Raw genomic sequence first — 57671 nt, forward strand, 5'->3', positions numbered from 1 at the left:
GGCGTCCTCGTCGAGGAGGACCAGATCCTGCGGCCCAGTTCACCCTCCCAGGAGTACGGCCTGTCCCTGTCGGGCCTCAGCAAGGACCAGCAGAACAGGCTCCGCGACATCCCGGAGTTGCGCGCACACGCGATGGTGATGGAACCGCCCTTCGACCCCAAGGAAGAGGGCCCGCGCATTCCCGCACGTGCCCTGGTCGCGACCTGCGGCCAGCTCGCGAAGATGGTGCGCCGTCTGGAGGGCTGCGTGGACGGCACGCCGCTCCGCCTCACCGACCCCGCGGTCACCGAGGAGCCCGTCGCCCCCTCCACCGTCCACCTGCGGCAGGGTGACCGCCGGACGTCCGTGGAGGTCTACGTGCCGCGTCGGCAGGCCCTGTACTCCGGATACGACATCACCTCTGTCGACGCGCCCGTCCTTTACCCGCCGTCCAAGCTGCCGCCCGGTGCCCTCCCCGCGGCCGGCAGCCTGATCCTCGCCAGCGCGTCCGACCCCGAGACCGTCAGAACGGTGCTCGACCGCATCGGCGCCATCGTGCCCACCGCCGATGTCGACCCCGTCGGCATCAACATCGACGCGCTTCAGCAGATCACCGTCATCGAGACTCTGCTCGCCGTCGGCATGATCATGGGCTTGGTGATCGGCGTCGCCGCCTTCCTGGTCTCCGTCACCGACCGTGCGGTAGAGCGCCGTGCGCAGGTCACCGCCCTCTCCCTCATCGGAGCCAGGCCACGTACGCTGCGGCTCGTCCAGTGCGCCCAGGTGGTTCTGCCCCTGGCCCTCGGCCTGGTCCTCGCGCTGGTCGCGGGAAAGCTGGCCGAGTCCTCATACCTCGTCACAGGCGGCGGAGAGGTCCTCTGGGACGGGGCGGGCATCCCCCTGCTCGCCCTGGCCGCGCTCGCCGTCCTGATCGTGGCGGTGCTTGGCACGCTGCCCCTGGTCGGACGTCACATCAATCCCGAACTGATCCGCCGCGACTAACGGTAGTTCGTTGAATCCGGTGGTAGAGGTCTCTGTTCAGGCTCGCCACCATCGGCTGAGGGTGACCGGGGGGTCGAGCCAGGAGCGGATCGCCTGCAAGGCCCTGGGGCAAGCAGGGCTGTTGGTGCTGGTGGGACGGGGGCGGGCCCCCTCTCTGGCCCCTCGGTGGGACACGGGTCCGGCCCGGTGGCATCCACGGGGCCTGGTGAGGCGAACCACTGGTCTCAGCAGAAGGAGAAGGCGCAGTTGACCAGGGTCTGGTGGCGGTGGATGGCGCGGTCGAAGCGGACGTGGAAGTCGGACCAGCCGAGTTCGTCCTTGACCTGCTTGTAGCTCTGCTCGATCCACGGCCGCAGGCCGTAAAGACGGACGGTCTCGGCGAGTTCGGCCGACGGGTGCGGGCTGGTGGCCACGACCGGTCGGCAGGGTGAGTGGGGGCCATGACCGCCCAGTGGGGCATCGGCGGCCCACCAGGTCTGGGTGTGTCCGTCGCGGAAATGACGCTTTACAGGTGTCCAGTCGCCGGTGACGCTTTACAGGTGTCCAGTCGCCGGTATGGTCGGCGTACTTCCAGGTCATGGCGTGTGCGGCGCCGTCGGGGGTGTGCGGCTGGCCGGCCGGCGCCCAGGTGCCGCGATGCGGTCTGAGAGCTACCACGTAGGCCAGGCCGGCCGCCCGCAGTGCCAGGTACCAGTTGTCACTGACGGAGTAGGCGCAGTCGGCGACCACTGCCCGGCAGCCGAAGCCCGCCTCCTTCTCGCGGACCGCCAGAGCAGCGGCCAGCTGCGGTTTCGTGCGGAAGGCCTGGTCGGACCGGGCGCGGGCGAAATGGTGGGCGGGGGTGTCGGCAGTGGCGTGCAGCGGGTAGTAGACGCGGCCGTCGCTCCACACCGTGCTCACGGTGACGATGCCGTCGTCGGTCTTGCCCGACCGGCCCAGCCACTGCCGGCCCACGTGGGCGGTGGCCGTGCCGTTCTTGCGGTCCCCGGAGTCGTCGATCTCGATGACCCCGCCCTCGTGCGGAGCCGTCGCCGGCTGCTGGCGCAGCAGTTCAAGCCGCCGGTCGTTGACCTGCTCGGCCTCTCAGGGGGACTCGGACAGGAAGAACGGCCGCTGTCCCAGACGGACCTGCACCGCCGTCAACCCACACGACCACCGGATTTAACGAACTACCGCTACTGACCTTGAAGCCGTGATGTCGGTTGCCGATGGGCAGTGGTTCACGTTCGGGCAGGCCCTGCGGCATAAGTCATCATTGATAGGTTCCTCGTTCTTCCCGAGGGAGGAACGAGCAACCTGTATTCCAGTCCCCACGAGGCTGAAGAGTGGCCTGCTCAGGGAGGGCAGGGAGACAGCTCACCAGATTTTCCTGTTACCTGTCAGTGCTTTCCAGCTCTTCGAGCCCGAGCCAGTCTCCCTTTCCGATGTAGCTCCAATCGTTGGTGCATGGACGTGTGTCGGGTGCCATGGTGAGGTTCTCGTGGCCGTCAGGTACGTGGGCCAAGCCAGAGGCGTGGCCGAACTCGTGGGTCAGGCGACAGCCAGCGAGTCAGTCGAAATCGTCCCGAAGGCCACGACGCTCCGGCCGTCGCGATCACCGCACTGGGTTCCGCTTCCTCCGATGTCGGGCTGCCGCGTGGTGTCTCCGCGGTACTGGATGTCATTGGAGTCGAGATCCTCGGCCAGGCCGCAGTTGTTGCGCCCTAGTCGATGTTCTCAGCGGCTTCTCGGACTTCCTCGCGTACGGTCTGGGCGTCCAGGTAACTGGGGACCGAGCTCTCGTTGAACCGCCACCAGTTGGGGTTGTCGTCCCAGCTGATGGCGTCGCCGTCGTCGTCCTTGGGTTGAGGGGCGGCGTCGGCCGATAGGGTCGCGGAGATGCTGACCCCCGAACCGGCGGTCGTGTTGCATCGGTGCCCCACCTGTGCCTCCACGATCGCATGATCACCTGTGGGGGATGCGTTGGTCACTTGAGGGTGCCATCGTCTGACGACAACGGGATGCAGCAGGAGGGTGCCCGGACCTCAGCCGCCTGTCCCGAGGGGAGCGAGCAGTGCTGTGTTGCGTGCCGATCGGTGCGGGCCTGGTCAGCCGATAGGGCCTGGGCTCACTCCCTGGATGGTGAGCTGGAGAAGGTGGTTGGCGTGGGTGAGGGGGGTGGCCTGGTGCTCGGTGGCCAGGGCGATACCGACGGTCAGGGTGATCAGGTCGCGGAAGGTGAAGTCGTTTCGGACGGCTCCGTCGTCGATGGCGCGGCGGAGGAGCGGGGTGCCCGCGGCTTCCAGGGTGGCGGTGCAGGAGTCCGGGGCGCTGTCCGGGGTCGGTGGTTCGTAGGTGAGGGCGTCGGCGAGTCCCCGCGCGGAGACGGCGTAGGCGAGGAGATCGTGCATCCAGGCGAGCAGTGCCGCACGGCTGTCCTGCGCGTCACTGCCGGCACGCGCCTCTTCGGCCAGCGTCTGGATGCGCTCGTGGAAGACGGCTTCGAGCAGCGCCTGGCGGGTGGGGAAGTGCCGGCGCACGGTCGCCGAGCCGACGCCCGCGGTGCGGGCGATCTGTTCGAGGGAGGCTCCTGTGCCGCGGGCTGCCACTTCCGCTTCGGCGACTTCGAGGATGCGGGCGTAGTTGCGGCGTGCGTCCGAGCGCTGACCGGGCATGATTCCCCCTTGCTTGCTAAGTGGCGGGCCCCGCCATATCGTAGCGGAAGGCAAAGTGGCGGCCCCCGCCGCTTATGTTGCCCGAGACGTGGAGGAGACCCGACGATGCCTGTAACTCCTGCTCCTGTCCTGGTGTCCGGCGGCACGGGTCATCAGGGCGGCGCGACCGTCCGGGCCCTGCTCGCCGCCCAGAAGCCCGTCCGGGCACTGGTCCGTGACCCGCACCGGGACGGAGCGAAAGCCATCCAGGCCCTGGGGGCCGAACTGATCACCGGTGATCTGACCGACCCGGGCTCGCTGGCCCGGGCCCTCCAGGGCGTCCGTGCGGTGTTCTCGGTGCAGAGGCCGCCGTTCACGGACGAAGGCTTCGACTTCGCCGGGGAACTCGCGCAGGCCACCAACCTGATCGAGGCAGCCCGGCGGGCGGGCGTGGGCCAGTTCGTGCAGTCCTCCACCAGCGGGGTCGGCGCACACACGAAGGCTCCCGGCTGGGACGAAGGCCGCTGGACGCCCATGCAGCCGTACTTCGAGACGAAGCAGGCGATCCTGGACGCGGTACGCCGTGCGGGCTTCCCGCGCTGGACCGTGATCAAGCCCGCGTTCTTCATGGAGAACCTCCACGCACTCACGCCCCACGGGCCCGAAGGCGGTCTGGCGACCATCGTGAAGCCGGACACGGAGCTGGCCCTGGTCGCGGGCGAAGACATCGGCGCGGCAGCCGCCCACGCCATCGATGACCCGGACCGCTTCCATGAGGTCGAGCTGGAACTGGCGGGCGACCGGCTCACCATGAAGCAGATCGCGCAGGTCCTCGCGGAAGTGTGGGGTGTGCCGGTGACCGCCCCGACGATGGGCCTTGAGGAAGCACTCGCGGCGGGCATGCCGGGCTGGGGAGCCGGACACGACTGGAACAACCTCGTCGGCCAGCCGGCCCGCCCCGAGTACGCCCAGGCGTTGGGCATCCCGCTGACCCCGTTCACCGACTGGGCGCGCGCACACCTCACGACGGCATAGGTGGTCCGATGAGCAGCGCGGTCGCCTGCTCATGGCGCGGTTCCTACGAGCACACGTCGTTCACCTTCCTCGGGCTCACCTTCCGCGCCCGCGGAGCACGGAACAGGAAAGGCGTGAACTCCACCGGCTTCCTGCCCGGCCTGCGTTCCGAGCGGCGGCGGGCCCGGTCGTAGCACTCGGCCATCAGGAGCTCGGCGAGGAAGCCGCGGTAGGTCGCCTGCTCCTTCACCGCTCGGGGTGTGACCGTCCACGGCTGAGTGCAGGTACACGTACCCGGCTTTGGCGCCCCTGGCGTTGGCCCGGTCCGCGGCCTTCGCCTGATAACTGGTTGGTGACGCGCCTGGCTGGTGGTTGGCCGCCGATGCCGGTGTGGGGTCGGTGGTAGTTGTACCAGTCCAGCCCAGTCGGGAAACGCCGTCTGCCGTTCGGTGTCTGAGGCGTAGAGCCGGTGGTAGGCCCACTCGTCGAGCAGGGTGCGGTGAAGGCAGTCGACCTTGCCGTTGGTCCGCGGCCGCCAGGGCATGGTCCAGCGGGGGCTGATGCCTAGGTCGCGGCAGGTGTCGCGCCAGGTGTTCTTGGTGTAGCCCCAGGCGTCAGATCGCAGCCCGCTACCGCCGGGTCCATCAGTACCGCTGGACCGGCGGTGGTCCACAGCACCGCACGAACAGCAGCTTCTCCGGCAGAAAGCCGGTCGTCGCGGGTTCATCGGCGAGAACGAGCGCGGAGGCCTGCGAGGTCAAGGGGATCACTCCGGCCAAGTCCTCCACCTCGCAGGCGCGGTCATAGTCATCACGGCCATCGGCATCGCCGAGGACGGAACGAACCGTCGTCCGTGCATCCGCCCAGGCGTTCACGGAGGTCGACAGCCAGCCTGGCCTTTCGTGGGCTCAAGTGGTACGCCCCCCGCGTCACCGGAGTCTCAGCGCCCGAGTACCTGCCCGTAGTACAGCGCCCCGCGCAGCCCGAACAGCCGTGCCGTCAGCGCCTTGGAGCCTGCCCCGGCGCCGTTCGGGAGGGTCCAGACACCACCCGTGGTGCCGTTCTGCTCGTACTCCGTGCTGTTCTCGTTGTAGACGCCGACCGTGACATCCCCGTCCCCGTCCCCGTCGTAGTCCCCGAGGGCCAGCGCCGAGCCGAACTCGTCGTTGACCTCCGGTGCCCCCGGGACCCCGGGGGAGTCCTGGTGCCAGGCCGCCGACGTGGCGGTGCCCGAGGCGTCGAGCAGGCCGTCGGGGCCCGAGGTCAGCACGGTCGCCGAACCGGCCCGGTCCGCCGTCCCGACGGCCTCGGCGGGCGTGCCCGCCACCAGGTCGTCCCGGCCGTCCCCGGTGAGATCTCCCGCGGCCAGCTTGATGCCGAAGTTGTCCGCTTCCTCCGCCGTGCCCGCGACGCCCGGAGTGTCCTGACTGAACGTGTGGTTGCGGGTGCCGAAGCCCTCGGCGCTCTCGTCTCCGTAGAGGACCCGCACCTTGCCGCCCTTGGCCAGTCCGTCGGGGCCGCACGCCCCGGTGGGCCGGTCGGCCTCGGCGATGATCAGGCAGTGCCCAAGGGCCAAGTCGTCCACTCCGTCGCCGTCGAAGTCGCCCGCGGCTATGCCGTAGCCGGTGGCCGGGGACTTCCAGTACTCCTGAAGCGCCGAACCGTTCCAGCGCCACAGGGCGGTGCGCGAGTAGTCGTTGGAGTAAGCGGAGATGGCCAGTTCGGTCTTGCCGTTCCCGTCGAAGTCCCCGGCCGCCAACCTGCCCGAGGTGCCGCCGTAGCCGGTGTGGAGCAGGTGCGTCAGCGGCTTGTCCTCGGTGAGCGGGCCCGGCCGCAGGGTGACCTCCCCGAACTCCCCGTGGGGCAGGCCGACCGCCACGTCCACGGCGCCGTCCTGGGTGAAGTCGCCCGCGGCGAGTGAGGCCCCGGCACCACTGCCCGCCGAGCCCTGCGCGATCGTCCTGCCTCGCTCGAAGGCGCCACTGGGCGAGCCATACAGGACGACCACCGAGCCGTGGCCCGTCGCGGGGCCGCTGCCGACATCCTCGCCCGGCGCCCCGACGACGACGTCGGTGAAGCCGTCGCGGTCCACGTCGGCCGTCACGACGGAACTGCCGAACGAGTCGTTGTCCTCGCTGGTGCCGGGGACGCCGGGGCTGTCCTGGCTGACAGAGGCGGTGGAGGTGCCGGCCCCGCTCGATCCGCCGTAGAGCACGTGCAGATAGCCCGCGGACTTCTTGCCGTCGATGTCACCTCGATAGACGCCGACCACGGCGTCCGCGTACCCGTCACCATTGAAGTCCGGTCCCTGGACGGCCGCCGGCGCCGCGGCCGCCGTCGGGGCCAACCCCGCCGGTACGAGGACGGTGACGGCTCCGAGCAGGGCAGCCGAAAGTCTCTTACTGCGCACAGGTACTCCACATCTCAAAGTAGGAAGGCCAGTTCACGTGCTGGAGGGCGAACGGATGGCTAAAGCCCCAGCACTTCGCCGTACTTGATGGCCCCGTGGGGCAGCGCGAAGCCGAACGGGGTCAGCGACTTGCCCAGCGGGTACATCTCCTGGGTGCTGCTCGGCGCGAACCAGACGCCGCCTGACCTGGGCTCACCGGCGTTCTCCCCCGGTGCGCTCACCGCGGTGTCCCACAGCCCGTCGCGGTTGTAGTCGCCGACGGCCACCTGGGCACCGAAGCGGTCGTCGGCCTCCGCCGTGCCGGGCATGTTCGGGGTGCTCTGACTGCGGGCCGGACCACCGTAAAGGCCGTGCTCCGTGCCGTTCATGACGACGTATCCGCCCGCGTCCTTCACGCTGCCCACGTCTTCGCCGGGCACTCCGACCACCAGTTCCGGACGGCTGTCGCCGTTCAGATCACCCGCGGCCAGCGCGGCGCCGAAGTCGTCACCCTCTTCGGCGGCGCCGCCGACCTCGGGACTCGACTGGGTGACGCACTCGTTCTCGGTGCCGAAGTGTGTGGTCTTCGATCCCTTGAGCAGGAGCACCGCACCGCCCAGACGGTCCTCGCAGTGCGTGGTCTGCGACTCGGGGTCGGGCTGTACGAGGCCGACCGCCAGGTCGTCCGTGCCGTCCCGGTCGAAGTCGGCGGCGGCCAGCGCGCTGCCGCGGTCGGCATCGGCCCACCACTGGCCGGGCTTGGCCTGGTCGTCCCAGCGCGTGATGAAGGTGCCGGAGTCCTCCATGGCCTGCCAGGTGGTGGCGAGGTCGTCCCGGCCGTCACCGTCGAAGTCGCCGGTGGCCAGGTCACGGGTGCTGCCACCCATGCCGTAACCGCGCAGGGTGGTGGGGGTCACCGGGTCGGCGGTGAGCGGGCCCGGGCGGAACCGGAGCGCGCCGCCCTCCTCGCCGTTCTCGCCGTACGCGAGGTCCGTGTCGCCGTCGCCGTCGTAGTCGCCCGTGGCGATGGAGTGGCCGATGCCGCTGAACTCGTCCGCGCCCCTGGCCACGGTGGTGCCCTTGACGTTCCACTCGGAGCCGTCCAGGACGGTGATGGTGCCCTCGTCCCTGAGCTGGTCGGAGGTGAGTGACTCGCCGCTCGCGCCGACGACCAGTTCGAAGACTCCGTCGCCGTTCACGTCGACGGGTGCCACGGAGGAGCCGAAGCGGTCGCCCGCCTCGGGTGTGCCGGGTATGCCGGCCTCGGCCTGGCTGATGACACCGCTGGAATGGCTCGGGCTCTGCGGGCCGCCGTAGATCACGCTGACGTAGCCCGCCTTGGCCTTGCCGTCCACCGTGGCGTTGGGCATGCCGACGGCGATGTCCGCGTATCCGTCGCCGTTGAAGTCGAACCGCGGAGTCGTGGCAGCCGCGGCGCTCCCGGCGAGCGGCAGGGTCAGACCGGCGGCGGTGAGTGCCGCTACGACGGCGGTGGCGGCCAGGGTACGTACTCGCACGGTCGAACTCCGGTGGTCAAAGGAAGAAATGAGGGAGAAGGGCTTCCCGGCGTGTGACTCGCGAGGCGTACGAATGGTTGTGCGGAGGTAATCACCCGGTGGACGCGACGTGCTTCGGCGCGCGTTCTGAGGGGCGGGCGTCTCCTGGCCACTATGGAAGCGGGCAGCGGCACCATGTGGTGGTGGCCAGGCCATGCGGCTCGGTCACACTACAAAGGCATCTTCATCTTCGCGGGCCGTCCCGTCACCGCCAGGATCGCGGCGCACACGCTGCAGGCGCCGAGCACCCACCACAGCGCGTCGGGCCTGCTGGCCAGCAGCAGGGCGACGAGCAGGGGCGCCAGCGCGGTGGCGCCCCCGGCGAACAGCTGGTTGAACGCCATGTACGAGCCGCGCTCGCGCTCGGGCGGTATGCCGGTCAGCATCAGCATCGCCGCCTGGGACACGGCCAGTTCGCCCAGTGTGTACACGGTCATTCCGATGACCATGACGGCCACCCGCGCGCCCTGCGACAGGGGCTCCGCCAGCAGGGCCGCCGCGTACAGCGCGACGTACGACAATCCGCCGAGTGCCAGGACCGGGCGGTGCGGGAAACGTTCCAGGAAGCGGCTGAGCGGTAGTTGGAGCACGGTGAGCAGCGCGGTGTTGACCGCGAACAGCAGGCCCACCGTCCAGGGGGGCATGCGCAGTTCGCGCAGCACGAACACGGGCATCGCGCTCTCCACCGCCAGCATCGCCGTCAGCAGGAGCGCGTTGGCGCCCGCCACCCGCAGGAACGCCAGGTTGCGCCACGGCCCGTCAGCGCCGCCGCGTAGTCGGCGGGCCGGGGCGGGGTCGGCCGGGCGTCCGGGCGGGACACCGAGGTAGAGCAGGGCGTTGAGCACGAAACCGGCCGCGTTGATGACGCCGAGCAGGACGAAGCCGGACGCGGTGTCGACGACGAACAGGCTCGCAAGGAGCGCGCCGCCGCCGATGCCCGCGTTGAAGGAGACCCGTACGAGGGCCAGCCAGCGCCCGCTCTGTCCGGGCGGCGCGAGGCGAATGGCGAGCACGGGGCCGGCGGCCTGCTCGGCACGGTTGCCGAGGGCCAGCAGCAGCGTGCACACCACCAGGGGGACCAGGCCCCGGAAGGTGACCACGCCCACGAAGCACAGCACGCGCAGCACGGCGGCGGCGATGAGCACGGGTTTCGGGCCCATCCGGTCCACCAGGCGGCCGACCGCGAAGAGGACCGGGAGCACAGCGAGCGCGGTGACGGTCAGGACGAGGCCGACGGAGCGCAGGGACTGGCCGGACAGTTCGGTGAAGAACAGCAGTGAGAAGGGGTAGAAGAAGCCGGTTCCCAGCGCCTTGACGAGTTCGGACAGGCCGAACCACACGACGCCTGGCCCGCGCGGCAGCATCGGGGCCGCAGGCGCGGTGTCCTTGACTGCGGTGGATGTCATGGCGGTGCGACCCTTCGGTGGGTGGTGAGGGGTGAGGGGTGAGCGGTGGTACGACGGGGGCGGGTACGGGGCGGCGCGCCCGGGTCACAGGCGCAGGACGTGGCAGCGCTGCTCGGTCGCGACGCAGCCGCGGGAGCGCTTGGCCTGCTCGCTGCCGAGCCCGTAGTGCAGGGTGCGGACCCCGGCCGCCGCGGCCTCCTCGACCAGCCGGTAGTAGAGGACCTCGAAGTACAGGGCGAGCCCGGTGCGCTCCTGGTAGGCGTAGTCGTAGCCGGTCTGGCGTGCGTACCAGTGGTCGCCGTGGCGCAGGATCAGCCCGAAGCCGCGTACCTCGCCGTCCGCCTCGGCGACCACGGCGAAGGCGTCGTCGCCGAAGACGTCCCGGACCTGGTGGATCTGTGCGAGCACCTGCTCGGGGCGGATGTCGATGCCGTACTTGGCGAGCAGCCCCGACTCGAGGTCGGCGCACCGGCCGAGGTCGGCCTCGTCGAGGGACGTGAGCCGCACCCGCAGGCCGGACTCGCGGATGCGGCGCCGTTCGGAGGCGATGGACACCCGGCGTTTGCGGGGCAGGGCGGCGAGGTAGGCGTCGAAGCCGCCGTCGTCGGGGACGTGCAGGGTGCTGTAGCGGCCGGTGGTGTACGAGGTGTAGCCGCGGGTGGCGAGGGTGCGGGTGAGCGAGGCGTCCCTCTCGTCGAGGTACAGGAAGCACACCGAGGCGAGCCCGGCGGCGCGGGCGAGTGCCTCGGCCGCGGCGACCAGGGACTCCACGTCGGCGCCGGTCGCGTCGGCGGAGCACAGCACCCGGGTGCTGCCGACGTGGCGGCCCCCCGCGACGAGCGCGGGCATCAGCGCCTCCGAGGGGTCGGCGTCGAGTGACGCCAACAGCGCCGCCGCGCCGGGCAGTTCGGCCTCGGCGCTGTTGCGCAGGACGACGTCGGGGCGGCCGAGCGCCCACGGCACGGAGGTGGTGGCCCTGGCGGTGGCCAGGCCCGCCACGGGCCGGCCGTCGCGTTCGACCCAGAGGTAGGTCATGGGCACCCCCGCGGTGGCCTCGACGACGTCGAGCCAGCGGCAGGTGAGGAACACGTCGTACGGCCCTGCCAGGGCGTCCCATCCCGCGCGCGGCAGGTCCGCGGCGCGGTGGACGGCCAGGACCCCCTCGGGCAGCCGTACGGTCGTCGTCATGGTGGGCACAGGCGGGTCGTCCTTCTCGGGTGGCCACGCGGGCCGGGGCGAGGGCGCCGGGGCCGGGGCCGGGGCGAGGGCCCCGGCCCCGGCAGGGTCGGGCGGGTTGCGGCACGACGCGCGTGGGGGCGGTGCGGTCAGTGCATGACGTCGTACTTCGACGCCTCGACGAACTGCGGCGCGAATTTGCGCTTCTGCCACAGGCAGTAGCGGTTGAGCAGTCCGGCGAGCGGGCCCATGGGACGGCGGAAGTCGATGATCACCACGACTCGCGGCTGCTCGCTCTCGTTGATCACCTCGTGCTCCAGGGAGACGTCGAGGACGACGCCCTCGCCCTCCTTCCACTGGTAGTACTCGTCGGCGAGGCGGATGCGCGGCGGGTTGTCCGTGGGCACCTGGACGCCCAGGTGGTAGCGGAGAATTCCGGCGTACGGGTCCTGGTGCGCGGGCAGGGTGACGCCCGGTTCCAGGATGGAGACGAACGCGTTGACGACGTTCGGCGTGGACTGGGCGAAGGACAGCAGCGTCGGCAGGTCCTTCTTCGCCAGCTCGTTGGTGTTGCCGAACATGTACGCGTAGTAGAGCCGCCACTCCTCCGACACCTGGGCCGCCCGGGTCGGGTCGAAGGTGCCGTACGTGGGGATCTCGCGGGCGGCGAGCAGCGCGTCGACCTCGGCCTTGAGCTCGGGGAACTTCCGCTCCAGCTCCCACACTTCGGGGAAGACCGCGTGCGCGGGGATGACGCGGCGGCGGTTGCGGCCGCCCGACTTGCGCAGGAAGACCCAGTTGGACAGGTCGCGCAGGCGCGGGTTGTTGAGGTACGGGGAGCCCTTCATGGCGTCACTCCTGTGGTGTGGGATGCGAGGGGAGGCGGCGCCGACCCGCCGCCGTCGGTGGGCTGTCCGACGCGCTCCATCGCGCCTCGGCGCGCCTGCCAGACGCTCGTTCGGCCGTCCGGCTCCTCGAAGGTGAGGCGCAGGGGGGCCAGGCCGCGGTCGATCGTGTCGAGCATCGCCGCGTGGTCCGGGGCGGTGCCGCGCAGGATGTCGAGGAAGAAGGAGGTGGACTGGGCGGGCAGTGCCTCGCCCTCGTTCAGCCGCTGGATGCGGCCGACGATCCCCGGCTGCGCGAGCAGCGCGTCCACGCCGTCGATGCCGCGCAGCACGCCGCCGGGCAGCGGGGAGAGGCCGAAGTACTGGAACTCGACGGTGCGGGCGGCCGTGCCGGTCGGTTCGACGGGCAGCCCGCACGCGACGCGGATGCCCAGCTCGTGCAGGTCGACCCCGAGCGCGCGCTGGTACATGTCGGCGAGGAAGCCGCCGAGGCGGCCGTTGACCTCGATGATGCGCGGGCCCCGCGGGGTCAGCTTGATCTCGGTGTGCACCAGGCCCCGGCGGATGCCGAGCGCGAGCGCCGCGTCCCCGGCCAGCCGTGCCACCCGGGCGCTCTCGTCCGGGCCCAGGTGCGAGGGCACGAAGCCGCCGTGCTCGCGGAACGGCGGCATCAGCGGGAACTTGCCGGTCACGCCGATGGTGTGCGCCGTTCCTTCGACGACGAGCGACTCCACGGACACGTAGTCGCCGAAGTCGCCCTCGTCGCGTCCGGGCAGGAACTCCTCGACGACGAAAGGACGTTCGTCGGTCGGCGTCACGTCGGCGGGGAAGTCGGCGGCGTCGCGCACGAAGTGGGTGTCGATGCTGCTCTGGCCGCGCACCGGCTTGACGACGACCGGACCCGGCCGCTGGGCGAGCAGGGCGAGCGCCTCGGCGCGGCTGGTGACGGGTACCGACCACACGGCGTCCACGCCGCGCTCGGCGAGCCGGCGGCGCTGGGCGCCCTTGTCGGTGAGCCGGGCCGCCGTATCGGGGTCGTGGTGGGGCAGGTCCAGGGAGTGCGCGAGGGCGGCTGTGAAGCGCAGCAGGCCTTCGCTGAAGGTGGTCACGCCCGCGATCTCGTACCGTCGCAGCCGCTCGACGAGCGGGCCGACGTCGTGCTCGTCGCTCTCGTGGACCGGTCCGAAGCCTTCGTACTCGGCGCGCTCCTCGGCGCCCAGTGCGCCGCTGAGCGCCACGTACACCGGGGCGAGGCCGCAGCGCCGGGCCGCGTGGGCGATGTCGGAGGGCCGGACGCCGGAGTTGGGGAAGACCGGGACGACGACGTTGCTCATCGCTCACCCGCACTCGTGTCGCGGAGCCGGTAGACCCGGTCCTTGATGTCCTCGATCCGCGCGCAGTCGCGGTCGATCGCGTCCATGGAGGTTCCGGCCATGAAGATCCGCATCGTGCTGGAGTACAGGTCCACGGTGGGGCGCAGCACTCCCCCGGGCTCGATCTTCAGATCGAGGCGGGACACCGTCTCCAGGTCCGCGATCGCGTTGACGGCCTGCTCGTCGACGCTGTCCACGACGCCCGACAGGGTGGTGGACGTCGTGCAGCACACGGCTTCGCGGAGTCTGTCGTACGTCCGGCCCGCGTAGTCGCGCATGAAGTGGGCGGGCGCCAGGTAGGCCAGGGCCGTGAGGCTCGCCTGGTTGCCGCCCGCGCAGATGTCGTGGAAGCCGGGGTGCATGTTCCCGGCGATGCGGGTGCCGACCTCGACCAGGGCCGGGCCCGCCGGGGTGACGATGACCTCGGCGTGGGTGGGGCCGAAGTGCACGCCGAGGGCGTCCAGGGCCCGCTCCACGTAGGCGGTCAGTTCCGGCGCGGGGCCCTCGTCGGGGGCCAGCAGGCGTTCGCGGTCGTAGATGTTGCGGCCGGAGGGCAGCAGGCGCTTCTGGTACTCCCATACGCCGCACACGTAGCGCCGGCGGGCGTACGAGACCATGTCGACCACGTACTCGGTGCCGTGCAGATAGGACTGGACGAGGACCTCGGCGTTGGTGTCGCCGTAGATCGTGCGCGTGCCCAGGATCTCCTCCGCGGCCTGCCGCACCTCCTGCTCGTCGGCGCAGATGAACACCCCGTCACCGGCGGCCGAGTTGAGGGGCTTGACGACCACGGGGAAGTCCGCGAGGTCGCGTACCCAGGCCACCAGCGCGTCGGGGTCGCGGCCCTTGGTCTGCTCGGCGCGGTGCAGGCCCGCGCTCCGCAGGGCCTCCCCCATGAGGTACTTGTCCCGGCGGGCGGCGGACAGGCCGGTGCCGTTGGTGGGCAGTCCGAGCCGCTCCGAGAGCAGGTCGGCGAGGACGACACCGGGTTCCTGACCGGCGAGCACGGCCACCGGGGCGAACTCGGCCAGCCGTACGAGGGTCTTCTCCAGGTCGTCGTGGACCAGGGCGGCCGCGTAGCCGCCGAGGTCGGGCGCGGGCATCGACGGCATGAACTCGGGGGTGCTCTGGACGTGCACCAGATCCGCGCCCAGGGCGGTGAACTCAGGGGGAAGGTACTTTCCCGAGGTGTAGGCGTCGACCAGCACCACGACCGGTCTGTTCTGGGACAACGGAGCTCCTCACGAGGGTGGTTGGGGGTGTGGCGGGTCAGGTGACGGAGAAACCGCCGTCGACGAACAGGGTCTGGCCGGTCACGTACGCGGAGGCGTCGCCGGCCAGGAAGACGGCGGCGCCGGTGAAGTCGTCCAGCACGCCGTTGCGGCCGGCCATGGTGCGCCGTGCCATCGCCTCGGTGCGCACCGGGTCGCGGAAGACCGCCTCGTTGAGCGGGGTGTGCACGAACCCCGGGGCGATGGCGTTGGCGCACACGCCACGGGCCGACCAGGCCTCGGCCTGGGAGCGGGTGAGCGCGGTGAGGCCCGCCTTGGACACGCCGTAGGCCCCGCTGTTGCCGAACGCGCGCACCGACTGCTGGGAGGCGATGTTGATGATGCGCCCCCAGCCGCGTGCGGCCATGCCGGGCCCGAACCGCTGACCGAGGACGAACGGCGCGTCCAGGTTGGTGCGCAGCGTGCGGTCCCACTCGTCGTCCGTCAGGTCCTCCAGCGGTGGCCGGATGTTCACCCCGGCCGAGTTGACGAGGATGTCGACGGCCGGGTGACGCTCCTCGATCTCGTCGGCCAGCCGGTGCGCCGCGGCGCGGTCTCCGAGGTCGGCACCGAGCCAGGACGCGGCACCGCCCCCCGTCGGCATCCGCGCGACGGCGTCCTTGAGCGGTGCGGTGCGCCGTGCGACCAGCACCACGTCGGCTCCGGCCGCGCACAGGGCACGGGCGATGGACTCGCCGATGCCCGAGCTGCCTCCGGTGATCACGGCCGTGCGTCCGCGCAGGCCGAACAGGGCGTCGAGGAATGTGCTCACAGCGTGCTCCCTCAGGCCTTCTGGCGGGTCGGGCGGAGCCTGATGTCGTCCAGGTGGACGTGCGTGGGACGGTCCACCACGAAGGCGACGACCTCGGCGACGTCCTCGGGCACCAGCAGGGGCCCGTTCTCCCGCGCGACCGCCTCGAACCAGTCCCTGTCGTACCCGGCGGCGTCCTGGAAGCCGGAGCGCACGAACCCGGGCTCGATCAGGGTGACCCGGATGTTGTGGGTGCACAGCTCCTGGCGCAGCGCCTCCACCAGGGAGTGGACGGCGAACTTGGTAGAGCCGTAGACCGGGTTGGCGGCCGACACCTGGCGTCCGACGGTGGAGCCGATGACCACGATGTCCCGCACCTTGGCGCCGCCGTCGGCTTCGGCCTGCTTCTTGAACTCGGCTCCGGCAGCGCGCAGTTGACGCATCACGGCGAGGACGTTGGCCTCCAGGAGCTCCTGCCAGCGGTCGGCGTCGGAGCCCAGGAGTGTGCCCGGCAGACCATGTCCGGCGGAGGCGACGAAGACGTCCGCCGGCGCGCCCCACTCGCGCTCGGCCGCCGCGAGGAGTTCCTCGGTGTACGCGGGCCGGATCATGTCCCCCGGGTGGGCCAGCACGGCCCCCGGCCCGCCCGCGGCCTCGTCGCGTACGGCGTCGAGCCGGCCGGCGTCGCGGCCGGCGGCCACCACGCGGGTGCCGCCGCGGGCGAAGGTGGTGGCCACCGCGCGGCCGATCCCGGAGGAGGCCCCGGTGACGACGGCGATACGTCCCTCAGTCATGTCGACTCCTGCTCTTGCTGCTGTTGCTGCGGTACTTGCCGGTGGAGCTGCGTTACTTGCCGGTGGATGCGGGTAGGGGGTCCGGCGGCCCTCAGGCGGGCACGGCCAGCGGGATGTGACCCTGCTCCACGAGCCCGCCGAAGTACGCGCGCAGCCAGGCCCGGTCCAGCGGGGCGAACTCCACCCCGAGCTGTGCGAGCAGCCTGCGGGTGCGGGTGTGGTCGTAGCGGATGTTGCGCTCGGGGCGGACGGCCCAGAAGTGCGCGAGGGCGATCTGCTCGTCGCCGTCGCCGAGGTGCCGGGCGAACAGCGGCCCGAACTCCGGTGCCTCGTCCACCTCCAGGGGGCAGCCGAGGTCGCGCAGGGCGGCGAAGACCTCCTCGTACGTCACCTCGTGGTGCGTGTCGACGTGGAAGGTCCCGCCGCGCACCCGGGTGCTGCGGGAGATCTCCAGGATGCCCTCGGCGACGGTGTCCACCGGGCTCAGCGCCAGCGTGCGCGCGCCCAGGTCGGGCACCCGGCCCAGACGTGCGCAGACACGCAGCAGCTGCACCAGGCGGTTGTCGCCGCCGTTGCGCTGGAAGCGCCCCGTGCGCGAGTGGCCGGAGACGTTGCCGGAACGGTATACGAAGCCGCCACCACCGCGGGCCGCGAAGGCGTGGACGAGGCGTTCGGCGTCGTACTTGCTGCGCTCGTACTCGTTGAGGAACCGCTGGCCGATGTTCAGGCTGTCCTCGGAGAACACGGTCGGCTCGCCCTCGGGGGCGCTGCCGCAGACCGCGAGGGTGGACGCGTAGTGCAGGTCCTTGGGCCGCCCCTCGGACGCGAGGCGGATCAGGGCGCGCACCGGCTCGGTGTTCTGCCGGTCGAAGGACGCGCGGTCGCCGAACAGGCGGGTGTCGCTTGCCAGGTGGTAGACGGCCTCGACCTCGCGGGACAGCCTCGTGTACGCCGCGGGGTCCAGGCCGAGGCCTGGCTCGGCCAGGTCGGCCGCGTGGACGGTGACGCGGCCCGCGTGGCCCTCCAGGTCCTCGCCGGGCCAGTACCAGGCGTACGTCTCACGCAGCCGCTCCCGGGCGGCGCGGGCGTGCTCCCCGCGCACCAGGCAGTGCACGTGCCCGTCGGTGCGGGTCAGCAGCAGGTGCAGCAGGTGGGCGCCGATGAAGCCGGTGGCGCCGGTGAGCAGGACGGAGCCGTGGGCGCGGGTGGCGCCCGCGGGCGGCTCGCAGCGCAGGGCGCGCGGGACCTGGGCGAGCAGTCCGGTGCTGGAGCCGTCCTCCATGACGAACTGGCCCTCGCTGGGCGGGAGTCCGGCCGAGGCGAGCAGGTGCGCGCGGGTCGACCTGGCGAGTGCGCGGACCCGTGCGGGGTCGCGCCGGCCACGCGCGTACGACAGGTCGGCGACGAGCTGGCCGTCGTGGATGCGGGCCGTGAGCTTCAGGCCGTATCCGCGGTCGTTCGCGGCGCCCCGCACCGGGCCGACCGCGTACCGGGACAGGGCGGGGCGCAGATCGTCGCCGTAGGGCAGGGCGAAGCCGCCCAGGTAGTTGAAGCACACGTCGGCGCGGTGCGGCTGGGCGTGCAGGCCGTAGGCCACGCCGAGGTGCGGCACCTCGTCGAGGGCGGCGGCCACCGCCTTGGCGGTGGCCGGGGCGTCGCCCTCGACCACGGCGACGCGTACCGGGTAGGTGGAGGTGAACCAGCCGACGGCTCGGGAGACGTCGAGGGTCTCGTCGAAGGTGGCGCGACCGTGGCTCTCGACGTCCACGAGGAGTTCCTCGCGGCCTTCGTCGGCGGCCATGGCCTGGGCGAACGCGGCGAGCAGTGCCGCGTGCGGCGGGGTGCCTGCCTGCGTGGCCTCGGAGCCGGAGAGGGCGTCGGTCTCGGCGCGGCTCAGGCGGAACCAGACGGCCTGTGCGTCGCCCTCCAGGTCGCCTCGGTCCCGCGGCACGGGCGCGTACCGTTCGAGGCCGTCCCAGTGGGCGAGGTCGGCGCGCAGGGCGGGGGCGTGCTCGGCCAGGTGGGTGGCCCATGCGCCGAAGCCGGTGGTGCCCGCCGCGGTGGCGGGCGTGTTGCCGCACAGCCGTTCGGTGTAGCAGCGGCTGAGGTCGTTGACGACGATGCGCCAGGACACGGCGTCCACGCACAGGTGGTGGCAGAGCAGCAGCAGGTGGGCTTGTGCGGCGCCCTGGAACAGATGGGCCTTGAAGACGGCGCCGGTGGCCAGGGAGATCTCGGCCTGCCGGTCGGCGGCGGTCCGCCGGATATGGCGCTGGACGGCTTCCTCGCCGTCGGGCAGCACGGACGTGGTGCAGGCGTCCGGCGGGGCGACGACTTCGCGGCGCCGTTCGGTGCCCGTACCCGTGAACGCGGTGTGCAGCAGCGGGTGCAGTGCGACGACGTCGGCGACGGCGGCCGCCAGGACGTCGGCCCGTACGCCGCCGTCGACGTCGAGCAGAAGCGCCTGGTTCCACTGGTCGGGCTCGGTGAAGTCCTGCTGGAAGAACCAGCGTTGGGCCGGGGAGAGCGTACGGTCGTCGTCGCGCGGGCCGGCGGCCCCTGGACCGGGGCGCTGCTCGGTGGCCCCGCCCGCCGTGATGCGCGCGGCGAGCGCCGCGGCCGTCGGCTCGGCCAGGAACGCCGCGGCCGACACCTGGTGGCCGCGGGCCTGGAGGTCGGCGATGACCTGGATGGCGTCGATGGAACTGCCACCCACCAGGCGGAAGTCGTCGTGCGGTCCGAACTCGCCGTGCCCCAGGTGGCGCCGCCAGACGGCCAGCACCTCGGCGAGGACGGGGTCGTCGACGTCGTGGGTGCGGTCGCCGCCCGTGGTGCGGCGGGCGAGCCGCTCCTGTACGAGGTGGCGCAGCGCGCGCTGGTCGGTCTTGCCGTTGGCGTTGCGCGGGAAGTCGTCGAAGACCTCGACGCGTTCGGGGACCATGTACGCGGGCAGGCAGCCGCGCGCGTCCTCGCGCAGGCCCGCTGGGTCGGGGTCGGCGTCCCGGACGACGACGGCGGCCACGAGGGCGGGGCGGCCCGCGGGGAAGTGCAGGGCCACCGCCTCGGTGACCTGCGGCAGGCGGCGCAGGGCCGCCTCGACGTGGCCCAGCTCCACGCGGTAGCCGCCGACCTTGACCTGCCGGTCGCCGCGTCCCAGGAATTCGAGGACGCCGTCGGCGTCGGCCCGCACCTTGTCGCCGGTGCGGTAGGCGCGCCCGGCCCCCGGGAACGCGGCGTCGACGTCGTCGGTGTAGGCGGCGGCGGTGGCCCGCTCGTCGCCGCGGTAGCCGGGGGTGACGGAGGGTCCCGTGACGTACAGCTCGCCGATGGCGTCGCGTTCGTGGAAGCGGCCGTCGGGGGTGCGGATGAACAGCCGGGTGCGGCCGAAGGCGGTGCCCACGGGCACCGAGTCGACGGCGCCGGCCCGGTCCAGCGCCGCCTCGTCGCGCAGGACGTGCGCGGCGATGCCGACGGTGGCTTCGGTGGGGCCGTAGTGGTTGACCAGGGTCTGGGTGACTCCGGAACCGAGCACCCGGCGGGCCAGCGGGAGGCCGAGCAGTTCGCCGCCGAGGAGCAGGTGGCGCAGCGCGGGCCGGGTGTCCGCGTCGTGTCCGAAGGCGGGGAAGAGGACACCCCAGTGCGAGGGGGTGGTCTTGAGGACGTCGACGCGCTCGGTGTGGAGGTAGCGCATCAGGCCCAGCGGGTCGCGGCGGATGGCGTCCTCGACGAGGTGCAGGGTGCCGCCGGTCCACAGGGCCAGGAACAGGCAGGTGTTGCCGAGGTCGGCGGCGAGGGTGGTGACATGGGCGTAGTGCAGCGGTCCGGTGATGTCGAGGCGGTCGAGCAGCGCCTCGGTGTAGTGCCGCAGGTTGGCGTGGGTGACCTGGACGCCTTTGGGGACGCCGGTGGAGCCCGAGGTGTAGAGGACGTACGCGATGTCCTCGGGCGAGGGTTCGGCGAGCGGCGCCCGGACGGGGGCGCCGTCGTCGATGGGGACCTCGGGGCCGTCGAGGGCTTCGAGCACGTCGAGGACCTGAAGTCCGGCTCGGCGCAGGTCGTGCGCGTAACGCCGGGAGGTGACCGCGAGGTCCGGGGTGGCCGTGGCGAGCCGCCCGGCCCCCTCCGCCACCGGATCGGTGGGTTCGACGACCGTGTACGCCGCGCCGCTGCCGAGGGTGGCGAGCAGGGCGACCACCGCGTCCGGGGTGCGGTCGAGGTGGATGCCCACGAGGGAGCCGCGGCCGATGCCCCGGCGGCGCAGCTGGTGGGTCAGCCGGGACACCCTCGCGTCGAGCGCGGCGTAGGTCAGGCGGTCCTGACCGACGGCGACGGCCGTTCGGTTCGGGTGAGTCTTCGCGTGCGTGCGCACCAGCGCCGGGAGCATGCCTTGGTCCTTAGCGAGTGGGCGGATCGGTCGAAGGAGGGGCGGGCGGGCCGGATCAGCTCCAGAAGACGAGCGGCTCCTGCGGGCCCTTGGTGGCGATGAAGGCGGCGGCGCCGACCCGGTGCTTGCCGGCGCCGGAGGTGACGGCGTGCAGCATGCGCGGGCTGAAGATGATGAGGTCGCCCGCCTCGGGGTGGATGACGTGGACGGGCTGCTCGACGCTGTCCGGTTCGAGGCCTTCGACGTCGAGGATCGTGCGGGTCTCGTCCTCGGTGGGCTCGCGCAGCCACAGCTGCAGGTCGCCGCCCTCGTCCGGGACCTGGAGGTAGATGTTGGCGACCAGCTGGTTGAGCACGCCCTCGATCTCGGGGGCGTCACTCTCCTGGTCGATGGCGTCGTTGTGCGGGTAGAACTCGGAGGTCGACGGCTGGAAGACGCGGAAGGCGCCGACGAAGCAGGCCCGGCCGCGCAGCCGCATCAGGTTGGCGCCCGCGGGCCACAGCTCCTGCAGCTCCAGGCGGACGCGGTCCACCGGCGACAGGTAGGGGTGGAACATGGAGCGCACGTCCTGGATGGCCGGGAGGGCCTGGTCGTGGTACTGGTTCGTGAGTTCCGCGTCCCACTTGGTGTCGATGTGCGGCATGTAGACGCGGCCGACGCTGCTGGTGTGCTGCTTGTGGTAGTTGCCGAGGGCCTGGTGGTTGATGGCCTTCTGGGCGACCTTCTCGGCGATGTCGACCGGGTAGTAGCCCTTGACGTGGATGGCGCCGATCTCGCGGTCGGCGAGCTTCAGCAGCGTCTCGGCGGTCAGTTCGGTGGCGATCTCGTTCGTCAACGAACGGACGACGTGCGTGGTAACGCTCACGAAGAAGCTCCTCGGGTTGAGAGTCGGCAGGAGCGCTCGATCCGGGCTCACTGCCGCGCGGCGGGCCGAAAGGGTCCGCAGGGCGTTCATGACTTTCGACGAGTGGAATCAGATATCCACCGGCCGGAAATCTAGGCGGGCTTTCGGCCTGCCGTCAAGGGGGAATTCCGACCGGCGAACCCCGCTTCTCCTCACGGGATTTCAGGGATCACCGAATGAACCCTTCCCCACGAAAGGGAGGGCTGGATATACGGCTACGAAGGGGTGGTCAGCCGCAGGTCAGCGCGGCCTGGGGCTGCCACAGTCGGGTCAGGGCGTCATTGAACGGAGCCCCGAGGGTCTGGACGGCGTGCCCCGCCCCGGGCAGCACCAGGTGCTCGGCGCCGATATTCCGGGCGAGGGCCGAACCGGCGGCCCTGAAGAGGTCGTGGTGCCCGCCGGACACCACGAGCCGGGGGAATTCGGCGCGTTGCAGCGCGTTGAGCGGAAGTTCCGCCTCCCACGGGCGCTTTCCGCGCATCTGAGTCACCACGGCCCTGCGCATTCCCGGCGGAAGTGTCGCGGGAAGGGCCGGAGCCACGGAATCCGGTGGTGTTCCGATCAGGACGAGGTATTCCTCCAGAAAGGATTCCGGTGAATAGCACCGCGCGTTGATCTCCGCGTAACGGCGCATGAACGCACGGGCGTCGGGTCTCTCTCGTACGAGGGTGAGGGTGAGGGGCTCGACGACGGTCAGCGAGCGCACCCGGCCCGGGTGGCGCCCGGCCGCGATCAGTGCGGCCACCGCCCCGAAGGAGTGGCCCACCAGGTGCGCCCCCTCCTCCAGGGCGTCGGCGACGTCCCGCGCGTCGACCAGGAAGTCCTGCCCGTCCACGGGCGGACTGCCGCCGTACCCGCGTCTGTTGACCAGCCGCAGCGCGTAGCGCCCGGCCAGCTCCTCCTGCGCGGCCCACGCCGTGCGCGCACTGAGCACGTCACCGTGGACGAGCACCACCGGCGGGCCCTCCCCCGACCTCAGCACTTCCACCGGTCGCACCGCATCTCCTCCTGGTCCGCTCTGTGTTCGGTGACAGGCACCGCGGCCTTTCCTCACTGGTCAGTTGCGCGAGGCGGGCACCGGGTTTACGCGGGACCGCGAAAATGCGGCGTGACCTGGATCACGGTGCCGGGACGGGCGGCTCGTCCGGCGGCAGCGCGCGGTGCCGCGCTCAGCTGCACCGCGGGCCCGGCCGCTCAGCAGCACCGCGTGGTGACGTGCTCGGCGCGCCGGCTGTGGTCGCGCCACAGGGCCCTGCGCTGCCGCGCCGTGAGCCGTCCGCCGGGCGCCGTGGCCGCGCGGGCCCGGCACACGCGGCGGAACTCGGCCTGTCCAGACACCTCGTCGAGGTAGCGCGCGGCCCGCGCCCACAGCCCGCGCGCCAACCGCCGGGCGCTCAACCGGACTTCCCCGCGAGCGCCCGGGGCTCCGCGGCCGGCTCGGGGCGCGGCTCGTGCGGGGTCTCGGAGGTGGGGAGCGGTGCGTGCGCGCGCAGGGCCTTGACCCACACGCGTACGACATCGGCCATGACGACGAGCACGAGCAGGGCGAAGACGGCGGCCAGAACGCCGTCCACCGTGGAGTTGGTGACGATCTGGCGCATGTCCTCGGCGGTGCGCGCGGGAGCGAGCACGTCGCCGTCCGCCAGTGCGTCGGCGTAGCGCTCGCGCTGGGCGAAGAAGCCGACCCGCGGGTCCGGCGAGAAGACCTTCTGCCAGCTCGCGGTGAGGGTGACGGCGATGTCCCCCAGCAGCGGCAGACCGGTGACCCACGCCCAGCGCAGGCGCCCCTGTTTGATCAGGACGGTGGTGCACAGGGCGAGGGCGAGCGCGGCGAGCAGCTGGTTGGCGATGCCGAAGAGCGGGAACAGCTGGTTGATCCCGCCCAGCGGGTCGGTGACGCCGATCAGCAGGAAGTAGCCCCAGCCGGCCACCATCAGCGCGCTGCACAGCCAGATGCCCGGCTTCCAGCTGACGTCGCGCAGCGGCTTCCACACGTTGCCCAGGGCGTCCTGGAGCATGAACCGGCCCACCCGGGTGCCCGCGTCGACGGTCGTGAGGATGAACAGCGCCTCGAACATGATCGCGAAGTGGTACCAGAAGGCCCGTACGGACTCGCCGCCGAACGCCTCGGAGAGCACGTGCGAGAGGCCGAGCGCGAAGGTGGGGGCGCCGCCGGTGCGGGCCTGTACCGACTCCTCGCCGACCGCCGCGGCCGCCTGGTGCAGGTCGGCGGGGGTGAGGGTGAAGCCCAGCTGGCGCACCGCCTCGGCGGCGGACTCAGCGGTCGGACCGAGCAGTCCCGCCGGGGAGTTGACGGCGTAGTACAGCCCGGGATCCAGCACGCACGCGGCGATCAGCGCCATCACGGCGACGAACGACTCGGTGAGCATGCCGCCGTACCCGATCATGCGGATGTGCGACTCGCGCTGGATCAGCTTGGGCGTGGTGCCCGAGGAGATCAGGGCGTGGAAGCCGGACAGCGCACCGCAGGCGACGGTGATGAACAGGAACGGGAAGAGGCTGCCGGAGAACACCGGTCCGGCTCCTCCGGACGCGAAGTCGGTGACGGCGTCCGCCTTCATGGCGGGCATCGCGACGACGATCGCCACGGCCATCAGCGTGATCACGCCGACCTTCATGAACGTCGACAGGTAGTCGCGCGGGGCGAGGAGCAGCCACACCGGCAGCACACTCGCCACGAACCCGTACCCGACCAGCAGCCACACCAGGGTGGTCGGTGCGAGCGTGAACGCCTGCGACCAGGCGGGGGACTCGGCGACCTCGTTGCCGCCGATGACCGAGAGCAGCAGCAGGACCGCGCCGATGACACTGGTCTCCATCACCCGGCCGGGCCGCACCAGCCGCAGCCACAGGCCCATGAAGAGGGCGATCGGGATGGTCATCGCGATGGAGAAGGTGCCCCACGGCGATCCGGCCAGGGCGTTGACGACGACGAGCGCCAGCACCGCGAGCAGGATGACCATGATGGCGAGCACGGCCAGGATGGCGGCGGCCCCGCCGACCGGGCCGATCTCGTCGCGTGCCATCTGTCCCAGACTGCGCCCGTCGCGGCGGGTCGACAGGAACAGCGTCACCATGTCCTGCACGGCACCGGCGAAGACGGCGCCGACGACGATCCACAGCACGCCGGGCAGATAGCCCATCTGCGCGGCGAGCACCGGCCCGACGAGGGGGCCGGCTCCCGCGATCGCGGCGAAGTGGTGGCCGAAGAGCACGCCCTTGCCGGTGGGGACGTAGTCCACGCCGTCCTCCAGCCGTTCGGCCGGGGTCGCGCGGGTGTCGTCGGTGCGCAGCACGCGGCGGCTGATCCAGCGCGCGTAGAAGCGGTACCCGACGGCGTACGAGCACAGGGCGGCGACCAGCAGCCACAGGGCGCTGATCTCCTCGCCCCGGGACAGGGCCAGTACGGCCCAGGCGGCGGTGGCCGTGAGGGTCACGGCGACCCAGAGCGCCGCGCGCAGCGCACGGTTGCCCGGTGGGCGCGTGGGTGCCCCGGTTCGGTTCTCATCCATGGGAATCACCTTTCAGCGGCACGCCGTCGGCGGCCGTCACAGGTCCTTGGTCGGACGGTCCTTGGTCGGACGGTCCTTGGTCAGGCGCCGGAACAGTGCGGCGAGGGCCACGCTCAGCAGGCAGACGGCGAAGTGCAGGAGGTAGAAGAGCGGGATGCCGAACAGCCGGGGCCGGTCGGGCGGCACGGCGACCGTGCCCGTCGCGGCGGCCACGGGAATGAGCAGCAGCAGTCCCCGGACCTTGCGCCACGGTGTTCCGCGTCCGCTGCCCGCGGGGTCGTCTTCCGCAGCCACAGCCGCACCTCTCCTCGCCCCGGGCCGGCGGCGCCGGCCCGTGCCTGTCGATTCGGACGCGCCCCCGCGGCCGTTCGCGTGCACGCGGTCCGGTGTGCGGGGGGCTGCGGGAGTGCGCCAAGAGACGGTCCGGCACCGCACGGACGCGTGGCGGACTCCCGCGAGCGAGGCGGCGGGCCGTAGGTCCGCCGCCTGCTTCGGATGTTGGTTGCGCGGCCGGCCCGTGGGGTTTACACGTCCCCGGCAAGCACCTCAGTGGCGTGGATCACATGGCCGCCGGATCTTCCTTGACGCTCATCCGGGGCCGCCCTAGAGTGCCGCCGGACGGAAAAGATATTCCGGCATACGGAAATTTATGTGCAGGGGGGCGTTATCAACCAGGCTGTCGGAGCGTGCTTCACGCTCGTCATCGGCGGCGCGCTCCTGGCCGGAGCCCGCAGACCACCCCACGACGAACTCCCCCACCCCGCCCGCTGGGCCCTGGGCGGACGCGGCCTCGGTACCACCGCGACCTGCCTGCTGCTCGGGGGCACCATCTACACCTCGTACACCTACATCGCCGTACCCGGCCTGATCTTCGGCACCGGCGGACTCGCCCTGTACGCCCTCGTGTACACGATGATGCTCTCGCCCCTGATCATGATCATGCTGCCCCGGCTGCGCGACGTCGCCGCCCGGCACGGCCTGGTCACAGCCGCCGACTACGTACGCGCCCGGTACGGTTCACACCCGCTCGCCCTCGCCACCGCCCTCACCGGCATCCTCGCCACGATGCCCTACCTCGGGCTCCAGGTCGTCGGCCTGACCGCCGTCCTGCGGGCCATGGGCCTCACCCCCACGGGCGTCACCGGCTGCGCCGTACTCACCCTGCTCTTCCTGCTGTTCGCCCTGGTCACCCACCCCGGCGGCCTGCGCGCCTGCGCCCGCGTCTCGTTCGTCAAGGCCGGGGTCATCGGCACCGCGATGATCGTCCTCCTCGCCCTCGTCCTCCACCGGCTCGGCTCGCCCGGGCACATCTTCACCCAGGCCGCCCTGCGCAGCGAGGCCACCGGGCAGCCCTTCGGCGTCCCCGTGCACGGCTTCAGCGCGTACGCCACCCTGGCCGTCGGGTCCGCGCTCGCCCAGCTGATGTACCCCCAGGTCCTCCTCGTCGCCATGGCCAGCCGCTCCAAGCACACGCTGCGCGCCGCCACCACCTACCTGCCCGCCTGGAGCATGACGCTCGGGCTCTGGGCGTTCCTGGGCATCGCGGCACTCGCCGCCGGAGTGCAGACCCAGGCCGGCCACGGCGAGCTCGCCGTACCCATGCTCATCGGCCAACTCGCCCCGGACTGGCTCACCGGGCTGCTGTTCGGTGCCATCGCCGTGGCCGGGCTGCTGCCCGCCGTCCTGATGGCGATGAGCATGGCCATGCTGTTCGTACGCAACATCTACGTCGAGTACCTCAACCCCACCGCCACGCCCAAGCACGAGGTCCGTGTCGCCCGCGGACCCGTCCTCGCCATCATGGCCGGGGCCGTCGCCTTCGCCCTGCTCGTGAAGCCCCAGGACGCCGTCAACCTCCATCTCCTCGGCGGGGTATGGATCCTGCAGCTCCTGCCCACCGTCGCCCTGTCCCTGTTCACCCGCTTCTTCCACCGGCGCGCCCTGTTCCTCGGCTGGGCCACCGGCATGGTCACCGGTACCGCCTTCCTCGGCCTCGGCCGCTTCTCCGCCGTCGTCGACGTCGGCATCGGGCCGCTGCACGCCCCGGTGTACGTCGCCCTGACCGCCCTGGCCCTCAACCTCGCCGTCGCCGCCGTGCTCACCCCCGTCCTCGACGCGCTCAAGGTGCCCCGGGGCACGGACGCCACCGCCGGCGGCGCGGCCTGGGAACGCCGCGGCTCCAAGTACGCCTTCGTCGTCGAATGAGTGAGGAACCCCTCGCGTGAAACCGCTTCTTCCACGGCCCGGCGCCCTCCGCCCCCGCCCGGCCGGACCCGTCCCGCCCGGCAGACCCCTGCGTCCCGGGCCGGCCGCCCCCGAGGAGAGCGCCCCTGAGGGCGCCCCCGAGGACAGCGCCCCCGAGGACAGCGCCCTTGCGGACAGCGCCCTCGACCTGCGCGACGCCGACCGGGAAGTCGCCATCGCCCAGCTCTTCGACGAGCACTACGCACGGCTGCTGCGCCTCGCGATGCTGCTCGGCGCCGAACAGGACGCCGAGGACGTCGTGTCGGAGGCGTTCTACCAACTGCACTGCCGCTGGGCGAAGCTCAAGACGCCGGAGGCCGCCGCCGGCTATCTGCGCTCCATCGTCTGCAACCTGACCCGGATGCGGATCCGCCGCATCAAGGTGGTGCGCCGCCACACCTACGCCGAGCGCGACGACCTGGTCCGCTCCGCCGAGCAGCAGGTGCTGCTCGACGACGACCAGCGCGCCCTGGTCGCGGCACTGCGCACCCTGTCCTCCCGCCAGCGCCAGGCGCTCGTGCTGAAATACTGGCTCGACCTCAAGGAGGCCGAGATCGCCGAGACGATGCGGATCTCCGCCGGTGCGGTCAAGTCGCACACAGCGCGGGGCATGGCGAAACTGACGAGCGTGATGAAGGGGCAACCCCAGTGACCAGGAAAACGGAGGAGCTGCTGAGGTCCGCCCTCAGCGACCTGGCCGCGTCCGTGCCCGACGGCGCCGCCACCTCCTACCGCAAGGAGCAGGCCCGCTGGCGCCGCCGCGAGTACCGCCGCCGGTGCGTGGTCGCCGTCCTGGTGCTGCTCATCGTCGCCGTGGTCTGCGCGATCGGCTTGATGACGCTCGCCGACGCCTCGCCGGACACGCATGTCATCTTCAACAACCAGGACGGGAAGGCGGTACCGGAAGCCGGGCCGTAAAGGGCGGTACCGGAAGCCGGGCCGTAACGCGATTGTCACCACGGTGACCGCCGCATCGAGAGCATGGCCACCACCGTCGCCTGGCCCCTCCACGAACCGCGCCGGTCCGGGCCGAACGCGCCTGCGGCCTGGCGGCCCGTCCGCGGACGGATCACGCGGGAGCAGCCCCGCGAGGCCCTGTACCGGCAGGTTGCTGCCGACCCGCGCTGCGGCTGCGGCTGCGACAGGAGCGTGGTGTGGCGGGCGGGGCCTGACCTTTGCGCGCCCGGTCCGGGCGAGCGCACCTGGGGGGTGGGATGGGGTGGGTTGGGGTGGACGATGTGGTGCGGTGGAATGACCCTGATCCCGGTCGCCTATCTCGTGCTGTTCCTGGTGTGGACTATGCTGCCGCTGCCAATCGTGCTTCCCAAGAACCGGCGCGGAACGTAGCTCACAGCGGCACATCTGGCTGCCTCCGTTAGCGCCCTCCTGCTGGCCTGGTTCACTGATCTCCCCTGGCCCGACTCGCCGTGGTCCTGGGTGCTTTGGGCGGGCTGATCGCCTCCCTGCGACTCCTCTTGCAGAGAGCATTCACCGACAGCCGAAGCTGAAGGACCGGACACAGCGCTCGGCGTGCCGGAAGGAACGGGGCACCATCCCCCTCGGGAGGCCGGCGGATGACCGCGCACGGGCAGATCACCGGCCTCGCACACTCCGACGTGAACGAGAGCGGAAGCCGGCCCCTTGAAGACCTCGTACGCTGGAACGGCGAGCTCTCGGAACTCATCAGAAGCGCCCGCCATAGCGAACCAACTTGGATGGTCACCTTCCGGCGTGGTCACGCCGTTGCCGCTGCGGAGAAGGTCACCGCTGGATGCGCCAGCCCAGGACAGCTCGTCGACTGGGCACAGGCCGTTCATTTCGAGGACCAGGTGGACACCGAGGAGGGACATCAGGACCTGCTGACCCAGTTCCTCGTCGAGATCTCGACCCCCGAGCTGTTCGCACCGGTCACCCGTGAAGTCTGCCAACGATGGCTACGCGTCCTTCAGGCATCAGAGGACTCCGACTCCGATGCGGCTGGACGTCCCAACCGTCGGCCTGTGCCACCGCCGTCGGCCGCCGGGCCAGGGCCAGGGCCAGGGCCACGATCCATGTGACCAACCCGGCGGCAGTGGCCAGAACGCCACCCGCCGCGAAGGACGCCCGCGGCGCGCGCTCCAGCAGCGCGGGCAGACTGATCGAGATCAACGGCACCAGCACGCTGGCGGCCGCGCCGATGACACCACCTCCTGAAAACTCCCGCTGAAGGCGAACACGGGCCAACAAAAGCCCCCGCGCCGACCACACCAGGCAGTACCTGCCCGGGGAACCGACCCGACAGGACCACGTTCCCGGTCCCGGCGCCCCGCTCCGCGCCCCTGCCCGGGGCTGCGCTTATGTGTCATCCAGTGCTGCGGCAGCTGTGTCGACGAACTACTGACGTGGGTGGACCCGTCGCTGTTTCGGACGGGCCGGTGACGGCGGGGACGATGATGGCGAGGCCCCCGCACAGCACGCCGCCGTCCAGCTACAACCCAGCGCTCGGTCAATGCCCGCACTGTGGTGGTAGTTCGGTCCAGCCACGCCGCGTCCGGCCGCGCCCTCAGCTTCAATGGTGGCCCGGGCGAACGCCTCCGGGGGCCGGATCACTACCGCGCCCTCGGACGGGGCGCGCCGCGTGCCGCCCGTGGAGCGGTCACCGCGGTCCCTGCCACTGCTGCTCCAGGAAGGTCCTGAGTTCTTGGGGTGGTCGGTGGGCAGCTCGTCGAGGGTGCGAACCCACTGGTGGCGATCGAGCTCGGACAAGGTGCCCGGGCCCGGCGTCTCCGGAATGCAAGCGAGGACGAGCCGGCGGCTGGTGCGGCCGCGGGAGTTCGTGTAGTCGAAGCGGCCCGCGTAGCGGTCGATGGCGATGGTGAGGCTGGTCTCCTCGGTGATCTCGCGGTGCAGGGTGTCGATGATGAACTCGCCCCTTCGAGCCGATCGGCCGGAGTGGGGCCCCTTGGCCCACTTGAACCGTGCTGGCTAGTCGGCTTCCGGCGCCCGCCCCGGACTCCGGAAGCGACGACCACACCTGTGCAGCGATCAAATCCACCTCATCTTGCGATAACCCCGACCGCACCCCGATCACCCCTCTGGCCCCGTCCGGAAACGTCGCCGTGCGCATCTCAATACCCTCTGGACCCGCGCCGGGCAGCCGCCCTCGGCTCCGTGGAACTTGGCGTACGCCTGGACGGACTCGATCTCTCGACCTCCGCGTTGGTCATGCTGGTTTTCGAGGACCACAGCCAGACCGGCAACGAGGGCTGGCCGCCCGGCAGGTAGTCGACCCTGCAAGGCGGACCAGCGTGCCTTCACGTCGACCGAGTCGAAGAATGCCGATGCTAGTGCCGCATCAGGCAACGTTCGCCCTGGCAACGACGATGCGTAGGCGCCGGTCGTCGGCGTGGCGGTTTCGCCAGATGATGTATCGGCGGATCACGCTGCCCTGCTCTTTGTGGGTGGCGTGGTCGGTGCCGCAACAGCTCCTGGCTTCTTACCCGGCTTGATGTGGCCGTAGAGCTTGTCCCTGGCCAGGTCCAGGGCTGCGAACAGGTGGCGTACTCCGCCGTAGCGGTCGTAGGTAGCCCGGCGCCTGCGGCGGGGGGTCGCGGTCGGGGCCCTTGTGCCTGTCGCCGCGCTCGGCCCCCTGCCGGCCGGGGTGGGGCGTCAGATTGAGCGGCCCGAACTCGTCCACGCCCACCACCACTTCACTGGGCTCGTCCTCTCCGGGTATCACCTCGCCGTCGGCGATCGCGTAGGTGCTCGACCCAAGCCTTCTTGGCGACGTAGCCCGGATCGCGGGGGGACTTCCACGTCTTCAGACGTTGAAAGGAGAGGCCTTCCTCGCGGAGCAGAATGCGCAGGCCCTTCATGGCTGATGTTTCGGTAGAGGGAGTCGAAGCCATCGGTGTTGAAGTTGTGGATGACATCGCTGACCGGTGTCGCTGGTGAACGACACAACGACACTTCGCCGATCTCCGCCACGGGCATACCCTGCGTGGACAGCAGGACCTAGCCGGCCAGGGTCTCCGCGTCTCAGCGCCGGAATGGCCCACCGGTAGAGTCGGTCCGAGGAGAGCGCTGATCTGGGGGGTTCATGACGGCAGCGGGTGCACCGCCCATCATCTTCGTACACGGGACGCGGTTCAGCGCGGGACAGTGGAGCCCACAGCTCGCCGCACTGCAAGAGGACTTCCAGGTCGCCGCTGTTGACCTACCAGGCCACGGCGCCCGCTCTGCTCAACCCTGGAGCCTGCAGGCGGCGACGGAGATCATCGCTTCCGCGGTGGACTCGCTCGACTGCGGACCGGCTCTGGTCGTCGGGCACTCGCTCGGCGGATACGCCTCGCTGGAGTTCGCGCGGCGCTGCCCCGAGCGACTGCTGGGGCTGGTCCTTGCTGGGGCCAGTGCCTCAACTCGTGGCCCGTGGGCAACGCCGTATCGGTGGGTCGCCGGGCTCGTCCCTCGCATACCGGCGGACCGGCTGGCCCGGTGGAACGACCGGATGCTGCGCCGGCTCTATCCTCCCGAGGTGGTGGAGGCGACCATCCTCTCTGGCTACGCCTTCCACACCCTGCCAGCCGCCTGGGGCGAGGTGCTGGGCCGCTTTGACGCGGGTGCGATGCGTCATGTGGCGGCTCCCGTACTCATCTTGAACGGCGAGAAGGACACTGTCTTCCGCACCGGCGAGTTGGACTTCGCCCGCGCTCATCCGCACGCCCGCGTCGAATTGATCCCGCGGGCAAGACATCTCGCGAACTTCGACGATCCAGCTGCCTTCACCGATGCTGTCCGCCGCTTCGCCCTGCAGCTACCTGTTCGCAGCTGAGCACGCCAGAGTCGGGTCCACCCGGGTTGCGGAGCGCAGTGGGACCGTGAACGTTCAGGCTGACCAAACGCGCGCTCACTGGCCAACTGCGGTGCTCTGTCACGATCAAGACAGGGCGAACGTTGCCTGATGCGGCACCAGCAGTCGCCGACTCCGCTCACGGGGCTGCCTCCCCGGAAGTCAACCCGGCCGAAGCCAGATCAAGCCACATTGGCGGGCCCCTGATTCCGGGCTGGGGCCGGCTGGGTCAAGAATCCTTTCTTCCGACTTCGTCCCAGGTCACCGGCCCCGACAGCGGGGTCTTCCTGTCGCTGCGCGGCCCTCTCGGAGTGACCGGATCACGGTGCGGGCCCCCGCCGATTGTCGGTTTCCCGCTCTTGAGGAGAATCCGTGCATCCCGTCCGCGTGCTTACCGCCCTCCCCGTGTTCGAGAACCCTCCTGCCCAGGCCGCCAAGGCCAACGCGTTCCGGCGTCCGGTCGACGCACGTCGCGCCCTGTTCGCCTCGGCATCACGACCGTCATCGGGGTGGGGGCATGACCAACCCGAACACACCGGGCCCCGCCCTGCTCGCGTGGGCCAGCCGGGCCCTCGGCGCCCGGCCCGCTGTCCAGGACGCCTCCCACCCGCGAGAGAACTCCCGCGTCTGGCAGCTCGAACTGCCCGGAGACGTCCGCTACTACCTGAAGATCTCCCCCAAGGCTGTGATGTATGAGCGCGAGACCCTCGCTCTGCGCGGCGGGTGATCTCGTCCTGGCAGAGGACCTGAAGGAAGTCGAGGTGGCCGAGTTCGCCGCCGTGGGCCTGGGCAAGGCGGGCGTCGAGGGTCTCCAGCATCCCGGACAGCCGCAGGGACTTGAGTGACTCGCGCAGGGCGGTGTCCATCACGCCCATCGTGCCGCCACCTCGTCGTCGCCGTGGCCCTGGTCGTCGCGGTCGTCCTCCGCCGTGTCCGGGGGCGCGACGGAGCCGAACAGTCCCTGTGGGCCGTGGAGGAAGGCCGCGGCTCCCGCGTCTCCGCTGGTCTCGGGCTCGGGATCGGTCTCGGTGCCGGCGACCGGGATGCCCTTGACGGTGCGGTAGGACGGGTCGCCGACCGTGATCGCTCTCGCGCAGGCCGCTTCCAGTCGCGTGTCGCCGTACTTCTTGCGCAGTCCGAGTCCGGAGAAAATCGCCTTCCAGATGAAGACGCCCATCTGGTGCCGCTCCCAGGAGGGTAATCACTCTTGTCGGTGCGTTTTCCCTGGTCGAGGGCGGCGTGGGTCTTGACCAGGTCGCTGTCGAGAAAGACCTGCACCATCGGGGCGGTGGAGCGGACATCGACCTTGCGTCCAATCAGCTTCCAGGGCACGGAGTAGAGGGTGCGGCCGACCTTGATGTGGATGTCCGGGCCGGCCGTGGCCGTCGACCAGCGGGCCAGGGTGAACGGGGTGGGCGGCAGCGGCAGCAGGGCGGCGGCCTCGACCGCGCCCAACACGGCCATCGGGGCCGCCCCGCCCAGCGGCCGGCACTGGCGGCGCCCGGCGACCTGCTGGGCCCAGGTGACGGCCTCGGTCTGCATGTGCTCGATCGAGGTGAACTCCCGTCCGCGCCAGAACGAGTCGCGGACATAGGGCATGGGCCGCTCCAACCTGGGCTTGTCCTTGGGTTTCAAGGCTCTCGCCGGATCCACCAACGCCCCGTAGGTGGCGAGTTCGGCATACGCCTTGTTGATTTTCGGGTCGTAGAGAACGGGCTTGTCGACGCCGGTCTTCAGGTTGTCGGGGACCAGCCGGCGCGGGACGCCGTCGAAGTAGCGGAAGGCCGCGACGTGTACCTCGGTCCACGCGTGCTGGTCCAGGTGCAGGACCGGGTGGACGAACATGTGCCGTGAGCAGGGCAGCACCATCACGAACGCCCAGACGCGGTGCCGTTTGCCGGTGCGGGGATTGGTCCACTGGCCGAGGAACCCGTAGTCGATCTGGGCCTCCTCGCCCGGCTCGACCTCGTCGCGCAGGACGGTGACCTGCGAGCGGCTCACCTCGTCGGGCAGCGTGGCGTGGACCCAGCGGCGGAACGAGGAGATCGACACCTTCAGTTTGTGCTCGTCCCGCAGCCGCTGGTGGATCGTGGAGACCGTCACGGTCCCCAGCAAGTCCGCGATCTAGTCGCGGTGTTCGTCGACGTCGGACCAGGTGACCTGCCGCAGTCTCCTGTCGACGTGGCCGGGGAACCGGCCCTCGATCAGCCCGGCCCAGTCGGCCTCGCTCATTGGCGGGCCGCCCGGGGTGATCCCGGACGCCTCCGCCGGGGCCGGGTACTTCCTGACCGTCTTGCGGTCCACCCCCAGCGACGCTGCCAGCGCGCTCTTCGAGCGGCCCGCGTACCAGTGGACGTAGATCTCGGTGATGTCGACCACGACGAACGTTCTCCTCGCCATCCGGGCTGCCCATCGGCCATCAGAACCACGGGCGAGGAACACGGGCGGCTCCGCGACGACCAGGTCCCTCGATCCCGGAATCCGCGCTACCCATGGCCAAAGAGGATGAAGCGGGATGAGTAACTAGATAGCACTCAAACCGCCCGACATGGGGAAACCCTCTGCCCGTCTCACCGAGGTGCGGCCGAATCCCCGGTTGCCCGCCGTTGGCCGGGCCACATGTCGTCATACGCGGCGTCCATGAACTGCGCCTGCGGCCCGCGCAGCGCGGAGGAGTCGGCTATCTCGCCCCGGACTGCCTGCACCAGGTGGAACGCATAACGATAGGCAGAGCCTCGCAGGGGCTCGCTTCTGGCCGCCAGGTCGATCTCCGCCTGTGCGAGCCACAGGTCATCGACGAGTCGATCGAGCACCGCATCGTCTGCCGTGCCATCACTGACCGGGCGCGTGAGGGCCGCCTTCTCCACCCGCGATGCGATGCCGAGGAACTTCAGGACCGCGTTCTTCAACTCCGCGCGGTGCGCGGCTGATTCCTGTACTTCGAGCTGCCGGGCACTCGCCCGCGACACGAGGTACTGGCCAAAGATCGACCCGCCAGCGCCGAGTGCGACACCGGCCAGAGACAACAATGCCGGCCCCAAGGTTCCCCAAGATCCCATAGCGGGAGTCTCTCAACACCCCGCGACCGCCGTCCCCGTGGGGACTCGTGACCGTGAGGGTGAGGAATTCCGTGACGCTCCACCCGTCACAACTGGGGAATTCCGTGACCGTCGACACGGATGAGCTGGAAACGCTGCTTGCCCGGTCGGTGTGGGGCGGCCACGAGCTGTCGGGCGGTCAGTGGCAGCGCTTGGCGTGCGCGAGAGCGATGTACCGGCAGCCGGCCGTGCTCGTCCTGGACGAGCCGACCAGCGAGATGGACGCCCGAGGAGAGCACCAGATTTTCCGGGAACTTCGGGCCATGGCTCCCGACCGGATCGCGGTGGTGGTCACGCACCGGCTGGACAACGTACGGATGGCCGACCGGGTCATCGTTCTCGACCAGGGCGCCGTCCGGGAACAGGGCTCCTTCGACGAACTCGTCGCCGGCAAGCACGCCGCCCACCTGGTGCGCGAGCACGGCGCCACAGTCGACGCGGTCGAAGCATCCACCGGCCAGCACGCACGGGCGGTTGCCCGATACGGAGATCTACCATCGCCTGCTGCCCGCCCTGCGCAGCGGCCTCAAGCGGAGGGCTCCTCGCCTTCTCCGTGCTGCACACCAACTCCACGGCCACGGCCCCTCGTCGAGCCTCGACCCGCGCACGTGAGCCGCACCCCAGGACAGCTGGACGGATTACCTCGCTGCTTGCAGGAACGACGAAGCGGGACCGCCCCGTGCCCAGCTCTCCTCAGTGTGGAGATCAGCCTTCGGAGGCTGACTGCTTGGGGCCGCTGCCCATGTTGCGCTTGTCGCGGGCGTAGATGACGGTCGTCTTTCCACCGCCGGCAGTCCTGCGGTCCAACTCGAACAGAGTGGTGGCGGCCAGGAGGTCACTGAGCTTGGTGTAACCGTAGGTGCGGGAGTCGAAGTCAGAGCGCTGCTTGGTGATGATGTGGCCGACATTCGCGAGGTGGGCCCAGCCGTCGTCGTCGGAGGCGGCCTCCACTGCGTGGCGGAGCAGGTTGACCAGCGCAGTGTCAGCTTTCAGCTTGACCGCTGTGGCTCGCGCAGTCGGCTTGGCCTCAGCCGGGGCGGTGGCGCTCTTGAGATTCTCGACGTAGATGAACTTGTCGCACGCGGCGACGAACGGCTTGGGGGTCTTGCGTTCGCCGAATCCGTAGACAGTCAGGCCGGACTCGCGGATGCGGGCCGCGAGGCGGGTGAAGTCACTGTCGCTGGAGACGATGCAGAAACCGTTGAAGCGCCCTGAGTACAGCAGGTCCATGGCGTCGATGACCATGGCGGAGTCGGTGGCGTTCTTCCCCGTGGTGTAGGCGAACTGCTGGATCGGCTGGATCGACTGGGCGAGCAGCTGATCCTTCCAGCCCTTCAGATGGCTGCCCGTCCAATCGCCATAGGCCCGCTTGACGTGGGCGGTCCCGTACTTCGCGACCTCCGCCAACAGCTCTTCCAGGGCCGAGGGCTTGGCGTTGTCGGCGTCGATCAGTACCGCCAGTTTCGCAGTGTTCTCCACGGCACTGGACCGTAGCGCAGGCGACTCCGAAGCCGCAGGGAAGTTACTGAGCCCAAGCCCGGCTGTCGCCGGACCTGGTGGTCGCTACATCGGGACGACCACCGGGTCCTGCCCCCGTCTGCAGATTCGAGGCGGAGCTTTCCTGCCAACGCGCTGCCGACGAGTGTCATCCCGTCGGCGTGCCGATACGAAGCCGGTTGCCGTCAGGATCGCGCAACTCAATCTCACGCGCCCACGGAGCGTCCTTCGCCTGCACACCGAACTCTGAGGCGATGGTCTCGACATCACGCACGCGGAGATAGACCAACGTGTCGGGGCGGGCGTACTTGTCCGACGACTTGTGTCTACGCGTCTACGCGTGACTGAACCACGGCGTCATAGCCGTAGCTTCCCGTCCCCACCTCGACCGTGCGTGCCATGACCCGTGGGTCGTCACCGCTGTTCTCTGCGATCTTCGACAGCGGGGCCTCTGCGGCCTTGGCAACGGCGAAGATGCCGTACCAGTGCCCCGCCCGTCTGCCGTCAGCCGTCAGCCGTCAGCCGTCAGCGTGGGCAGGACGGCGGCGGCCCGGATCAAGGCCACTCCACCGCCGGGAACGATGCCCTCGTCCAGGGCGGAGCTGGAGGCGCGGTTGCGATAGCTTGCTTGCCCAGCTCCGCGGCTATGGCGGCAGCGGCCAGATCGACCCCGTCCAGCACGCTCGCTGTGTCACCGACCGAGTTCAGTAGGCGGCTGGCTTCCCGCATCAGGCTCTGCGTCACCAGAGCCGCCACGGTGCCGCCTCCGCCGGCTTGTTGCATCGCGCCGAGTACTCGTAGAAGTGTCGGCGCATAGGGTCACCCCGAGGCGACCCGCTCGCCACTTGGCCGAGGGGATAGAGGGCCGGTTCACCCGTTCGGCCCATCTCTGCTGCCTCTGGCTTGAGTGGAACGCCTTTACTGAGGGTGGGGCCGGGGCACGTACGGCCGGTCCCTGGTCCCGGGCGATATGCGTCGCACACCAAGCGCCGTCATCGAGCCGGGCCCGCCCCGCCCCGCCCCGCCCGTAGCTCAGGGGGCGAGCGCGCATACGTTCTGCTCCCAGCACCGCGCGATTGTCATCAGCGGAACCGTAATTCCTTCGTCTGGGCGATCCCTGAATCCGGGACAGTGCTACGAGATGGGCGATGTACAGCTGCGCTACAGCCAGGACGCGAGGAGTGTCACGTACACCCCGCGCCGCGGGGCTTGCAAGTCTTGGTGACCCAGCCATCCTTACCCATGCCTCGGATCCGGAGGTGAACAATGATGACGCGTACCCAGCTACGCGCAGCGGGCCTCGCATCCGCATGCATCCTGGCGACCACAATCACCCCGGCCTGGACCGCCAGTCGACCCGCAACGGAGCAGCCTGCCCCCTGCCGGAGCGGCAACCTGGCCCTCGACTGGACCACCGGCGGGACGGCCAAGCCCGGCGGTTCGAATACGGAAGAGCAGGTGACCGTCTTCGCTGCGGTGAAAAACACCGGATCTGATGCGTGCACCCTGCGGGGCTACCCGAAAGTGACCCTGAAGATGGGCACGGAAACCCGGGGTGTGGATACCGAAACGCTCATGCAGCAGGACTCGAAGAAGCCGACAACCGTTACCCTCAACTCGGGTGCCACCGCTCGGTTCGTCGTGACCTTCCTCTCCGGGAAGCTGAGCGACAACGTCATCGACCCGGGCGTGGCAGCCATCACCCTGCCCGGTAACACCAAGGCCAAGGAACTCCCTTGGCGGTGGGGGTTGGTCCAGAAGCAGGAAGGGGCCACACACCCGGGCAACTACGTCAGCCCGGTGTTCCGCTGACATCCCGCTCCAGCAACCAACACGCGCGGGCACGCCGAGGACGTCGGGCGTGTCCGTCTGCCCCGTCCGCCCGCCTGCCACCGGCCACGGCGGCAGCGCACCCGGTCCGTTGCTCACACGGACTGGAGCCCGTTCGTCGATGACATGGAGGCCGACGACGACGGGCACGGACACGGACACCAACACCGATCCCACTCCCGCCCCCGCCCCCGTCCACTCCCTCACTCCCCCGCCATCCGCAGCCGCCGCACGCGCGCCGGAGCGGGCCCGGTCGACTCGCGCGGGACATAGGTCGTGCGCAGGGTGTGGCGGCGAGGCCTGGCCGTGGAGCCGTTGATGCGCCGGACCAGGATGTCTGCCGCGAGGCCGCCCAGTTCCTGCACCGGCTGGCCGACCACGCTCAGCCGGGGCCGGACCAACGTGGCCCACTCCGCGTCGTCGAAGCCGATGACGGAGACGTCACCGGGAATGTGGGCGTCGAGATCGAGCAGGGCGTCAAGAGTGCCGAGCGTGGCCACGTTGTCGGTGGTGAACAGGGCGGTGGGCCGGTCGTCGGAGGTCATCAGTTCCAGTACGGCGGAGCGTGCCCAGGCCCGGTCGTATCCGGTGTGCCGGATCAGCTCCGCCTCGCGCGGGATGCCGGCGGCGCGCAGAGCCTGCCGGTAGCCGGTGAGGCGTTCGGTGGTGGTCCAGATGTCCGCGCCCGGGGCCAGCAACGCCGCGTTCTCGTCAGGGGACGCCGAGGTGATGACCGCGATGCGGGTGTGCCCCTCGCCGGTGAACCTGGTCACCGCCGCCTTGGCGGCACCGCGGTTGTCCACCACGACGGTGTCCAGCGCGGACCCACTCAGTGCACGGTCGAGCAGGACCACGGGAACACCCGAGGCGACGGCCCTGTCGAGGTGCTCGTGGTCGGCGGCGGCGGGCGCCACGACGAGGCCGTCCACGCGCCGTTCGATGAACAGCTGCACCGCGGAGCGCTCCGTCTCGCCGTCCTCGTCGCTGTTGGCGAGGACGACCTGGAGGCCGGCCTTGGCCGCGACGTCGGTGACGCCGCGCACCGCGCGGGCGAAGTAGGCGTTCTCCACATCGGCGACGACCACACCGATGGTGTGGGTGCGTCCGCTGATCATGCTGCGGGCCACCGCGTTGGTGCTGTAGCCCAGTTCGGCGGCGGCGGCCAGCACCCGTTCCCGGGTGGCCGCGCTCGCCGACCCGTATCCGCCCAGGACGCGGGCGGCGGTGGCCTGTCCCACGCCTGCGTGCCGGGCGACGTCGGGGATGGTGACGCGGCGCGGCGGCCGCGCGGTGTTCGGCATGGGCGGTCTCTTCACAGGTGACGGCTCGGCGGACACCGAGGAACGGAGCAAGGAACGGAGCGAGGAGCGGGGCAACGAGCGGGGCAAGGAACGGAGTGAGGAACGGGGCAACGAGCGGGGCGGTCAAATCCGGCGCCATTCAACCATTGACGGACAGCGCCTGCCGATGGGTAAGGTACGGGCTCGTTGGTAACGTTATCAATCTCCGCCAACTCCGCCAACTCCGCCTGCCTGCCCTGCCTTTCCCCGGCCGACCACGGCACGTTCAGCCGCACGGCCATCCCCCATCCCCAGCCCACGCCTTGAGCCCACGCCCCGACCACCGGAGGTATCACGGATGGCAACCGACACCCCCTCGCCGCCATCGGCCACAGGCCCGGCCATCACCCTCGTCGACGTGGTCAAGGACTTCGGTGGCGCACGGGACGCGGCAGCCGTCCGCGGCGTCAATCTCTCCATCGGCGAGAGCGAGTTCTTCTCCCTCCTGGGGCCGTCCGGCTGCGGCAAGACCACCACCCTGCGGATGATCGCCGGGTTCGAGGAGCCGACCGGCGGACAGATCCTGCTGCACGGCCGCGACATGGTCGGCGTACCGGCCAACAAGCGCGACATCAACATGGTCTTCCAGTCCTACGCCCTCTTCCCTCATCTGAGCGTCGCCGACAACGTGGCGTTCGGACTGCGCCGCAAGCGCGTCCCGAAGGACGAGATCCGCGACCGGGTCGAGAAGATCCTGCGCACCGTCGAGCTGACCGACAAGGCCGACCGCCGGCCCCGCCAGCTCTCCGGCGGCCAGCAGCAACGCGTCGCCCTGGCCCGCGCCCTGGTCAACCGTCCACGCGCCCTGCTCCTCGACGAACCGCTCGGCGCCCTCGACCTGAAGCTGCGGCAGTCCATGCAGCTGGAGCTCAAGCGGATCCAGCGCGAGGTCGGCATCACCTTCATCTACGTCACACACGACCAGGCCGAGGCCCTGACCATGTCCGACCGGATCGCGGTGATGAACCACGGCCTGGTCGAACAGGTCGCCCCGCCCCAGGAGGTGTACGAGCGGCCCGCCACCGCGTTCGTCGCCGGGTTCATCGGCACCTCCAATCTGATCGGCGGGCGTCTGGCCTCCGTCGGTGCCGACACCGGGGTGCTCGACCTCGGCGACGGCCAGCGCGTCACCGTCCCGCTGCGCGGCTCCCACAGCGCCGGGGCCGACGTCGAACTCACCGTGCGGCCGGAGAAGATCACGCTGAGCACCCGGCCGGCCGACACCGCGAGCCGTATCCGCGGCACCGTCCGCGAGGTGGTCTACCTCGGCACCTCCACCAACTACACGGTGGACACCGCCACCGGCGCGCAGATGACCGTCTTCCAGCCCAACGACGGCACCGCCTCCGTCAACCCGGTCCGGGGTGAATCCGTCTGGCTTTCCTGGGCCACCGACCACTCCTACCTGCTCACCACCGCTCCCCAACCCGTGGCGACCGCCGCGGCCGCGGACTCCCTCACCCCGCGCTGACGACAGGCAGGCGACCATGCCCGAGCACGTGACACCCTCCGCGCCCCGGCTGCGCGGGCTGACCGAACAACGTCTGACCCGGCGAGGCCTGCTGCGCGCCACGCTCGGCGCCGCCGCACTGGCCCCGCTCGCCGCGTGCAGCGTTCCCGGCGCCCGCGTGCACGTCCCCACCGGCGAGACGGAGATCGCCGCGGCCGTCAGCGACTTCTGGACCGGCAAGAAGAGGGCCGGAAAGCTGGACTTCGTCAACTACACGCAGTACATCGACGTCGACCCCGCCGACCAGAGCAAGCACCCCACCCTGGACGCCTTCACCCGCGAGAGCGGCATCAAGGTCGCCTACAACGAGCTGATCGACGACAGCGCCTCCTGGTTCGGCAAGATCCAGCCCGAGTTCGCCTCCGGCCAGGGCATCGGTTACGACCTGATGGTCGTCGGCGGCGACAGCTACCTCACCAAGTACGTCCAGCTCGGCTACCTCGCCCCACTCGACCACAGCCGGCTGCCCACCTTCGCCCGGTACGGCGGCGCCGCCTTCAAGAACTCCTCCTTCGACCCCGGCAACGTCTACACCGTCCCCTGGCAGTCCGGCATGACCGGCATCGGTTACGACCCGGCGCAGGTCGGCCGGAAGATCACCAGCTGGCAGGACCTGCTCGACCCGAAACTGCACGGCAAGGTCGGCATGTGGAACGACGCGGTGCAGATGGGCAACATCGCCCTGCTGGCCATCGGCGTCGACCCGGAGACCTCCACCCCCGCCGACTGGCGCAAGGCGGCGGCCTGGCTGCGCGAGCAGCGCGACGCCGGCATGGTCCGCTCCTACTCCACCGCGACCTACCAGTCCTCACTCCAGCGCGGCGACCTGGCCGCCTCCCTCGTGTACTCGGGCGACGTCTTCCAGGCGAATCAGAGCGGCTCGGAGCTGGAGTTCGTCATCCCGGAGGAGGGCGGGCTGCTGTGGACCGACAACCTCTGCATCCCCTCGACGGCCTCACACCCCGTCGACGCACTCACCTACATGGATTATGTCTATCGGCCCGAGGTCGCCGCGAGGATCAGCGAGACCGTGCAGTTCGTCTGCCCCGTCCCCGGCGCGCAGAAGGTCGTCGCCCGCCACGCGGCCGCCGCCACCGGCAAACGGCACACCGTGCTCAAGGCCCTGAGCACCAGCCCCCTGGTCTTCCCGACCGAAGCCGACGAAGCGAAGCTGCGCCACCTGCGGGTGCTCGACCAAGAGGAGGAGAAGCAGTGGAACGCGCTGTTCGAACCGATCTACCAGGCGTGAACCGGCGACGCCGCCGCCGCGGCGCGGCGCTGGCCCCCTACTGGATGATCCTGCCGGGCTGGCTGTGGCTGGCCGCCTTCTTCATCATGCCCGTGATCGTGATGGCGTCACTGTCACTGCAGACCGGCGACTTCCTCGACGGCTTCCGTCAGACCTGGCACTTCCAGACCTACGCCGACGTGATCAGCACCTACCACGTGCAACTCGTACGGTCACTGGTCTACGGCGCCGCGGCCACCGTCTCCTGCCTCCTCATCGGCTACCCGGTGGCCTACTGGATCGCCTTCCGGGCCGGCCGGCACAAGTCGGTGTTCCTCTTCCTGCTCCTGCTGCCGTTCTTCGTCGCCTTCGTCATCCGCACCCAGTCCTGGAACGTGGTGCTCGCGGACCACGGCGTCGTGCTCGGACCGCTCAAGGACATGGGCCTGCTCTCCGACGGCTTCCACCTGCTGGCCACTCCCTACGCGGTGATCGGCGGACTGACGTACAACTTCATGCCGTTCATGGTGCTGCCGATCTACGTCGCCCTCGAACGGGTGGACCCCAAAGTGATCGAAGCCTCCACCGACCTGTACGCCTCCAGGGCGGGGACGTTTCTGCGCGTGGTGCTGCCGCTGTCGCTGCCCGGCGTCTTCGCCGGAGTGCTGCTGACCTTCGTGCCCGCCTCCGCCGACTACGTCAACGCCGGCATTCTCGGCGGCCCTTCCACGACGATGATCGGCAACATCATCAAAACCGAGTACTTCACCAACCTCGACTATCCCGGCGCCGCCGCCCTGTCCTTCGTCCTCATGGGCGCGCTGCTGCTCGCCGTCTTCACCTACGCCCGGGCCCTGGGCACCGACGACGTGCTGGAGGCGGCCGCGCGATGACCCCACAGACCGTCATCCCGCCTCTCGACGCGCCCGCCACCCCGCAAAAGCGCGGGCCCCGCCGCCGACCCGCCCTGACCCTGTACACCTTCCTGATACTGGCCTGGCTGCTGCTGCCGATCGCCGTCATGGTCCTGTTCGGCTTCAACGACACCGGCAGCAAGGTGAACTTCACCTGGCAGGGCTTCACCCTGAACTGGTACCGGCACCTGTTCGCCATTCCGAACCTGACCTCAGCACTGGTCAACAGCCTCACCATCGCCCTCGTCGTCGCCGTGGTCGCCACCCTGCTCGGCACTCCGATCGGACTGGCGCTCGGCCGCTACCGCTTCCGCGGCCGGGGCTCCGTGGACCTGCTGATGTTCGCCGCCATCGCGGCCCCCGAAATCGCCCTGGGCGCCGCCCTGTTGTCGATGTTCATCGTCATGGGCGTGCCCCGCGGCTATGGGACCGTCGTCATCGCCCACGTGGCGTTCTGCATCCCGTACGTCGCCATCACCGTACGGGCGCGCATGGCGGGGCATGACCCGGCACTGGAGGAAGCCGCCCGTGACCTGGGCGCGGGCCCCTGGACGGCGTTCCGCCTCGTCACCCTGCCGATGCTGCTGCCCGGCGTGGCCTCCGGCGCCCTGCTGTGCTTCGCCCTGTCCATCGACAACTACGTCATCACCAGCTTCAACGCCGGCCGTACGGTCACCTTCCCGCTGTGGGTCTACAGCGCCAGCCGTACCGGCGTACCCCCGCAGGTCAACGTCATGGGGACGCTGATCTTCGTCGGCGGCCTGGTCATCGCCGTGGCGAACGTCCTCTTCTCCCGGCGCCGCCGCGCGGCCTGACCACCCGGCGCGGATCACCCCCCTCCCCATCCTCACCACCCTCAAAGGAAATCACCACCGTGCACTCTTTGCTGTCCTTCAACGAAGCCGAGTTCGTCTCCCAGACGGAGAGCCTCGTGGCGCTGCGTCCGCAGATCGAGAAGGTCGTCGACCGTCTCGTCGACGAGGGGTACGACAACGTCCTGCTCGTGGGAGCGGGCGGAACGTACGCGCAGATGTGGCCCTACGAACACCTCGCGCGGCGCACCTCGCTGCTCCCCGTCCGTGCAGCCGTCGCCGCGGAGCTGGTCGTCTCCGGCGACGCCCGCCTCGGTGAGCGCACCGCCGCCGTCTTCACCTCCGTCTCCGGCACGACCGAGGACTGCCTGCGCGCCATCGAGTTCTGCAAGTCCCGGGGCGCGCACACGATCGGCTTCACCGGTCTGCCCGACTCCCCCGTCGCCCGGAGCGTCGACACCGCGCTGATCTCCGCGCCCAAGGCCTGGCCCTTCGATGTGCAGCTGCTGCTGTTCCTGGGCCGACTGCTCTCCCACCGGGGCGAGTTCGCGGGATACGAGCGCCTCGCCGACGAACTCGCGAACTTGCCGCGCACCCTGGTGGACGTCGCCCGGCAGGCCGAACCGGTGGCGGAAGCGTTCGCCGACGCCCACAAGGACGACGACTACCACTTCCTCGTCGGCGGCGGGAACCTGTGGGGATTCACCTACTTGTACTCCATGTGCATCCTGGAGGAGATGCAGTGGCTGCGCACCACCCGGGTGCACAGCGCCGAGTTCTTCCACGGTTCGCTGGAGCTGCTCGACGAGCACACCAGCGTGATCGTCTTCCAGGGGGAGGACGAGACGCGGGCGCTCACCGACCGGGCCGAGGCGTTCGCCAAGCGCGTCTCCAAGGACGTCACCGTCTTCGACACCCGCGACTACCCCCTGGAGGGCATCAGCCCCGAGTTCCGCGGGCTGCTCGCCCCGCTGGTGCTCGACACCGTGATGGACAGGGTCAGCAAGCACCTGGAGCGGGCCCGCGACCACTCGCTCGACCTGCGCCGCTACTACCGCGTCATGGACTACTGACGGCCGGACCGCTTCCGCTCGTCCATCCACCCCCGCGCGCCGGTGCCCCGGCACGGGCGCGCCCATGGCGGGCGCGGCGCTTCCCGTCAACGCCGCGCCCGCGCCTCGGGAGCCTTTGATGAACGGCCCGAACGTCCACAACATCCCGAACGTCCTCGGCTTCGGTGACAACACCGTCGATCGCTTCGTGGACCGCGGCACCGACTATCCCGGCGGCAACTGTGTCAACGTCGCCGTCTACGCCCGTCGACTCGGTCTGTACTCCGCCTATCTGGGGGTGTTCGGCGACGACGACCTCGGTGCCTTCGTACGTACGTCCGTGGCGGCGCAGGGTGTCGCCGTGGAGCGCAGCATGGTGCGCCCCGGCCGGACCTCGGTCTCCACCCTGCATGTGCGGGACGGCGACCGGGTGTTCCTCGGTTACGACGACGGCACCGTCCGCGAGCGACCCGCCTTGGATGCCGGCCTGATGGCGTACGCGGCGTCGTTCGCCCTCGTGCACTCCAGCGTGTACTCGCGCACCGAGGCCGAACTCCCCCGGCTCGCCGCCGCCGGTCCGCTGCTCAGCTTCGACTTCTCCGACGAGGAGGAGCACCGCACGCCCGCCTACCTCGACCGGGTGTGCCCCCACGTGGACCTGGCACTGTTGTCGTGCTCGCACCTGGACGAGGCCGCCACGCGTGCGCTGCTCACCGAAGCCGTGCGGCGGGGCGCCAGGATGGCCCTGGCCACCCGTGGCCTCGACGGAGCGATGGCGTACGACGGTACGGTGACGGTGTCCGCGCCGGCCCGGCCCGCGGACCCCGGCTCCATGTCCGACACGATGGGCTGCGGGGACGCCTTCCTCGCCGGTTTCATCGTGTCACTCCTGCGCGACGGTTGGTCCCGGCCGCTCCCGCCGACCCGCGAGGCACTGGAAGACGCCCTGCGCCATGGCTCACAGGCGGCATACGAACAGTGCTTCACGGAGGCCGCCTTCGGCTGCGGACGCCCCGCACCGACACCAACGGGGGTGCCGACACCGTCACCGGAAGAGGGCCCGCCCGCGGCGCGGGGTGAGGGGCCTTGCTCGGGCCGCTGACCAGCATCGACGCCGGCGGTAAGGAACGGTCGGCCGGAACGGCGGCAGGTACGGCACGGGCGTAGCTCAGCGGTTCACCTCGCCGAAGTCCTTGACAACTCAATTGGTCTGGACCAACTATGCGCACAGCAGCGGTGGCCACCGTCGTTCACTTTCGTCCTTCACCCCTCCCGGGAGGCACTCCGTGGACCGTGTACGTCAGGGCATACCCGGTGTTCGCCGGAGAATCGGCGCGGCAATCGCCGTCGGTGCGGCCTCCGCACTCGCCGTCACCGCGCTCGCCGCACCCGCGCAGTCGGCGCAGTCCGCGCAGTCCTCGGACGTCAAAGCAGCGGACGCCAAAGCGGACGTCAACGTCGTCAAGAACGCCGGCTTCGAGTCGGACCTGAGCAACTGGACCTGCGCCGCGAACAGCGGTACCACCGTCACGTCCCCCGTGCACGGCGGCACGAGGGCGCTCAAGGCCACCCCATCGGGCCAGGGCACCGCCGAGTGTTCCCAGATCGTCTCGGTGAAGCCCAACTCGACTTACAAGTTGAGCAGTTGGGTGCAGGGCAGCTACGCCTACCTCGGTGCCCGCGGCACCGGCACCACCGACGTGTCGACCTGGACGCCGGGCAACTCGTCCTGGCAGCAGCTCTCCACCAGCTTCACCACCGGCGCGAACACCACGTCGGTCACCGTGTACACGCACGGCTGGTACGGGCAGAGCGCGTACTACGTGGACGATGTGAGCGTCCTCGGGCCCGACGGGGGCGGCGGTACCGACCCGGTGGAGATACCGGCCGTGCCGGCCGGCCTCGCGGCGGGCACGACGACGTCCACGTCGGTGGACCTGTCCTGGACCCCGGTGTCCACGGCCACGGGGTACACCGTCTACCGCGACGGCACGAAGGTCGCCTCGTCCGTCGGCGCCTCCACGACCGTCACCGGTCTCGCGCCGGACACCGCGTACAGCTTCCAGGTGAGCGCCACGAACGCGGCGGGTGAGTCCGCGAAGTCGACGGCGGTGTCCGCACGGACCGCCAAGGGGAATGGCGGCGGGGACGGCGGCACCGTGCCCAAGCACGCGCTGACCGGCTACTGGCAGAACTTCAACAACGGCGCGACCGTGCAGAAGCTTCGGGACGTGTCGTCGCAGTACGACATCATCGCCGTGTCCTTCGCCGACGCCACCACCACGCAGGGCCAGATCGCCTTCAACCTGGACCCTGCCGTCGGCTACTCCTCCGCCGCCGACTTCAAGGCGGACATCGCCGCGAAGCACGCCGCGGGCAAGTCCGTGATCCTCTCGGTCGGCGGCGAGAAGGGAACCATCTCGGTCAACAGTGACGCCTCCGCGACGGCGTTCGCGAACAGCGCCTACGCGCTGATGCGGGAGTACGGATTCGACGGCGTCGACATCGACCTGGAGAACGGCCTCAACCCCACCTACATGACGAAGGCGCTGCGCCAGCTGTCCGCGAAGGCGGGCTCGAAGCTGGTGCTCACGATGGCGCCGCAGACCATCGACATGCAGTCCACGTCCGGTGGCTACTTCCAGACGGCGCTGAACGTGAAGGACATCCTCACGGTCGTCAACATGCAGTACTACAACAGCGGTTCGATGCTGGGCTGTGACGGCAAGGTCTACAGCCAGGGCAGCGTGGACTTCCTGACCGCGCTCGCCTGCATCCAGTTGGAGGGCGGCCTCGATCCGTCCCAGGTCGGGCTCGGTGTCCCGGCGTCGACGCGTGCCGCGGGCAGCGGTTACGTGGCCCCGTCGGTCGTGAACAACGCCCTCGACTGCCTGGCCCGCGGCACTGGCTGCGGCTCCTTCAAGCCGTCGAAGACGTACCCGGCGCTGCGCGGCGCCATGACGTGGTCCACGAACTGGGACGCGACGGCGGGCAGCTCGTGGTCGAACTCCGTCGGCCCGAAGGTGCACAGCCTTCCGTAGCGAACGGCCTGGCGGGGCGGGCGGACGAACCACGGTCCGTCCCGTCCCGTCCCACCGTGACGGACAGGACGATCTTGCCGGTGGTGCGGCCGGTCTCACCCAGCGTGTGGGCCCGGGCGGCTTCTTCCAGGGGGAAGACCGCGTCGGCGATCACGCGCAGGCGGCCGTCCTCGACCAGGGAAGTGATCTCTCGCAACCCCGCGTGGTCGGGCTCGACGAGCATGAACACCGCCCGCACTCCGGCCGCTTCGGCCTCCTTTGCGGGGAAGGTGTGGTTCAGCGGCAGGATCGAGACCAGCGTGCCGCCCGGCCGCAGCGTTTGCAGGGACCGGGCCCAGTTGGGGCCGCCGAGGGCGTCCAGTGCGACATCGATGTCGCGGAGGGTCTCGGCGAAGTCCTGGGTACGGTAGTCGATCAGCTCGTCGGCGCCCAGCGAGCGCAGTAGCTCGTGCTTGGCGGCGCTGGCGGTGCCGATGACGTACGCGCCACGGGCCTTGGCGATCTGCACGGCCAGATGGCCGACGCCTCCGGCGGCCGCGTGGATCAGGACGCGCTGGCCGGGCTGGACGTTCGCGGTGTCCACCAGGGCCTGCCAGGCGGTCAGCGAGGCCAGCGGCAGGGCACCGGCCTGGATGTGGTTCAGGCCCTTGGGGCGCGGAGCGAAGTGCCGGGCCGGGGCGGCGACGTACTCGGCATAGGCACCCGCCGGGTGCGGGAAGCGCGGCATCCCGAACACCTCGTCGCCCGCCTGGAAGAGTGTCACCCCGTCGCCGACCGCCTCGACCACCCCGGAGACGTCAAAGCCGAGCGTGAACGGCGGTCTGGCGCCATTGGCGAACACGCCCCGCTCGCGGGTCTTCCAGTCGGCTGGGTTCACGCCCGCCGCGTGCACCCGGACCAGGATCTCGCCCCGGCCCGGGACCGGGCGCCGCGTCTCGATGACCTTGAGGACGTCCGGTGCTCCGGCGGCGTCCTGGGAGATGGCGCGCATGGTCGAGGGGGTGGTGGCCTGGTCCATGATGACGTGCTCTCTTCAGCAGGGGTTTTCTTGTGGTTTGTGCCGGTTTTCTTGGGCACTTCCCAAGACTGCCCGGGTGGACGGCCCCGCAGTAGTGGCCCGATGGTCAAGGAATGAAAGAATCGGGTCATGCACCATGTTGGCGTACTGGCCCTGGATGGGGTGGTCCCCTTCGAGCTCGGCATCCCCGCGCGGATCTTCGGCGCCGCCCGTGACGGCACGGGCAACCAGCTCTACTCCGTGACCACGTGCAGCTTGGACGGCCGGCCCGTCCGCGCCGAGGCCGACTACCAGCTCACCGTCTCCTACGACGCCTCCCTGCTGGCCACCGTCGACACCGTCGTCATCCCGCCCTCCCACGCGCTGGGCCCCATTCGCGAGGAGGGCCGCCTGCCCGATGCCCTGCGCGAGGCCCTGGCTGCCATCCGCCCCGGAACCCGGATTGTGGCGATCTGCACCGGCACCTACGTGCTGGCCGCCGCGGGACTGCTCGATGGCCGCCCCGCCACCACGCACTGGCGCGAAGCCGACCGTCTGCAGCGCATGTTCACCACCGCGCGCATCGACCCCGACGTCCTCTTCATTGATGACGGCGAGATCCTCACGTCCGCCGGGGTCGCCGCCGGCATCGACCTGTGCCTGCACATCGTCCGCCGCGACCACGGCAGTGACATCGCCAACGAGGTCGCCCGCTCCTGCGTCGTACCGCCTTGGCGCGACGGCGGCCAGGCCCAGTACATCCGGCGCCCCGTCCCCGACTCCACTGCCCCGGGTACCGCCTCCACACAGGCGTGGATCATGGAACGTCTCTCTGAACCCATCACCCTGGCTGACATGGCAGCCCACGCCAACGTCAGCCTGCGTACCTTCACCCGCCGCTTCCGCAACGAGGTCGGCACCAGCCCCGGCCAGTGGCTCATCCGCCGGCGCGTCGACCTGGCCCGGCACCTGCTGGAGACCACTGACTGGCCCGTCGACCTGGTCGCCGACCGCGCCGGACTCGGCACCGGTGTCTCCCTGCGCCAGCATCTTCATGCCGCCATCGGGGTCACACCCCAGGCATACCGCCGCACCTTCCGCCCCACACCCGCCGACGGTTCAGCGCAGCGGCAGTGAGCGATTCACCGTCCCGCCTGGCCTACGGCACGTCTCCGGCGTATTCCGGCGGCTGCCCTCCAGGCACCGCCTCGACATGCCCCTCCGGCACCGGACCCAGATCCCACGGCCTGCGCGCCCTGTCCGCCTTGTCCCGCCCCATGAGCTGCTCAACGACCGGCACACGCCCGGGGCTCGGCCCTGACGGCACTGCCACCCGGCCTCACCCAGTCAGGCCGGGTGACAGTGCGGGCAGGTCTTGGTCGCGGAGCTGGGTGACGTCGACGTAGTCTCGGGTTGGCCTACACCAACTGGGTCTTCGGCAGGGTGAGCACGGCCTCGGCGGTCATCGCCAACGCTTCCTGGGCCGGGCCACCGTCGTCGAGGCTCTTGAGCACGGTGCGGTAGTTCCCGATCAGAGCCTCGCCGACTCCCGCTCGTCGAGCCGGATCTCCTCCAGCCTTGGCCTTCTTGATCTTCATGGCGACCCGCTTACAGAACATCGTCGCCAGATCGTCCCCGTACCCGCATCCGTGCCTTGAGGATGCCCGAGAGACATATGCCGCGAGGGGGCGCGTTGACCCCACAATGAATTCGAATCCTCTGCCGGCAACACGGTATCCGGGTCGACGAGCGAACCGCTGGCCGGCCAGCACGCCGTAGGCGGCGCCACCGTGCGCCCGTGTCCGATCCGCGGATCGTCGCCCGCGTACGCCTCCGCCTGCCAGCCGTAGCCGCCCATCCAGGACTCCAGGCGGTCGCGGGCGGATGGCCAAGAAGCTCCCTGTCCTCCCGCAGGTCAGCCGCCACCCCGTGGCGTTCGCACGCAAGGGGGAGTTCCACCTCGGACCAGCGCGTCCCGGTCGGCAGATCCAGCCTGACGGTGCGACCGTCCACGCCGACGGCCAGCGTGACGACCTGGCGGGCCCCTCGCCGGGTCGCGGCGATCACCCCATCGTCGAAGAACCGTGTGCGCACCGCGAAGTACGCGGGACCTTCGCCAGGATCGAGAGCATCGTGGCGGCGAGCGGATCCCGGAACAGCGCGTCGGGACAGTCGCTCTCCAGCTGCCGCATCCACGCGACGAACAGGCGAGCGCCCTTAACGTCAACTCCTTGGCTGCTGCATCCACTTGCGGCATGGCACGCGTGCGGCGGTGTTCATTATGCGCATCGACCATATGAGAGCGTTCTTGCTTGACCCGGTGAACCGATGGAAATCTGCGGGCCTCTACGGCCCCGTTGAAGGATGTGTGCATGCTCGACACCTTGGACCGTGCCCTGATCCACGCGCTGCACATAGACGGCCGCGCGCCCTTCAGTCAGATCGCTGTCGCGCTCGACGTCTCACCCCAGACCGTCGCCCGCCGCTACCGTCGCCTGCGTGACGAGGCGTCGCTGCGCGTCGTCGGGCTCGCGGACCCCCGCCTAGCCGGTCAGACACAATGGCTCGTCAGACTCGCCGCCGCCGCAAGTTCCGCGCAGGACCTGGCTCACGCCCTGGCCCGCCGACCCGACACGTCATGGGTCAAACTCACCTCTGGCGGAACCGAAATCGTGGCGGTCATCCACACCTCTACCAACGATGCCGTCGGCAACTCCTTGTTGCTGCGCGACATCCCCCGTAATAACAACATCACCGCTGTGTCCGCGTACTGCCTCCTGCACATGTACCTCGGAGGTCCCACCAACTGGCGACGAAGCGCCGACACCCTCACCGAAGAGCAGCAGCGCATCCTGAGATCGCACGAGACGGCGGACAGTGCCTACGTCCCCGTCCCTCGCCAACTCGGCGACGCTGACGCGGGCTTGTTGGTCGCGCTGCAGAAGGACGGGCGTGCCAGCCATGCGGAACTTGCCCAGGCGACTGGCTGGTCCCCCGTCACTGTCGCGCGCCGCCTGGCCGACCTGCAGGCCGGCGAAGCCATTTTCTTCGATGTCGAGGTCGACACCGGACTGTTCGGCGCCAACACCAGGGCACTGCTGTGGATGTCGGTGAGCCCCGCACATCTGGAACACGTGGCGACGACCCTGGCGAGCCATGACGAACTCGCCTTCGTCGCCGCAACCACCGGCCCCACCAACCTCGTGGCTCAGGCCCTGTGCAGCGACCCCTCCGACCTCCACCGCTACCTCGCCCGGCGGCTCGGCTCCCTCGACGCGGTCCAGACCCTCGAGACCAGTCCAGTGCTGCGGAACGTCAAGGCGGCGAGCCCGATGATCACGGATCTCGCTCGTAGCCGACAGTCGGCAGCGGGCAGGCGCGTACGGCCGTGAAGACCGGCGCGTCCGCACATGCCGAAGCGGCGGCCGCGCGTCCGCCGCAGGAACTGTTCAGGCACGTGGCTCGCTCACCGTTGCGCCCCGGCTGTGTCCGACGCCTCCTTTTCGATCATCAGCCTGCTGCCGACGAAGCTCACCACCACGAGCGCGGCAGCGACCCAGAAGGCGACCTGGACTGCGTGCAGGGCTTCCGAAGGCCCGCCGGGCTCCGCGTTGCCGAGGTAGACGCTGCCCAGGACGGCGACGCCGAGTGTGGCTCCGAGCTGCTGGACGGCGTTCAGCAGTCCGGCCGCCGACCCGATCTCCTGGGGCTGCAGCGGCTTCAGGGCGATGGTGAAGAAGACAGGAGTGAAGAGCCCGCCGCCCAGGCCGACGACGGCCAGCGCCATCAGCAGCGGCTTGGGGTAGTCCGTGGGGTCCGCCGCATGGTAGACGGCGATGGCGCCCAGCGCTCCGAGCAGAAGTACCACGAGGCCCAGGGGCATCAGGCGGTGCCCGTAGCGCCGGGCCAGATATGCGCCCGCCACCCACGACGCCACCGCCAGTCCCACCGACCACGGAGCAAGCGTCAGTCCCGCCCTGAGGGCATCAGTGCCGACCCCCAGCTGAAGTTGCAGCACGATGACCGTCATCAGTCCATTGGTCACCGCGAAGAAGGACGCCGACGTCACGAGAGCCGCAGAGAAGCCCCGGTGAGTGAACAGGCTCGGCTCCACCAGGGGGCTGCGGCCCCTGCCGACAACACCACGCTGATGCAGCCCGAACACCGCCATCACGATCAGACCCGCCGCGATGGCACCCCGGCTCCACCCGGACATCGATCCGCTGCCGGCCCCGATCAAGGGATACACGATGAGCCCGATGCCGATCATGGCCAGGAGTGTGCCGGTCAGGTCGAGAGTGGGCCGATTCGGCGCGCGGTTCTCCAGCAGTTTGGGGCTGATGGCGAGCACCACCAAGGAAACGGGGATGTTGACCAGAAACGCGGCTCGCCACGACGAACCGAAGAGGTCGGCGTGGGTCAGGACGCCGCCGAGCACCGGACCGCAGACGGCGGCCAGCCCCATCACGGGGCCGATGCTGCCCAGCGCCTTGGACATCTCGCCACCGGAGAACATGGTCTTGATCAGGCCGATGGTCTGGGGAATGATCACGGCCGCCGTCGCCCCCTGCACCACGCGGAAGGCGATCAAGAAGCCCGCCGAGGGAGCCACGGCGCACGCTATGGACGCCAGCATGAACCCGGCGACCCCGATGACGAACACCCGTCGTCGGCCAACGATGTCGCCCAGCCGGCCGCCTGTGATCAGCAGCACCGCGAACGGGAGGGTGTAGGCCGTCGTGAACCACTGGATGTCGGACACGGACCCACCCAGATCGGCATGGATCGTCGGCGCGGCGACCTGCACGATGGTCGCGTCCAAAAGGTTCATGGCCTCACCGAGCAGCAGGGCGACGAGCGCCGGCCACCGCCATCGGTACGACTCTGTGGAAGACGGCACAAGTACACGCTCAGCAGTCATCCGAGTTCCTCTCCACCGTTGTCTACACATCGAGCCGAACCTCCGGACAAGGTCATCGGGCCCGACCATGAGCCAGCGTGGAAGGATCGACACAGAGACTCCAGCCAGAGCGCGGAGTTGGAAGATTCCTTCCATCAAGGGCGCCGGGGGTTTCGATTTCCCACGCAACGACCTGTTGCCCTTGCCCCCTGCGCGGCGCCGCGCAGGGGGCAAGAGGACCGGAGGAGAGCGTGAGCTTCCCGGCATTGACACGGGGGGTGGAACTCCGGTCCCGGGGACACTGTGTTCGTCTCAGCGGGCGGTAGCGGGATCGGCGCGATGGCAGGGTTGAACGCCAAGCGGCTGGGGGCAGGCCGTGTCATTGCCAGCACCAGCTCGCGGCAGAAGGCCGACCGCCTCGTGAAGGCGCTCGGTTACTCCGTAGCGGTACCCGATGCACCTGCTGGATCAGGTGGAAGCCGGGCACCTGACACCGGTCGGCCTGCGCGGTCGTGCGCCGCCGACCCACGTCGCACACGGCCACCAGCTCGGCGAGCCGGCAGTCGGCCAGAGCGGGAGGGTGGTCCTTCTTAGCCTGCCACCGAGTCCCACCACGGCGGGCCACCACGCCGTGCTCATCGCACACCTCCATGGGAACGGCGGCCCTCCGAGGACACCACGCTCGCCGCCGCGCGGGCAGAGCGCTGACGGCACACGCAAAGCCGCCAGCAGAAGTCGGCTACCACCCCTCGGACGAGCCGAGGCGAACCTGGTGTTCCAGGTCATCTCCAAGCGCTACGAGAAGGGATCAATCATCCTGGCCCAGAACAAGACCTTCGGCAAAGCGAGCAAAGCGCACATGTTCCGGCGAGCCCGTGCCAGGTGCTGCCGAAACTTCACGGGTTCGACGGGATTGAGAAGGCTTCCCATTCGTCTCGATGTTCGCGCCACGCGGTTCTGAGGGCTTCGAGTTCGGTGCGGGGGAAGTGCTCACCCCACTTGCCGCGATATGCGCTCCCGCCGACGTCGATGTTCTGCTGGGTGGACCAGATCTCGGTCCCCTTGTACACCCACCGCCGTCGCGTCCCCGTCCGCGACACCCGCGGCATCGGACTGGCCACCATGGGCCCGGATCATGCCGATGTGTGTCGCGTCGGCGGCCCCCGACGGGCTCGTTCATCGCCGCAAGCCTTCAAACCCCCGGCCGGTGGGCGACTTTGAGGGGCCGGGGGCGGCGATGAGCGGGCGCGTACGGACGTTCAGCTGGTGGACGTCTCCGGCTCCTGCACGGCGGGAGACTCTGCGGGGACGGCTGCGGTGTAGAAGACCGAGGAGCCCTGCTTGGTGCGCTCCGCCCGGCCCTTGGCGACCAGGCCCTCCACTGTGGTGCGCACGACGGTGGCCTTGATATTCCGATCGGGGTGGGCCTGAGCGAGTGCGCTGGTGATTTCAGCTGCGGAGCGCGGTTCGCCCTGCTTGCCGAGGTGACCGCTGATCAGCTCCACCAGCGTCGGGCCAGCAGGCACGGCCGGCTTCTCCGCGGCGGCCTTGGACGGCTTCTTGGCCGCTTTCTCTTTGGTACCGGTGGCTGGGGCGCTCTCCGTTCGGGCCGCGCCAGACTTGCGCGCGCCGGCCCGTGGGGCAGGCACTTGCCTCTTGCGGGACGAAGCCTTCTTGGTGACACCCGCGGACGGGTCGGAAGAGCCAAGTGCCTCCTGCACACTCAGCAACACCGCGCAGTCGCTCTCCAGCGCTCGCAACTGCTCCTGCAGCGCCGCCACCTCAGCCCCGATGCGTTGCTGTTCCCTGCGGTTCGTTTCCAGGTCCGCCGCTACACGGGCGGCGTAGTCGGCCTGGACTCCGCTGACTACCGGCTGAACGTCTGACACAACAATGGACCTTTCGTCAGTACAGGTGGGCCTGCAAGCCGCGGTGTGTGCGTGCCACTGAGACTCATCGTGAGCACGCCCTGCGAACGCACTCTGATGCCGGCCGCCCCGGGACAGCAGTAACCCATGTGCGGTGGTGAAGCGTACGTGCTTATGACCGCAGTCGGGTACACAAGGGCCAGCCACTCAGGTGAAAGTCGAGCCGGAGCTGGCCGAGGACTTCGGGGCGCGCCACCAACTCGGTGTACCGGCAGTCCGCCGCTACCGGCAAACGCGCCAAGCCCGTCTGACGCCTTTGATATGGCGTTGTGGCGCCGGGACCGCCCCGGAACTCCCGCCGGCCCGGGACTGGTTCATCATTCGGATGCGGGCAGTCAATACACGTCTTTTGCGTTCACCGTTCCCAGACAGGCCCGTACCGACAACCAGCGCCTCCACAGCGCGATCGGAGACGTCCCACCCCACGAGTACGAGACTAACCACTGCGCTCGACACCAGCCCCGACCGGAACAGGGCCGGCGCGTAACGAATTACACGGGCCTCATGACGATTTCGACCTCGCCGGGGTACGCGTACTCCTCGGCCAGCGCATGGTGGAAGACCGTAGGCGCCATTCCGTCGCGCCTTGGTCCTTGGGGTTACACGCGAGCACCCTGAGCGCCGCAGCGGCAGGCTGGAGCCATCCGGGCTGCTTCGCATACGTTGGCCCCGTGATCTATCCGGACTGCTGGGTGATGTTGACCATCCAGGTGATCCCGAACTGGTCGACGAGCGAGCCGGCCTCGTCACCCCATGACTGCTTCTCCAAGGGCAGCGTCACGGTGCCGCCGGCGGACAGCCTCGCGAAGTAGTCGCGGAGTTTGACGTCGTCGCCGTCGAGAAAGACCGCGACGTTGTCGCCCGGGGTGTGGGGCATCTCTTCCCGAACGTCCCACGCCATCAGCGTGTAGCCGTCCGGGGTTCGGAGCGTGGCGTGCATGATCTTGTCGGGGTGAGGCACGTCCGGCGAGCCGTATTCTGCGTAGGTGCCCATATCCAGCTGGCCGCCGAGGATGTTCTGATAGAACTCGATCGCCTGTCGTGCGTTCCCGTTGAAGGCGAGGCACGGGTTGAGTTGAGACCCCATCTGATACTCCTTAGAGTGAGTGGCTTCGAACGGCTTCGAACGGCTTGAACGTAGCAACGGGCACCGACAATCGCCCGAGTCCTGGCCATCGCGGTAATCGCACTGGTCACCGAGCCCACCGCCTGAAGCGCCGTCCCCAACGTCGTCACGGAGATCCCAGAGCCGATGCCACCCAGCTTTCGGAGGGTGGCGCGTCCTGGGGTGTGTCGTTCACCAGCCAGGAACCGTTCCACTCGACGTTCCACACCTCTCCGAAGGAGTTCTCGAACTCCACGAAACTCCCCGGAGCGCCTTCGAGGAGCCCGAGTTCCCTCAGCAGCACGTCGTGCGTAGTGAACCCGCGGGACGGACCCAC

General features: G+C 70.1%; 47 protein-coding genes and 10 pseudogenes (1 of these 57 running past the window's edge). 22 read left to right on the forward strand and 35 right to left on the reverse strand.

The features are described from left to right. Positions 1-981: pseudogene (locus ACWDZ7_RS24310) on the forward strand (ABC transporter permease); the annotation flags it as partial. Positions 982-1205: 224 nt separating this feature from the next. On the opposite strand, the gene ACWDZ7_RS24315 reads toward ACWDZ7_RS24310, so the two are convergent. The 4 genes and pseudogenes from ACWDZ7_RS24315 to ACWDZ7_RS24330 all read right to left on the reverse strand — a co-directional run bounded on the left by ACWDZ7_RS24315 (position 1206) and on the right by ACWDZ7_RS24330 (position 3635). Beyond that, a complete protein-coding gene (locus ACWDZ7_RS24315; protein WP_451799712.1) occupies positions 1206-1394 on the reverse strand; it encodes a hypothetical protein in 189 nt (62 codons plus the stop codon). 85 nt (positions 1395-1479) lie between these two features. Then, a pseudogene (locus tag ACWDZ7_RS24320) lies at positions 1480-2031 on the reverse strand (transposase); the annotation flags it as partial. A gap of 653 nt (positions 2032-2684) precedes the next feature. Further along, positions 2685-2915: a hypothetical protein gene (locus tag ACWDZ7_RS24325; protein WP_451799713.1), complete on the reverse strand. Its 231-nt coding sequence runs from the start codon at positions 2913-2915 to the stop codon at positions 2685-2687. Positions 2916-3068: 153 nt separating this feature from the next. Then, on the reverse strand, positions 3069-3635 hold the full coding sequence (locus ACWDZ7_RS24330) for a TetR/AcrR family transcriptional regulator (protein ID WP_451799715.1): 567 nt from the start codon (positions 3633-3635) through the stop codon (positions 3069-3071). 105 nt (positions 3636-3740) lie between these two features. Between ACWDZ7_RS24330 and ACWDZ7_RS24335 the strand changes: the two genes are divergently transcribed. Both ACWDZ7_RS24335 and ACWDZ7_RS24340 read left to right on the forward strand, forming a co-directional pair. After that, on the forward strand, positions 3741-4649 hold the full coding sequence (locus tag ACWDZ7_RS24335) for an NmrA/HSCARG family protein (protein WP_451799716.1): 909 nt from the start codon (positions 3741-3743) through the stop codon (positions 4647-4649). 8 nt (positions 4650-4657) lie between these two features. Next, a complete protein-coding gene (locus tag ACWDZ7_RS24340; RefSeq protein WP_451799718.1) occupies positions 4658-4822 on the forward strand; it encodes a hypothetical protein in 165 nt (54 codons plus the stop codon). On the opposite strand, the pseudogene ACWDZ7_RS24345 reads toward ACWDZ7_RS24340, so the two are convergent. From ACWDZ7_RS24345 to ACWDZ7_RS24430, 18 genes and pseudogenes are all read right to left on the reverse strand, one after another. Then, positions 4789-4881 (reverse strand): annotated as a pseudogene (locus ACWDZ7_RS24345) (IS21-like element helper ATPase IstB); the annotation flags it as partial. The gene ACWDZ7_RS24340 and the pseudogene ACWDZ7_RS24345 sit on opposite strands and share 34 nt — an antisense overlap. Positions 4882-4961: 80 nt before the next feature. Then, positions 4962-5184 (reverse strand): annotated as a pseudogene (locus ACWDZ7_RS24350) (integrase core domain-containing protein); the annotation flags it as partial. An 88-nt stretch (positions 5185-5272) separates the two neighbouring features. Then, a complete protein-coding gene (locus ACWDZ7_RS24355; protein ID WP_451799719.1) occupies positions 5273-5503 on the reverse strand; it encodes an Imm21 family immunity protein in 231 nt (76 codons plus the stop codon). Positions 5504-5568: 65 nt separating this feature from the next. After that, positions 5569-7038, reverse strand: a complete 1470-nt coding sequence (locus ACWDZ7_RS24360; protein ID WP_451799720.1) for an FG-GAP and VCBS repeat-containing protein — start codon at positions 7036-7038, stop codon at positions 5569-5571. A gap of 59 nt (positions 7039-7097) precedes the next feature. After that, complete coding sequence (locus tag ACWDZ7_RS24365) at positions 7098-8534, reverse strand: FG-GAP repeat protein (protein ID WP_451799722.1); 1437 nt, start codon at positions 8532-8534, stop codon at positions 7098-7100. 209 nt (positions 8535-8743) lie between these two features. After that, the gene (locus tag ACWDZ7_RS24370) at positions 8744-9979 is read right to left on the reverse strand and encodes an MFS transporter (RefSeq protein WP_451799724.1); all 1236 of its coding nucleotides are present in this window, start codon (positions 9977-9979) and stop codon (positions 8744-8746) included. A gap of 84 nt (positions 9980-10063) precedes the next feature. Next, positions 10064-11167: a GNAT family N-acetyltransferase gene (locus ACWDZ7_RS24375; RefSeq protein WP_451799725.1), complete on the reverse strand. Its 1104-nt coding sequence runs from the start codon at positions 11165-11167 to the stop codon at positions 10064-10066. 137 nt (positions 11168-11304) lie between these two features. Then, complete coding sequence (locus ACWDZ7_RS24380) at positions 11305-12003, reverse strand: aspartyl/asparaginyl beta-hydroxylase domain-containing protein (RefSeq protein WP_451799726.1); 699 nt, start codon at positions 12001-12003, stop codon at positions 11305-11307. Further along, the gene (locus ACWDZ7_RS24385) at positions 12000-13334 is read right to left on the reverse strand and encodes an ATP-grasp domain-containing protein (RefSeq protein ID WP_451799727.1); all 1335 of its coding nucleotides are present in this window, start codon (positions 13332-13334) and stop codon (positions 12000-12002) included. Before ACWDZ7_RS24385 ends, ACWDZ7_RS24380 begins: the two co-directional genes overlap by 4 nt. Further along, a complete protein-coding gene (locus tag ACWDZ7_RS24390) occupies positions 13331-14605 on the reverse strand; it encodes an ATP-grasp domain-containing protein (RefSeq protein WP_451799729.1) in 1275 nt (424 codons plus the stop codon). The genes ACWDZ7_RS24385 and ACWDZ7_RS24390 overlap by 4 nt, the downstream gene beginning before the upstream one ends. Positions 14606-14642: 37 nt before the next feature. After that, positions 14643-15416 carry an SDR family NAD(P)-dependent oxidoreductase gene (locus ACWDZ7_RS24395; RefSeq protein WP_451799731.1) on the reverse strand — a complete coding sequence of 258 codons (774 nt, stop codon included), beginning with the start codon at positions 15414-15416 and terminating at the stop codon, positions 14643-14645. Positions 15417-15427: 11 nt separating this feature from the next. Continuing rightward, positions 15428-16189, reverse strand: a complete 762-nt coding sequence (locus ACWDZ7_RS24400) for an SDR family oxidoreductase (RefSeq protein ID WP_451799732.1) — start codon at positions 16187-16189, stop codon at positions 15428-15430. Between the two features lie 91 nt (positions 16190-16280). Next, complete coding sequence (locus tag ACWDZ7_RS24405) at positions 16281-20573, reverse strand: amino acid adenylation domain-containing protein (RefSeq protein WP_451799734.1); 4293 nt, start codon at positions 20571-20573, stop codon at positions 16281-16283. Positions 20574-20628: 55 nt separating this feature from the next. Then, positions 20629-21438, reverse strand: coding sequence for a 2OG-Fe(II)-dependent halogenase WelO5 family protein (locus ACWDZ7_RS24410; protein WP_451799736.1), 810 nt, complete (start codon positions 21436-21438; stop codon positions 20629-20631). A gap of 268 nt (positions 21439-21706) precedes the next feature. Further along, positions 21707-22474: an alpha/beta fold hydrolase gene (locus ACWDZ7_RS24415; RefSeq protein ID WP_451799738.1), complete on the reverse strand. Its 768-nt coding sequence runs from the start codon at positions 22472-22474 to the stop codon at positions 21707-21709. 197 nt (positions 22475-22671) lie between these two features. Continuing rightward, complete coding sequence (locus tag ACWDZ7_RS24420; protein WP_451799740.1) at positions 22672-22875, reverse strand: hypothetical protein; 204 nt, start codon at positions 22873-22875, stop codon at positions 22672-22674. After that, on the reverse strand, positions 22872-25010 hold the full coding sequence (locus tag ACWDZ7_RS24425; protein ID WP_451799741.1) for a carbon starvation CstA family protein: 2139 nt from the start codon (positions 25008-25010) through the stop codon (positions 22872-22874). Before ACWDZ7_RS24425 ends, ACWDZ7_RS24420 begins: the two co-directional genes overlap by 4 nt. Before the next feature lie 36 nt (positions 25011-25046). Next, entirely contained in the window at positions 25047-25304 is a 258-nt protein-coding gene (locus ACWDZ7_RS24430) for a hypothetical protein (RefSeq protein ID WP_451799743.1), read from the reverse strand. Between the two features lie 357 nt (positions 25305-25661). On the opposite strand from ACWDZ7_RS24430, the gene ACWDZ7_RS24435 reads away from it, so the two are divergent. The 7 genes from ACWDZ7_RS24435 to ACWDZ7_RS24465 all read left to right on the forward strand — a co-directional run bounded on the left by ACWDZ7_RS24435 (position 25662) and on the right by ACWDZ7_RS24465 (position 32809). After that, a complete protein-coding gene (locus ACWDZ7_RS24435) occupies positions 25662-27215 on the forward strand; it encodes a sodium:solute symporter family protein (protein WP_451799745.1) in 1554 nt (517 codons plus the stop codon). A gap of 16 nt (positions 27216-27231) precedes the next feature. Further along, entirely contained in the window at positions 27232-27906 is a 675-nt protein-coding gene (locus ACWDZ7_RS24440; RefSeq protein WP_451799746.1) for an RNA polymerase sigma factor, read from the forward strand. Further along, positions 27903-28172 (forward strand): hypothetical protein, encoded by a 270-nt coding sequence (locus ACWDZ7_RS24445; protein ID WP_451799747.1) that lies wholly within the window; start codon positions 27903-27905, stop codon positions 28170-28172. The genes ACWDZ7_RS24440 and ACWDZ7_RS24445 overlap by 4 nt, the downstream gene beginning before the upstream one ends. A 656-nt stretch (positions 28173-28828) precedes the next feature. Beyond that, positions 28829-29311 carry a hypothetical protein gene (locus ACWDZ7_RS24450; RefSeq protein ID WP_451799748.1) on the forward strand — a complete coding sequence of 161 codons (483 nt, stop codon included), beginning with the start codon at positions 28829-28831 and terminating at the stop codon, positions 29309-29311. A gap of 14 nt (positions 29312-29325) precedes the next feature. After that, positions 29326-29460, forward strand: a complete 135-nt coding sequence (locus ACWDZ7_RS24455) for a hypothetical protein (RefSeq protein WP_451799749.1) — start codon at positions 29326-29328, stop codon at positions 29458-29460. 1872 nt (positions 29461-31332) lie between these two features. After that, positions 31333-32064: an alpha/beta fold hydrolase gene (locus ACWDZ7_RS24460; RefSeq protein WP_451799750.1), complete on the forward strand. Its 732-nt coding sequence runs from the start codon at positions 31333-31335 to the stop codon at positions 32062-32064. 535 nt (positions 32065-32599) lie between these two features. Then, entirely contained in the window at positions 32600-32809 is a 210-nt protein-coding gene (locus tag ACWDZ7_RS24465) for a hypothetical protein (protein ID WP_451799986.1), read from the forward strand. Here ACWDZ7_RS24465 and ACWDZ7_RS24470 read toward each other — a convergent pair. The 3 genes and pseudogenes from ACWDZ7_RS24470 to ACWDZ7_RS24480 all read right to left on the reverse strand — a co-directional run. Further along, a pseudogene (locus tag ACWDZ7_RS24470) lies at positions 32799-32957 on the reverse strand (ATP-binding protein); the annotation flags it as partial. The gene ACWDZ7_RS24465 and the pseudogene ACWDZ7_RS24470 overlap by 11 nt on opposite strands. Next, positions 32948-34461 (reverse strand): annotated as a pseudogene (istA, locus tag ACWDZ7_RS24475) (IS21 family transposase). The pseudogenes ACWDZ7_RS24470 and istA, both read right to left, overlap by 10 nt. Before the next feature lie 191 nt (positions 34462-34652). Next, positions 34653-35141: a hypothetical protein gene (locus ACWDZ7_RS24480; RefSeq protein WP_451799752.1), complete on the reverse strand. Its 489-nt coding sequence runs from the start codon at positions 35139-35141 to the stop codon at positions 34653-34655. Positions 35142-35260: 119 nt separating this feature from the next. Between ACWDZ7_RS24480 and ACWDZ7_RS24485 the strand changes: the two are divergent. Then, a pseudogene (locus tag ACWDZ7_RS24485) lies at positions 35261-35593 on the forward strand (ATP-binding cassette domain-containing protein); the annotation flags it as partial. 292 nt (positions 35594-35885) lie between these two features. Here the strand turns inward: ACWDZ7_RS24485 and ACWDZ7_RS24490 are convergent. Both ACWDZ7_RS24490 and ACWDZ7_RS24495 read right to left on the reverse strand, forming a co-directional pair. After that, positions 35886-36659: an NYN domain-containing protein gene (locus ACWDZ7_RS24490; RefSeq protein WP_451799753.1), complete on the reverse strand. Its 774-nt coding sequence runs from the start codon at positions 36657-36659 to the stop codon at positions 35886-35888. 166 nt (positions 36660-36825) lie between these two features. Beyond that, a pseudogene (locus ACWDZ7_RS24495) lies at positions 36826-36981 on the reverse strand (VOC family protein); the annotation flags it as partial. A 965-nt stretch (positions 36982-37946) separates the two neighbouring features. Between ACWDZ7_RS24495 and ACWDZ7_RS24500 the strand changes: the two are divergent. Next, positions 37947-38489 carry a DUF4232 domain-containing protein gene (locus tag ACWDZ7_RS24500; protein WP_451799755.1) on the forward strand — a complete coding sequence of 181 codons (543 nt, stop codon included), beginning with the start codon at positions 37947-37949 and terminating at the stop codon, positions 38487-38489. Between the two features lie 221 nt (positions 38490-38710). On the opposite strand, the gene ACWDZ7_RS24505 is transcribed toward ACWDZ7_RS24500, so the two are convergent. After that, entirely contained in the window at positions 38711-39808 is a 1098-nt protein-coding gene (locus ACWDZ7_RS24505) for a LacI family DNA-binding transcriptional regulator (RefSeq protein WP_451799757.1), read from the reverse strand. A gap of 337 nt (positions 39809-40145) precedes the next feature. Here ACWDZ7_RS24505 and ACWDZ7_RS24510 point away from each other — a divergent pair, with 337 nt between their 5' ends. The 7 genes from ACWDZ7_RS24510 (at position 40146) to ACWDZ7_RS24540 (ending at position 48404) form a co-directional block, all read left to right on the forward strand. Then, positions 40146-41318 carry an ABC transporter ATP-binding protein gene (locus ACWDZ7_RS24510; protein WP_451799758.1) on the forward strand — a complete coding sequence of 391 codons (1173 nt, stop codon included), beginning with the start codon at positions 40146-40148 and terminating at the stop codon, positions 41316-41318. Positions 41319-41334: 16 nt separating this feature from the next. Beyond that, positions 41335-42606, forward strand: coding sequence for a polyamine ABC transporter substrate-binding protein (locus ACWDZ7_RS24515; protein ID WP_451799759.1), 1272 nt, complete (start codon positions 41335-41337; stop codon positions 42604-42606). 44 nt (positions 42607-42650) lie between these two features. Continuing rightward, entirely contained in the window at positions 42651-43478 is an 828-nt protein-coding gene (locus ACWDZ7_RS24520) for an ABC transporter permease (protein WP_451799974.1), read from the forward strand. Continuing rightward, a complete protein-coding gene (locus tag ACWDZ7_RS24525) occupies positions 43475-44314 on the forward strand; it encodes an ABC transporter permease (RefSeq protein WP_451799760.1) in 840 nt (279 codons plus the stop codon). Before ACWDZ7_RS24520 ends, ACWDZ7_RS24525 begins: the two co-directional genes overlap by 4 nt. A gap of 59 nt (positions 44315-44373) precedes the next feature. Continuing rightward, positions 44374-45384, forward strand: coding sequence for an SIS domain-containing protein (locus ACWDZ7_RS24530; RefSeq protein WP_451799762.1), 1011 nt, complete (start codon positions 44374-44376; stop codon positions 45382-45384). Between the two features lie 118 nt (positions 45385-45502). Next, entirely contained in the window at positions 45503-46465 is a 963-nt protein-coding gene (locus tag ACWDZ7_RS24535; protein WP_451799763.1) for a PfkB family carbohydrate kinase, read from the forward strand. A gap of 184 nt (positions 46466-46649) precedes the next feature. Next, positions 46650-48404: a chitinase gene (locus ACWDZ7_RS24540; protein WP_451799764.1), complete on the forward strand. Its 1755-nt coding sequence runs from the start codon at positions 46650-46652 to the stop codon at positions 48402-48404. 58 nt (positions 48405-48462) lie between these two features. On the opposite strand, the pseudogene ACWDZ7_RS24545 reads toward ACWDZ7_RS24540, so the two are convergent. Beyond that, positions 48463-49422, reverse strand: a pseudogene (locus tag ACWDZ7_RS24545) (NADP-dependent oxidoreductase); the annotation flags it as partial. A gap of 129 nt (positions 49423-49551) precedes the next feature. On the opposite strand from ACWDZ7_RS24545, the gene ACWDZ7_RS24550 reads away from it, so the two are divergent. After that, positions 49552-50538, forward strand: a complete 987-nt coding sequence (locus ACWDZ7_RS24550) for a GlxA family transcriptional regulator (RefSeq protein WP_451799766.1) — start codon at positions 49552-49554, stop codon at positions 50536-50538. Positions 50539-50819: 281 nt separating this feature from the next. On the opposite strand, the gene ACWDZ7_RS24555 is transcribed toward ACWDZ7_RS24550, so the two are convergent. Together ACWDZ7_RS24555 and ACWDZ7_RS24560 are read right to left on the reverse strand one after the other, a co-directional pair. Continuing rightward, positions 50820-50999 carry a hypothetical protein gene (locus ACWDZ7_RS24555; RefSeq protein ID WP_451799767.1) on the reverse strand — a complete coding sequence of 60 codons (180 nt, stop codon included), beginning with the start codon at positions 50997-50999 and terminating at the stop codon, positions 50820-50822. A gap of 10 nt (positions 51000-51009) precedes the next feature. After that, a complete protein-coding gene (locus tag ACWDZ7_RS24560) occupies positions 51010-51597 on the reverse strand; it encodes a class I SAM-dependent methyltransferase (RefSeq protein ID WP_451799769.1) in 588 nt (195 codons plus the stop codon). Positions 51598-51773: 176 nt separating this feature from the next. Here ACWDZ7_RS24560 and ACWDZ7_RS24565 point away from each other — a divergent pair, with 176 nt between their 5' ends. Beyond that, on the forward strand, positions 51774-52793 hold the full coding sequence (locus tag ACWDZ7_RS24565) for an Lrp/AsnC family transcriptional regulator (RefSeq protein ID WP_451799770.1): 1020 nt from the start codon (positions 51774-51776) through the stop codon (positions 52791-52793). 74 nt (positions 52794-52867) lie between these two features. Here the strand turns inward: ACWDZ7_RS24565 and ACWDZ7_RS24570 are convergent, their stop codons facing one another. Further along, positions 52868-54415 carry an MFS transporter gene (locus tag ACWDZ7_RS24570; protein ID WP_451799772.1) on the reverse strand — a complete coding sequence of 516 codons (1548 nt, stop codon included), beginning with the start codon at positions 54413-54415 and terminating at the stop codon, positions 52868-52870. Between the two features lie 631 nt (positions 54416-55046). Here ACWDZ7_RS24570 and ACWDZ7_RS24575 point away from each other — a divergent pair. Beyond that, positions 55047-55145: pseudogene (locus tag ACWDZ7_RS24575) on the forward strand (ATP-binding protein); the annotation flags it as partial. 415 nt (positions 55146-55560) lie between these two features. On the opposite strand, the gene ACWDZ7_RS24580 reads toward ACWDZ7_RS24575, so the two are convergent. The 3 genes from ACWDZ7_RS24580 to ACWDZ7_RS24590 all read right to left on the reverse strand — a co-directional run. Then, positions 55561-56190 (reverse strand): hypothetical protein, encoded by a 630-nt coding sequence (locus ACWDZ7_RS24580; protein ID WP_451799773.1) that lies wholly within the window; start codon positions 56188-56190, stop codon positions 55561-55563. A 715-nt stretch (positions 56191-56905) separates the two neighbouring features. Further along, on the reverse strand, positions 56906-57316 hold the full coding sequence (locus ACWDZ7_RS24585) for a VOC family protein (RefSeq protein ID WP_451799774.1): 411 nt from the start codon (positions 57314-57316) through the stop codon (positions 56906-56908). Between the two features lie 145 nt (positions 57317-57461). Beyond that, a protein-coding gene (locus ACWDZ7_RS24590; RefSeq protein ID WP_451799775.1) for a hypothetical protein crosses the window boundary here: on the reverse strand, positions 57462-57671 show its final stretch. 522 nt of this gene lie beyond the right edge of the window; the window shows 210 of its 732 coding nt (coding positions 523-732); its start codon lies beyond the right edge, outside the window; its stop codon occupies positions 57462-57464.

The sequence above is a fragment of the Streptomyces sp. NPDC003032 genome, from assembly GCF_053591415.1.

Coding starts and splice junctions, on each gene's coding strand:
- ACWDZ7_RS24330 (WP_451799715.1), bottom strand. CDS start 3,635: ATGCCCGGTCAGCGCTCGGACGCACGCCGCAACTACGCCCGCATCCTC.
- ACWDZ7_RS24335 (WP_451799716.1), top strand. CDS start 3,741: ATGCCTGTAACTCCTGCTCCTGTCCTGGTGTCCGGCGGCACGGGTCAT.
- ACWDZ7_RS24340 (WP_451799718.1), top strand. CDS start 4,658: ATGAGCAGCGCGGTCGCCTGCTCATGGCGCGGTTCCTACGAGCACACG.
- ACWDZ7_RS24370 (WP_451799724.1), bottom strand. CDS start 9,979: ATGACATCCACCGCAGTCAAGGACACCGCGCCTGCGGCCCCGATGCTG.
- ACWDZ7_RS24375 (WP_451799725.1), bottom strand. CDS start 11,167: ATGACGACGACCGTACGGCTGCCCGAGGGGGTCCTGGCCGTCCACCGC.
- ACWDZ7_RS24380 (WP_451799726.1), bottom strand. CDS start 12,003: ATGAAGGGCTCCCCGTACCTCAACAACCCGCGCCTGCGCGACCTGTCC.
- ACWDZ7_RS24385 (WP_451799727.1), bottom strand. CDS start 13,334: ATGAGCAACGTCGTCGTCCCGGTCTTCCCCAACTCCGGCGTCCGGCCC.
- ACWDZ7_RS24400 (WP_451799732.1), bottom strand. CDS start 16,189: ATGACTGAGGGACGTATCGCCGTCGTCACCGGGGCCTCCTCCGGGATC.
- ACWDZ7_RS24405 (WP_451799734.1), bottom strand. CDS start 20,573: ATGCTCCCGGCGCTGGTGCGCACGCACGCGAAGACTCACCCGAACCGA.
- ACWDZ7_RS24425 (WP_451799741.1), bottom strand. CDS start 25,010: ATGGATGAGAACCGAACCGGGGCACCCACGCGCCCACCGGGCAACCGT.
- ACWDZ7_RS24450 (WP_451799748.1), top strand. CDS start 28,829: ATGACCGCGCACGGGCAGATCACCGGCCTCGCACACTCCGACGTGAAC.
- ACWDZ7_RS24460 (WP_451799750.1), top strand. CDS start 31,333: ATGACGGCAGCGGGTGCACCGCCCATCATCTTCGTACACGGGACGCGG.
- ACWDZ7_RS24465 (WP_451799986.1), top strand. CDS start 32,600: ATGACCAACCCGAACACACCGGGCCCCGCCCTGCTCGCGTGGGCCAGC.
- ACWDZ7_RS24480 (WP_451799752.1), bottom strand. CDS start 35,141: ATGGGATCTTGGGGAACCTTGGGGCCGGCATTGTTGTCTCTGGCCGGT.
- ACWDZ7_RS24500 (WP_451799755.1), top strand. CDS start 37,947: ATGACGCGTACCCAGCTACGCGCAGCGGGCCTCGCATCCGCATGCATC.
- ACWDZ7_RS24505 (WP_451799757.1), bottom strand. CDS start 39,808: ATGCCGAACACCGCGCGGCCGCCGCGCCGCGTCACCATCCCCGACGTC.
- ACWDZ7_RS24510 (WP_451799758.1), top strand. CDS start 40,146: ATGGCAACCGACACCCCCTCGCCGCCATCGGCCACAGGCCCGGCCATC.
- ACWDZ7_RS24515 (WP_451799759.1), top strand. CDS start 41,335: ATGCCCGAGCACGTGACACCCTCCGCGCCCCGGCTGCGCGGGCTGACC.
- ACWDZ7_RS24520 (WP_451799974.1), top strand. CDS start 42,651: ATGATCCTGCCGGGCTGGCTGTGGCTGGCCGCCTTCTTCATCATGCCC.
- ACWDZ7_RS24525 (WP_451799760.1), top strand. CDS start 43,475: ATGACCCCACAGACCGTCATCCCGCCTCTCGACGCGCCCGCCACCCCG.
- ACWDZ7_RS24535 (WP_451799763.1), top strand. CDS start 45,503: ATGAACGGCCCGAACGTCCACAACATCCCGAACGTCCTCGGCTTCGGT.
- ACWDZ7_RS24550 (WP_451799766.1), top strand. CDS start 49,552: ATGCACCATGTTGGCGTACTGGCCCTGGATGGGGTGGTCCCCTTCGAG.
- ACWDZ7_RS24555 (WP_451799767.1), bottom strand. CDS start 50,999: ATGAAGATCAAGAAGGCCAAGGCTGGAGGAGATCCGGCTCGACGAGCG.
- ACWDZ7_RS24565 (WP_451799770.1), top strand. CDS start 51,774: ATGCTCGACACCTTGGACCGTGCCCTGATCCACGCGCTGCACATAGAC.
- ACWDZ7_RS24585 (WP_451799774.1), bottom strand. CDS start 57,316: ATGGGGTCTCAACTCAACCCGTGCCTCGCCTTCAACGGGAACGCACGA.